Source organism: Marinobacter sp. 1-3A, assembly GCF_016597775.1.
Taxonomy (GTDB): Bacteria; Pseudomonadota; Gammaproteobacteria; order Pseudomonadales; family Oleiphilaceae; genus Marinobacter; species Marinobacter xiaoshiensis.
Genome location: NZ_VCGZ01000013.1, coordinates 1 through 57,671, shown reverse-complemented (window position 1 = coordinate 57,671; position 57,671 = coordinate 1). Strand labels below are relative to the sequence as shown.

The 57,671-nt window shown below is 53.3% G+C and carries 42 protein-coding genes (1 of these 42 running past the window's edge); 26 read left to right on the top strand and 16 right to left on the bottom strand.

Annotated elements, in window-relative coordinates; all coding sequences use genetic code 11:
- Positions 1 to 182: the 3' portion of a porin family protein gene (locus tag FE848_RS17120; protein WP_200205072.1), read on the top strand. It extends 355 nt beyond the left edge of the window; the window shows 182 of its 537 coding nt (coding positions 356–537); its start codon lies beyond the left edge, outside the window; the stop codon is at positions 180 to 182.
- A 341-nt stretch (positions 183 to 523) separates the two neighbouring features.
- Here the strand turns inward: FE848_RS17120 and FE848_RS17115 are convergent, their stop codons facing one another.
- Entirely contained in the window at positions 524 to 1,264 is a 741-nt protein-coding gene (locus FE848_RS17115) for a DUF2971 domain-containing protein (RefSeq protein WP_200205071.1), read from the bottom strand.
- 209 nt (positions 1,265 to 1,473) lie between these two features.
- On the bottom strand, positions 1,474 to 2,328 hold the full coding sequence (locus FE848_RS17110; RefSeq protein ID WP_200205070.1) for a WYL domain-containing protein: 855 nt from the start codon (positions 2,326 to 2,328) through the stop codon (positions 1,474 to 1,476).
- A 95-nt stretch (positions 2,329 to 2,423) separates the two neighbouring features.
- On the opposite strand from FE848_RS17110, the gene FE848_RS17105 reads away from it, so the two are divergent.
- From FE848_RS17105 to FE848_RS17085, 5 genes are all read left to right on the top strand, one after another.
- A complete protein-coding gene (locus tag FE848_RS17105; RefSeq protein WP_200205069.1) occupies positions 2,424 to 3,869 on the top strand; it encodes a Wadjet anti-phage system protein JetA family protein in 1,446 nt (481 codons plus the stop codon).
- The gene (locus FE848_RS17100; RefSeq protein WP_200205068.1) at positions 3,869 to 4,507 is read left to right on the top strand and encodes a DUF4194 domain-containing protein; all 639 of its coding nucleotides are present in this window, start codon (positions 3,869 to 3,871) and stop codon (positions 4,505 to 4,507) included. Before FE848_RS17105 ends, FE848_RS17100 begins: the two co-directional genes overlap by 1 nt.
- A complete protein-coding gene (locus tag FE848_RS17095) occupies positions 4,494 to 7,928 on the top strand; it encodes an SbcC/MukB-like Walker B domain-containing protein (protein WP_200205067.1) in 3,435 nt (1,144 codons plus the stop codon). Before FE848_RS17100 ends, FE848_RS17095 begins: the two co-directional genes overlap by 14 nt.
- Positions 7,909 to 9,108, top strand: a complete 1,200-nt coding sequence (locus FE848_RS17090; protein ID WP_200205066.1) for a Wadjet anti-phage system protein JetD domain-containing protein — start codon at positions 7,909 to 7,911, stop codon at positions 9,106 to 9,108. The genes FE848_RS17095 and FE848_RS17090 overlap by 20 nt, the downstream gene beginning before the upstream one ends.
- Before the next feature lie 131 nt (positions 9,109 to 9,239).
- A complete protein-coding gene (locus FE848_RS17085) occupies positions 9,240 to 9,584 on the top strand; it encodes a DUF1778 domain-containing protein (protein WP_200205065.1) in 345 nt (114 codons plus the stop codon).
- A 148-nt stretch (positions 9,585 to 9,732) separates the two neighbouring features.
- Here FE848_RS17085 and FE848_RS17080 read toward each other — a convergent pair whose 3' ends face one another.
- The 13 genes from FE848_RS17080 to FE848_RS17020 all read right to left on the bottom strand — a co-directional run bounded on the left by FE848_RS17080 (position 9,733) and on the right by FE848_RS17020 (position 27,360).
- The gene (locus FE848_RS17080; protein WP_200205064.1) at positions 9,733 to 10,338 is read right to left on the bottom strand and encodes a hypothetical protein; all 606 of its coding nucleotides are present in this window, start codon (positions 10,336 to 10,338) and stop codon (positions 9,733 to 9,735) included.
- 2 nt (positions 10,339 to 10,340) lie between these two features.
- Entirely contained in the window at positions 10,341 to 11,318 is a 978-nt protein-coding gene (locus FE848_RS17075; protein WP_200205063.1) for a DUF4747 family protein, read from the bottom strand.
- Positions 11,319 to 11,433: 115 nt separating this feature from the next.
- Positions 11,434 to 12,207, bottom strand: a complete 774-nt coding sequence (locus tag FE848_RS17070) for a M48 family metallopeptidase (RefSeq protein ID WP_200205062.1) — start codon at positions 12,205 to 12,207, stop codon at positions 11,434 to 11,436.
- Positions 12,204 to 15,485, bottom strand: a complete 3,282-nt coding sequence (locus tag FE848_RS17065; RefSeq protein ID WP_200205061.1) for a type I restriction endonuclease subunit R — start codon at positions 15,483 to 15,485, stop codon at positions 12,204 to 12,206. The genes FE848_RS17070 and FE848_RS17065 overlap by 4 nt, the downstream gene beginning before the upstream one ends.
- Positions 15,482 to 17,338 (bottom strand): DUF262 domain-containing protein, encoded by a 1,857-nt coding sequence (locus FE848_RS17060; protein ID WP_200205060.1) that lies wholly within the window; start codon positions 17,336 to 17,338, stop codon positions 15,482 to 15,484. Before FE848_RS17060 ends, FE848_RS17065 begins: the two co-directional genes overlap by 4 nt.
- Positions 17,335 to 18,540, bottom strand: coding sequence for a restriction endonuclease subunit S (locus tag FE848_RS17055; protein WP_200205059.1), 1,206 nt, complete (start codon positions 18,538 to 18,540; stop codon positions 17,335 to 17,337). The genes FE848_RS17060 and FE848_RS17055 overlap by 4 nt, the downstream gene beginning before the upstream one ends.
- Complete coding sequence (locus tag FE848_RS17050) at positions 18,530 to 20,047, bottom strand: type I restriction-modification system subunit M (RefSeq protein ID WP_200205058.1); 1,518 nt, start codon at positions 20,045 to 20,047, stop codon at positions 18,530 to 18,532. The genes FE848_RS17055 and FE848_RS17050 overlap by 11 nt, the downstream gene beginning before the upstream one ends.
- Position 20,048: 1 nt before the next feature.
- Entirely contained in the window at positions 20,049 to 20,588 is a 540-nt protein-coding gene (locus FE848_RS17045) for a restriction endonuclease subunit S (RefSeq protein WP_200205057.1), read from the bottom strand.
- A gap of 184 nt (positions 20,589 to 20,772) precedes the next feature.
- On the bottom strand, positions 20,773 to 21,231 hold the full coding sequence (locus FE848_RS17040) for a hypothetical protein (RefSeq protein ID WP_200205056.1): 459 nt from the start codon (positions 21,229 to 21,231) through the stop codon (positions 20,773 to 20,775).
- Positions 21,215 to 23,650, bottom strand: coding sequence for a hypothetical protein (locus FE848_RS17035; protein WP_200205055.1), 2,436 nt, complete (start codon positions 23,648 to 23,650; stop codon positions 21,215 to 21,217). Before FE848_RS17035 ends, FE848_RS17040 begins: the two co-directional genes overlap by 17 nt.
- A complete protein-coding gene (locus FE848_RS17030; RefSeq protein WP_200205054.1) occupies positions 23,647 to 24,957 on the bottom strand; it encodes a tyrosine-type recombinase/integrase in 1,311 nt (436 codons plus the stop codon). The genes FE848_RS17035 and FE848_RS17030 overlap by 4 nt, the downstream gene beginning before the upstream one ends.
- Before the next feature lie 268 nt (positions 24,958 to 25,225).
- A complete protein-coding gene (locus FE848_RS17025; RefSeq protein WP_200205053.1) occupies positions 25,226 to 26,614 on the bottom strand; it encodes a tyrosine-type recombinase/integrase in 1,389 nt (462 codons plus the stop codon).
- Between the two features lie 272 nt (positions 26,615 to 26,886).
- The gene (locus tag FE848_RS17020) at positions 26,887 to 27,360 is read right to left on the bottom strand and encodes a hypothetical protein (RefSeq protein WP_200205052.1); all 474 of its coding nucleotides are present in this window, start codon (positions 27,358 to 27,360) and stop codon (positions 26,887 to 26,889) included.
- A 487-nt stretch (positions 27,361 to 27,847) separates the two neighbouring features.
- Between FE848_RS17020 and FE848_RS17015 the strand changes: the two genes are divergently transcribed.
- From FE848_RS17015 to FE848_RS16920, 20 genes are all read left to right on the top strand, one after another.
- Positions 27,848 to 30,010, top strand: a complete 2,163-nt coding sequence (locus tag FE848_RS17015) for a phage tail sheath family protein (RefSeq protein WP_200205051.1) — start codon at positions 27,848 to 27,850, stop codon at positions 30,008 to 30,010.
- Positions 30,011 to 30,074: 64 nt separating this feature from the next.
- The gene (locus FE848_RS17010) at positions 30,075 to 30,536 is read left to right on the top strand and encodes a phage tail protein (protein WP_200205050.1); all 462 of its coding nucleotides are present in this window, start codon (positions 30,075 to 30,077) and stop codon (positions 30,534 to 30,536) included.
- 8 nt (positions 30,537 to 30,544) lie between these two features.
- A complete protein-coding gene (locus FE848_RS17005; protein ID WP_200205049.1) occupies positions 30,545 to 32,023 on the top strand; it encodes a hypothetical protein in 1,479 nt (492 codons plus the stop codon).
- The gene (locus FE848_RS17000) at positions 32,016 to 32,525 is read left to right on the top strand and encodes a phage tail protein (RefSeq protein ID WP_200205048.1); all 510 of its coding nucleotides are present in this window, start codon (positions 32,016 to 32,018) and stop codon (positions 32,523 to 32,525) included. The genes FE848_RS17005 and FE848_RS17000 overlap by 8 nt, the downstream gene beginning before the upstream one ends.
- On the top strand, positions 32,522 to 33,508 hold the full coding sequence (locus tag FE848_RS16995; protein WP_200205047.1) for a hypothetical protein: 987 nt from the start codon (positions 32,522 to 32,524) through the stop codon (positions 33,506 to 33,508). The genes FE848_RS17000 and FE848_RS16995 overlap by 4 nt, the downstream gene beginning before the upstream one ends.
- Before the next feature lie 20 nt (positions 33,509 to 33,528).
- Positions 33,529 to 33,690, top strand: coding sequence for a hypothetical protein (locus tag FE848_RS16990; RefSeq protein WP_200205046.1), 162 nt, complete (start codon positions 33,529 to 33,531; stop codon positions 33,688 to 33,690).
- A 5-nt stretch (positions 33,691 to 33,695) separates the two neighbouring features.
- Entirely contained in the window at positions 33,696 to 34,745 is a 1,050-nt protein-coding gene (locus FE848_RS16985) for a phage late control D family protein (protein WP_200205045.1), read from the top strand.
- Positions 34,742 to 35,386: a phage baseplate assembly protein V gene (locus FE848_RS16980; protein ID WP_200205044.1), complete on the top strand. Its 645-nt coding sequence runs from the start codon at positions 34,742 to 34,744 to the stop codon at positions 35,384 to 35,386. Before FE848_RS16985 ends, FE848_RS16980 begins: the two co-directional genes overlap by 4 nt.
- A gap of 11 nt (positions 35,387 to 35,397) precedes the next feature.
- Complete coding sequence (locus FE848_RS16975; protein WP_200205043.1) at positions 35,398 to 37,029, top strand: hypothetical protein; 1,632 nt, start codon at positions 35,398 to 35,400, stop codon at positions 37,027 to 37,029.
- Positions 37,030 to 37,036: 7 nt separating this feature from the next.
- Positions 37,037 to 37,429: a GPW/gp25 family protein gene (locus FE848_RS16970; protein WP_200205042.1), complete on the top strand. Its 393-nt coding sequence runs from the start codon at positions 37,037 to 37,039 to the stop codon at positions 37,427 to 37,429.
- Between the two features lie 12 nt (positions 37,430 to 37,441).
- Positions 37,442 to 39,619 carry a baseplate J/gp47 family protein gene (locus FE848_RS16965; RefSeq protein ID WP_200205041.1) on the top strand — a complete coding sequence of 726 codons (2,178 nt, stop codon included), beginning with the start codon at positions 37,442 to 37,444 and terminating at the stop codon, positions 39,617 to 39,619.
- A 7-nt stretch (positions 39,620 to 39,626) separates the two neighbouring features.
- Complete coding sequence (locus FE848_RS16960) at positions 39,627 to 41,978, top strand: phage tail protein (protein ID WP_200205040.1); 2,352 nt, start codon at positions 39,627 to 39,629, stop codon at positions 41,976 to 41,978.
- Positions 41,979 to 41,993: 15 nt separating this feature from the next.
- Positions 41,994 to 42,908 carry a hypothetical protein gene (locus FE848_RS16955; protein ID WP_200205039.1) on the top strand — a complete coding sequence of 305 codons (915 nt, stop codon included), beginning with the start codon at positions 41,994 to 41,996 and terminating at the stop codon, positions 42,906 to 42,908.
- A gap of 21 nt (positions 42,909 to 42,929) precedes the next feature.
- Positions 42,930 to 44,645, top strand: coding sequence for a hypothetical protein (locus tag FE848_RS16950; protein WP_200205038.1), 1,716 nt, complete (start codon positions 42,930 to 42,932; stop codon positions 44,643 to 44,645).
- A 10-nt stretch (positions 44,646 to 44,655) separates the two neighbouring features.
- A complete protein-coding gene (locus FE848_RS16945) occupies positions 44,656 to 48,183 on the top strand; it encodes a hypothetical protein (protein ID WP_200205037.1) in 3,528 nt (1,175 codons plus the stop codon).
- A gap of 6 nt (positions 48,184 to 48,189) precedes the next feature.
- Complete coding sequence (locus tag FE848_RS16940; RefSeq protein WP_200205036.1) at positions 48,190 to 49,716, top strand: hypothetical protein; 1,527 nt, start codon at positions 48,190 to 48,192, stop codon at positions 49,714 to 49,716.
- Complete coding sequence (locus FE848_RS16935) at positions 49,713 to 50,303, top strand: DUF4255 domain-containing protein (protein WP_200205035.1); 591 nt, start codon at positions 49,713 to 49,715, stop codon at positions 50,301 to 50,303. Before FE848_RS16940 ends, FE848_RS16935 begins: the two co-directional genes overlap by 4 nt.
- 21 nt (positions 50,304 to 50,324) lie before the next feature.
- Positions 50,325 to 51,002 carry a carboxypeptidase-like regulatory domain-containing protein gene (locus tag FE848_RS16930; RefSeq protein WP_200205034.1) on the top strand — a complete coding sequence of 226 codons (678 nt, stop codon included), beginning with the start codon at positions 50,325 to 50,327 and terminating at the stop codon, positions 51,000 to 51,002.
- A gap of 13 nt (positions 51,003 to 51,015) precedes the next feature.
- Positions 51,016 to 53,124, top strand: coding sequence for an ATP-binding protein (locus FE848_RS16925; RefSeq protein WP_200205033.1), 2,109 nt, complete (start codon positions 51,016 to 51,018; stop codon positions 53,122 to 53,124).
- A gap of 9 nt (positions 53,125 to 53,133) precedes the next feature.
- The gene (locus FE848_RS16920; RefSeq protein WP_200205032.1) at positions 53,134 to 56,874 is read left to right on the top strand and encodes a DNA/RNA non-specific endonuclease; all 3,741 of its coding nucleotides are present in this window, start codon (positions 53,134 to 53,136) and stop codon (positions 56,872 to 56,874) included.
- A gap of 362 nt (positions 56,875 to 57,236) precedes the next feature.
- On the opposite strand, the gene FE848_RS16915 is transcribed toward FE848_RS16920, so the two are convergent.
- On the bottom strand, positions 57,237 to 57,614 hold the full coding sequence (locus FE848_RS16915) for a diguanylate cyclase domain-containing protein (RefSeq protein ID WP_227715423.1): 378 nt from the start codon (positions 57,612 to 57,614) through the stop codon (positions 57,237 to 57,239).
- Between the last annotated feature and the right edge of the window lie 57 nt (positions 57,615 to 57,671).

Sequence of the window (57,671 nt, the reverse complement as noted above, 5' to 3'; positions counted from 1 at the left end):
TCACTCGAGTTGAACTTGAGGTTGGTAATCGTTCAGACGATGAGTCAGATTTCTCTTACGGTGCCGGCGTAAACTTCGAGATGGCGCAGAATCTGTCCGGTAATCTCGAGTATATGCGCTACTACGATGACAGCGACGTTACCGTAGACGGTATAGGCCTGGGTGTTCAGTTCAATTTCTGAGCCAGCCTCGCAACAAAGCCCGTGCGCCCAAAAGCCACGGGCTTTTTTTTGGTCTCTGGTTCATGGCACAACATAATCAATTTAACTTATGCGCGGTGTAGAGCTTCATAAGCTGACATGCCAGCGATGAAATGACGTTAAATCAATTAGATGGAAGACATTCTGGCCGATTGAGTTCATCGTATTGTTCACTAGCCGAGTTTGGACTACTTTTCATGAACCAACGGATCAGTGTGAGCGCTGAACGAACGCCATCTGGTTGTTTTTCGGCATCAGTACAAAAGATCGATGTTTCGGCGAGCTTTGCGTTAGACCTCGAGGCTTTTCTCAGCAACAGAATTTCAATGCGGGAAGCCGGGGATCTCAACCTCAAAATTGGTTCGTGATGCCTTCGCACGGTAAAGCTTCACATGTGCAAGGGTGGGAAATTCATTTAAGTCCGCTACTGCCTGCTTCAGTACTTCGAAATCACCGTCACTCATCCGCATCCCTGCAATCACACAGTTTAGAGTACGGTCACGGTCATAAGCATGAATTCCTGGCCCACGATCGATGTCTATAACGCGCTGCTCTGCTTCATACTTCCAATGTTCGGACTTCGTAAGCAGAATCTTTTTCATTTGGTCGGACTTTGAATCACTGCCGAGATTAACCATGGGCCTTTTGGAGGTGTATTCGACTTTATAAGGGAGGAGATGAAATCCATGCTTCTTCAGGTCTTCTGCTACTAACCCCTCAACTCCAATGCGGAAACCAACCACGAAGCCCTTGTGGAAATCGGCATAGTGAGACCACATCAAGATGTCAGCTGGGTTGGAGGACAAACTCACAACACCAACATCTCGAAGCACCCCCGATCTCCACTCCCCGGAATGCATTTTTGCCTTGAGAGCTCTTGCGGCACGGTTCCTATACTGACTCCGTTGAGCAGGAGAGAGCTTCCTCTCAGCTGGCGTAACCGGAGTACCGAGTGCTCGTTCGATAGCATGGCTCGTTCCGCGCCGAATTTCTTCCAGTGAGTCTTTGTAAAACGGGTGGCAATCGAAGGGATCATTAAACTCGAGTGGATTGGTATACTTCAAGGTCCCCTCCGTTAAGATGCAGAGGCTACCCGAGTCGAAGGGTATGTATTTGTAACACATTATTGGATCATTGGCGTTACTTCGATCCGGCATGGCAGGCCTCGCAAATTGGTTGCTTGCTTTACTGGGCTCAAAAGTAATGCCCAGAGCACTATTAGATTAATATGGAACGGATTAGTGGGTAACACGGCTGGCTAACGCCGTCTGCGCTATAACATTTTATCGCTGGAGCCGCCCTTAATTTCGGGAAAAAGGTGGCGATTTACTTCATCAACGTTCAAAAGTTCCAGCTGATATCGCGGAGGAGTCTCGATCTCTGCCAGAGTCGCAACTTGGAGATCCTGTAAAACGTAACCCGCAATTGCTGCACGAACATTCAATCGCCTTGCAACAGCGCCCTCGAAATATTCATCTCTGACGAGTCGAGCCTGACCTTCATCCAGATGGCGGTGAGCACCAACTCTTAGGTCAATCTTTGTTTCCCATTCTGAATCTTCAGGAAGAGAAGAGGGCCTGGTTTCGGTGGAAATTTTAATGGAACGGATACGGCCCACGTTGAAATCCCGATAGTCTTCTCGAAGGCCACACCAACTTCTCACATGCCAGCGTCGATTCATTCTGACAACCGTGTGAGGGTAAATCACCCGTTCCTGGCCGTCTGGGTGCCTCATGGATCGATAATTAATTTCGAGCCCGAGGCCTTCTATACATGCTTTCCTTAGAATCGCGACCGTTTCTGGATGCGGAGTCAAAAACGTTGCCCTGGCATCCTCAAGCCATTCGCCGACAGACTCCTCCCTGAACTTTACCTGCTCAAGATAATTGTCGAAGTCCGGAACCCCGTGACTTGCCACCTGTTGTCGAGGTACCCAGCGCTTGTTCTGCGTATCCAGCTCGAGTCTGTCGGGGAAAGTTTCTCTGAATTCAGCGATAAGCCTACTTGCGCGAACCGATGTGAGTCCAAGCAGTTTCTGAATCCGACTGTTCTTTAGCTCTCCTTCCCACTTGAGGAGGGTCGCAAGAATTGCGAGGCGCTCATGAAAAATCTGGTTTCCTTTTGCCATAAGATAGATTCTATATTAAAGTATATGATAAATTAAAGTATAACATGACTTGATGAAACCTTGTATGCTGATTATGGGCGTTTGGGGAGGAAAATTTGAACGTCAAACTTGGACTGTTTGATCGATTACCGAAGGACATCTTTCGCCCACTCGCTTCTGCCAACAGGGAACGCTATTGGGCTCTTTTACTTCGGTTGCATGAATCATTTTTTGGCCCAGACGCCGGGCTGACTCCAGAAGATGGATACGTTCAAAGGACGATCACCTATGAAATCGAACGATTCATATTGGACTGCGATGACTGGGTCACGGAAGATGGACAGCCTCTTGATACTCCAATTTCGGTACGCGCCAATATGGCCCTTGAACGCCTGGTGAATGCCGGCTGGCTTCGAGAGGAGCGAATCGGCGTGAGAACCATGATCGTTATGCCGCCCGTCGTCCAAAAGTTTTTAGAACAATTACAACAATTTGCAGAAGAGGGACCCAAACGAGTCGGCGGCAAGGTCCAGTTAATATATAACAGCTTGCTAGCGATCGAACGTGCCCCTAAAGAGCAAGCCGGAGTTCTACCGGAAGCTGCGAAAGAAGCACGAAACCTGGTTGCCAGCCTTGGTGGCACCAGTATCCGGGTTAGAGAGATCATGGAGGCGCTGGTTCAACATGAAACAACGGGCGCTTTCGTAGCCCACTTCTTCAAAGAGTACATCTCAAGCGTCTACATCCAGGATTATCAAGAGATCAGAACCAATAATCACCCTTTGCGCCATCGACACGATATTGTTCGCATAGCCACATGGTTGCGAGATGATGCAGAGACCAGAGTGGTGATGCTAGAGGAATATCGCCGGCTGTTCAGCTTGTCAGATCTCGATGATGCGGCAGTACACTTCGAACGCGATATTGGACGTCTGCTTAAGTTTCAACAGATTCAGCTTTTGCTAGATCGATTGGACGACAGTGTCACGCGGGCAACAAGGCAAGCATTAGCCTTTATTCAATACCGACTTCGCACCCCAGACCGCATCGAGCAAGCCATTGAAAACACAATCGAAACACTGATTTCTGATCCCGCCAGTGACAAATACATACTTACGCCGTTTGCGGCAGGCCCATTGTTCTCTGAAGAGCAATTGCGTGAGCCAAGAAAAGTCCGCAAAGATCCAGTCATTTCGCCAATTCGTTCCGCCGTCATGACACCAGAGCAAAAAGCATTATCGGATCTGAGGCGCGAAATGCAGCGTGCGAGACAAGTAACCCGGCAAGCTATAAGAAATTACCTCCGGGAGAACGGCCCAAGCGAACCCGGGCAATCCCTCAGCTCTGAAGACCTATCCATAAGGACGGTAAACGAGTTCCTTATTTTCCAGGAATTGTCCCGAGCATCGTTTCTGAGAGAACGAATTCCAGTCGCCTACCACCGATCAATACCGCTACTCCGAGATGTCGAAGGTTACGAGTTTTCGCTGACAGGTGAGGTCTGCGTAAACGAGTACCTGGAGGTGCCTCAATTCAAAATCCAAAAGGCAAGGAGTCGCTGATGCCGAGGACATGGGAAAAGATTGCCAGCGAAGACCCAATCTACAATGCAGAAGACTATTTCGCTGATGCTCTCTATCAGATCGTTACAGAACAGGTGCTGTATCAGTCTGATCTGAGGCAAAGAACCAGTTATGAGGTCATTAGGCGCCACATCAGGGATTTCCGAGAAGCTCTCGCTCTCTCAAAACTCGAACTGGTTATTAACGACGATTATCGCTATTGCGCCGCCATTCCTCGCGATACGCGAAAACAGCCCCTTTCCTTACAGGAAACCCTGCTGATCCTGGTGTTAAGAAAAATGTATCACGAGCGTATTTCAAGGGGAGAACTGGAACAAGGGCAAGCGGTTATCGAAATTGAAGAGCTGAAAACCGCATTTCGAGAACTCACTCATCGGGAGCTACCTTCAGGGGCGGGTGAGATCAAGGAGCTTGTGGCTAAGATGAAGCGTTTCGGCATGGCCAAGGCCGTGCCTGTGCAAGAGGGATCATTACAACCTTTCGACATCACAGTTCTACCGGCGATTGTTGACTTGGTTAACGAGGCGGCAATCAATCGGCTAGGCGCATTCGTTGGGGCCCAGTTGGAAATCGAGGAATCCGACGATGACACGGAGTTAGACGATGAAACGCCTTGAGAAAATAAACCTGGTCCAGTTCTTTGTTTGTGATGCCGAGGAGATACCCATAAAAGGGCATGCTGCTCTATTAGGCGCTAACGGAACTGGAAAAACAGCATTATTGGACGCCATTCAGATAGCAATGCTCGGCGCTGACCGGAGATACCTGGCCTTTAATGCCCGCAAGGCATTCAAGGCCAGTAATCGTGATTTGCGGTCTTATTGCCTTGGCGCGTTCAAACCGGATGGTGATGAGGAATCCGGCATCATTCGCCGGAAACGTGATACCGCACATACGTACATCACTCTCGTCTTTCGGGATAGTCGTACTGCTGAACCGATTTCTATTGGCGTGGCAATGACAGCCTCGATACAAGAGACGACTCACCGAGTTAAAGGCCTCTATGTTGCCAACGGTGTGGCACTTGGCTTGAATGACCACACTGAAATCGGTGCAAATGGTGATAAACAACCTCTTCCGTGGAAAGACTTTGAAGCGCGATTACGCACCTTGTCTCGCAATGCTGGCAGGGAGCAGGGTTTAGAAATCACAGATCAGCCGGAAAAACACATCCGGGCGCTTTTACATGCCCTTCAGCCCAAGGGCTTCAGCATTGACCCTCACGAGTATCAAAAAGCCTTTAAAAAATCGCTATTGCTTAATCAAGTAGAGAACGTCAGTGACTTTGTTCGTGATTTCTTGGTTGATCAGGAGAAAATCGACAAAGATAGAGCAATGGCGCATATCAGGGAGTTTCGGCGACTTCAGGACATCATCGAAGAAGTTAAAGACCAGATCGAAAGGCTGTCCGGCCTTGAACGACAGTACGGTGTCGTTCAGCGCGAGCACAAACGCTCTGCCACCTATGCCGCTCTACAATCAACCTACGAGGTGGAAAGCGCGTGTGAGCGTCAGAGCGCCTGCGACGATCGATTAGAAAAGCGGCGCAGTGATCTTACCTCAGTAAAGGCAAAACTCGGCGAGCTTGACTCACTCATCGAAAAAACAGAGCTACAGCTCCAGAGCATATACGAGGCTAAAAGTGGGAGTGCGGTTGCGCAGCAGCTTGAAAGCAACCGCAAGGTCCTAGGTGAGCGGCAGCAAGCTCTCGGATATTCGCTGGTTGATCTTCAGAAACCTATCAACGGAATGAAAACAGCCCTTGATGGCGTTGTATCCAGTTCCCACATCCGGTGTGATCGAGCGTCAGTAAACAGGCTCATAGAACGGCTGGAAGCTATTGATCGAAGGGAGCCATCAGCGCAGTCACTGGAAGAGCTTCAGTCAACTAAACGTGCGATTTCCGAATTCGTCGATCAGACAGATCAGGAGCTCAATCGTGCTGTGAGCGAAGCGCGCGAGCAGGCCCGGCAAGCGACAGAATTATATGAGGCGGAAGCCGGCAGTATTGCAAACGAAAGGCGTGGCGGCGTCAAGCTACAAGGAGGGCCCGGCATTGCCTTTGCTGCCCTTCAAAACGCAGGAATAGATGCACGTCCAATCTGTGAACTGATTGAGGTTTCGAAACCGGAATGGCGGCCGGCTATTGAAAGCTATCTCGGTCGGAATCGTTTTGCTTTGTTGGTTCCTGCGGGGGAGGTAGACAACGCTGTTCGACTTATTCGAGCACCGGGTAGGCGCATCAGTGGAGTTAAAATCGTTCAGCCCGAACATCTCGATGTGAAAAAATGGGAAACGGTAAACGAATCGTTGGCCGGCAACCTGGTTGTAGGAGACGACCCCGTCGCTGTGGCCTTCGTCAGACAGTTGCTCGGCAACATCAAGCAAGTAGACACTGAGGAGGAGCTAAGGCGATACCCGCAAGCTCTGACTCAAGACGGTATGTTGAGCAAAAGCGGGTCTACTGAATCCTTGGACCTGAGGGGTGAACTTGTACTTGGCCGCACTGCGGGCCCTGTTGACGAGGCATACCTGCAAAGACGTCTTGATGAGGCTGGCAGGAAGAAAGTTGAGGCAGTCGGTGCGCTTGAGCGCCTTGAAAGCGTTCTACACAGCCTGAAATTGGTGGGTGGCGCCGAAAACGAGGACTTCGGGGTGCTCGTTGAGCGAGTAGCGCAGCATCTCACCAATATTTCTGAAACAGAGCAAGCAATTGAGCTTCTCGATACATCGACAATCGATACGCTAAATTCAGAGGAATCTCGACTCAAAAAAGTAAAAGAGGATACCGGCAAAGAATCCGGCGAACTTAATCAGCGCCTCGGTCAACTGACCACTGAAATACAAAATCTCGAAACCTCCAAGAATCGAGCTATTGAAGACGAGGAAAATGCGAGGGCGGCGGAGCGGGAGCTACGTGCCTCCCCTGATTTCGACCCCTTGCTGGCAGACCAGCTTCGTCAGGATTTAGATGAGGACCAGACCGGAATTGAGCGACCTTATCACCTGCGGGTCCAAGCCTGCATTGAGAAAGCTGAACACCACCAAAGGCGAGCCCAGAACAGGTACTTAGCGGCTGCTACAGAGTTTGCAGCTTATATTGATCGATATGGCGTTCAACTTATTGAGGAGCGTTCGGATTGGCGAAAGGCGTTGGCCTGGATTGAGCTGAGTAAAGCGCATCTGGTTGAAGCTCAGCTTCAGGATTTTCTGGATGAGGCCCAAGCAGCGCAGGAAGTTGCAGAGGAATCCTTCAAAAGGGATGTTGCGTTCAAACTTCGCGAAGGCATTGAGCGCATGCAAGGCAATATGAAGGCTATCAATAAAATCCTTGATGCCTGCCCTCCGTTCTCAAACAACGAGCGTTATCGGTTTAAGTACGAGGTGGCCAAACCATATAAGGAACTCCACCAGTTCATAATGAACTCCGCGTCTGAAGGCGCTTCGGAAGACCTATTCTCTGATAACGCAGAACTAAACAGCCGTATACTGGAGTTCTTGTCCGAAAGCCACGATAAAGACGTTCAGGCCCAGAAATCCCCGCTGGATGACTTCCGGTTGCTGTTTAATTTCGACCTCGAGATTCTTGAAGATGGGAAACCATTTAGTCGATTGAGCAAGCGAATGGGAACCGGGTCGAATGGTGAACACTTGACCCCGTTCTACGTGATTGCTGCCGCTGCACTGACCCATGCCTACCGCATCGACTCTTCAAACCGGGGAGGTGGAGCGGCGCTCATGTTATTGGATGAGGCTTTTGGTGCAATGGACGATCAAAACGCTGTCGCTGCCGCTCGCTTTATGGATGGGCTTGGATTGCAAATGATCATGGCCGCGCCAAGCGCGGACAACGCGAAACTGAGCAGCTTCACTGACACCATCTATGAGCTAGAGAGATTCGGGCCAAACCTGTTTTTCCATAGGGAGACAATTACCGACCAGGGACATGCGCTATTACGCTCGGACATGCCCAGTGAGCACCCCGAGCTCGTTCAGCAGAGAATGTTGGAGTATGAGAATGAACACAACCCTGGCTAATGAGGCTCTAGAAAAACTATGGGGGCGAGGTGATCGGGCAACACTGAAGGGCAGTGACAGGCAGCCATCGCTGTCACTGTCTGAGAATAGTTTTCCGAAGTACTTCACGCTGCCCTCAGCGAGCGCCAAATCCGACTTTCACGCCTGCTTGAGAGACGCGGAACGTAGTGGGGCAATTGCGATCGAGTGGGACCGTAGGGCTGGCTCTGATGGACAAATAAAACGACTTGTTCTGTCATCCTTCGCACAACTTACAGCTTATCTAAACCGGACATCTACGCAAGAGGTCATCAATCGAGCGTTCGCTGAATTGATACCCTGGGCCGATGATGAGCGAGTCGCTCATCTAATTGATCGTTGGAAAATTGGAAAATCCCCCCGTGGAATTTCGAGTGACCGCTATGCCGATGTAGTTGATGCTTTGAAGGTCATCGATGATCGTCAAGGAGAAGCGTTTTTGGATGAATCGGTCCGCAGGGTAAGTGCTCGTTTGTTTGGTGATTCCAAACGCATCGAGAAACTTGTGCCCATCATCGATCTCCTTACCACTACGGAAGGGGACTCCATTGCCAGGCACCCCGAAGCAGTTCTTGCTTTCATAGGCTTGAAAAAGTACCCAATACCGTTTCTTGTGGCAGGAGTCGGAGCTCTCATACTTAAAGATCAATCTGGGGGCACCACGACCGCCCCAGTTCCTTATCCGTATGTCGGCTATGAGCCACGTGTTATACGAGGGTATGTTGGTTCACCAAGCTATGTGTTGAGCGTTGAAAACCTAACGACTTTCCACGAGCTCGCAAACAATAGAGCCGGAAAAGTAGCTGGGCTCATTGTCTATACGGGTGGATTTCCAAGTCCTTCCGGAATCAAGGCCTATCAATTTGTGACGAGTGAGGTGCCACCGAGTACACCTATATACCACTGGGGCGACACCGACCTCAGCGGGTTTCGAATCGCGGTGCAGTTAGCGGAAGCAATAAAGCCCCAATCAAAACGACTTTTGCTTTGGAAAATGGGCGAGAATGTTACTGGCACCAGCTCCTTGAGCATGACCAGTGCCGATCGAGAGAGAATTCTACAGCTATGCCGTAACTGGAAGTGGGATTTGGCTGAGCGAAATCTTTTGGGCGGTAGTCCTGCAATCGAACAAGAACTACAGAGTTTGGTTTTGCCAGCATGAATTCTGCTGGGCGGCTCGTCTTCGATAGCCAATTACGTGGCCAAGCACGCATTGTGACTCCGGAATTACGACCATAAATCTCTCCCCTTTATACCGGGGCCCTTTTGATCTCAGTCTCCGCTGGACGTGATATGGTAGCTAACGCAGACACCAACACGGGAGGAGGGATATTCGTGACCCAACGAGACACTGAACTGTTGTTGAAACTGTCCCCCGAAAATGAACAACTACTTCGACGAGCTGCTGCATTGGCAGGATTTGAGTCGCTCTGTGAGTTTGTTCAGCAAGCCGCGGTGGAAAAAGCCATGAAAATTCAGGAGGCCGCCGAAACCATCACCCTGGATAGTGAGTCTTTCGACGAATTTATTGCTGATTGCGAATCTCCGGGGCATCCGAACAACGCTTTAGAAGCGGCGATTCAACGCCGGGTTACCGAAAAAGCGAAGACGGCTAGGGCACCCGGAAGGGGGATATAACTTCGACCGAAACGGCAGTCCGAAAGGGAAGCCCGCCTCAAACGACTGATTAAATGTTCAGCTTCAACACGCTCCTTAGCTTGGTGGCACCCACAGGAATGATTGGATTAGGTCCGTCACTAACAATCCTTTCAGCAACCTGAGACTGCTATTTTCTCCGAATTCTCGATAGTAGCTTTTGTCGATCAGACGAAGCATGCCGTTTCGTTTTCTTAAAGCGAGCGGCAAGTGCTGCGGCTGCGATGACTCCGATAAGGTCGGAGACTAGTGTCAGTCCATAGAGAAATACGAAAAGCTGGAGAAAATCTTTTACCGGCGACGAAATCAAGAGCTCAAGTACGGCTGAGACGACAATCCCGAGCGCAAGGTAAACAAGGGGATACGCCATATCGGAAATCATCATTGAGGAGCCCAGCCCGGATTTTGCTCTTCTCTTGTCCAGAGCCCCCATTAAATCGTCTGGAAGTACAAATATCAGCGCAAAGACGCCAATACCAAAACCAAGAAGCGACGGAAATACACTGCTAACCAATCCATGACTATCCAATCTATCCAGGTCTCCGGTCATATGGAGATAGAGTCCACCAACTGAGGTCAGCCCTGCAATGATCGCCACCGGAACTACAAACCGATCAAGCCATAAATCGAGTGGGGCCATCTTCACAAGATATTTCGTCTCTCCTCTGCCAACGTACAGATTGAGATATCTCAAAAAGACACCCAAGATCGGGATACCTCTCAGCCATCTAGGCATGCTCAGATTAGCTCCCCACCGTTGTTTTGGTCATCATTGTTTGCGGGCCTCACTCCGGTTTGCTGGAGTTCGCGATTTACATCGTCGGCGACGGCAGTCTTACTCCACGCTAGGCGGATAGAATGGAAAACGCGGGCCATGAAGTTCCGGTGAATTTCCTCTTTAGCTGGGACTAGCTCTTCTTTGACTGGATAATCACGCATGTGATAGTGGTCCCACTCACCGTCGTCAGTCGCGTAGCTCACATCGGCATTTCCATACTGCGCGGCGATGACCAGCAGCGGCTTGGCCATGTTGGAGAGTCCATTCATTGCCCCCTTTCTCGCCGGCTTTTCAATATGAGTCACTGAATGAACGCTTTTTTGTTTAAGGTCTTCTTCAGTTACGCCTGCATTGCGAAGAAGCTCTTCTTCTAACTCTTCCGAATTCGAGAAAGTTACCTCGATCGCCACCCTCTTGAACTTTTGGGCAGCAAAAACCTTTGAAAGCGATTCTGCGGAGGTGAGTTCCTGAATGTGTAACTGATGGTTAGGATGCAGATCGTCAACAACAGGCCTGAGAATATCGATCAGAGCATCAATCAGGGGCTGTGCGCTAGGTAAGCCCTTGGATAGCTGAATCGCCAACGTGTGGGTGGCATAATCGAAGGCGAAGAGATAGTCATATCGCTTGCTTGTACTGCCCTCGTTGCCTTCAAACTCATCCTTGCCCGTGTAAAGGTTTTGAACTTTTTCGACTTGGTCATACTTGAGAAACTCGCCGTAGGCGAACTCATCGAGGACGTTGACCTCGAAAGGGGCAAAATGGAAATCGTTCCGTAATCTGCCTGCAACTTTCTCAATTGCGCGCGCTCTCTTGGCGCCAATAACTCGGCTTCGGAGATCACTAAAAACTTGTTTGTAGCCTTCTGATCCCACCTCGCCGAATTTCTGAGTATCAACGGCCAAGAGTTGAACGTTATAATATTTAAATACAGCCATTTTTTTTATTTATTCCTTCCATCAAATACGTAAAGGCAGAAGGTAGACCATTCATGCCAGTGGCAAAAGTAAGATTCGAAGACCAGATTGAGTCAGGGCCCGATGGTTTTCAGCTTCATAATCCATGAAGGATCACTTCAGCCTGACCATCCAGCCGCTCCTTAACCGAACGCCAATCCGGCATAAACCGGTCCAGCAAGTTGTAAAACCGGGGGCTGTGATTGTGCTCTACCAGGTGGCAAAGCTCGTGGAGCAAGACGTAATCAATAGCTCGGGTCGGCGCTTTGACCAGATGAGGGTTCAGCAGAACGGCGCCGCTGGCCGCACAACTTCCCCATTGCGTCTGCATTGCTACCATGCGCCACTCAGGCGGCGTTTTAAGCCAGGGTAGGGCGTCTACCAAAAGATCTATCCTGCGCTGAAACACATCCGAGGCCCGATCCCGATACCATTGCTGGACGGCCGCCTGTGTGCGTTCTGGGATGAGATCCTTGCCTCGCACTCGCAACTGTCCACCAATGAGTTTGCAGGTTACTTTGCGTTGCTCAGGGTCCTGGATCGTTTTGAGCACGTAACGGCGCCCCAGATACAGCACGCTTTCTCCACTGACCCACTGCCGCGGCAGCACGGCACGATGGCGCTGCTCGATGTCATCTAGGTGCTTCAGAATCCAGCGGGCCCGGCGCTGAACGGCAGCTTTGATTTCGGAAAGGGGAGAGTCCTCCGGGGCATCCACCTGAACTTTCCCATTTGGATGAACGTGGACCCGTATGGATCGCCGCTGATATGTCGGCAGGTAGCAGAGGTGGTAACGAAACTCCCGATCGCCGTAGCGGGCGCGGTGCTCCGTTGGCTGCCCGTGTTGGACTGACTCAACAGTCGTCGTCACTTGACCACTCCATTGCGTAGAATCTGCACCACTTCATCGAGCACTGCTTTGGCCTTGTCGAGGCCCACCAGGGAGAACAGGCGGGGCAGGAGGTTTTTGCGCACGTCTTGTTCGATACCGACCGGGTTCAGGGAGTTTTCGGCTACGGCACGATTCACGACCTTGTCGATCTCGAACGCCTCCTCGATCAACTGGTCACCTTTTTCCGCTTCCAGCGTATCGAATTCCTTAGCCAATACTAGCCTAAAGGCGCCGTAATAGGCCTGAGCATGTTTGTTTCCATCAAAGGCTCTGACGGGAAGATCCGGGACATCGCGCTCTTCCACCATCTTCTCCAGGTCGCTGAACATACGGAACTGGGCTTTATAGTCAAACATGGCCTCCGCTTTCTCGATGGCCTCCTTCAGCAGGGCAGAGAAGACTTTCTGGGCGTAAGGGTCGTCGCCTAGGCGCTCCTCAATGGTCTTTTTCGTGCGCGTTTTGATTTTGTCGGTTTCATTGCGGGCTTTGTCATCGGACCAATAATCGGGATTGGTCTCGCCGATGGACTCGATGACCACCGGCTCATCGCTTTTTTTGACGTCGATACCGGTCACATAGCGATCGATCAAGTCGCGGATTTGCCCTTCATAGGCCGAGTAATCTACGGTCTCCTGTGCATCCAGCCGAACCGTTTTCCGTAACTCCGAGAACCATTTCAGATCCTGCTTGTAGCGCCGGATATCCGCCTCTGTGAAGGCCTTGTCGTCAAAGAAGCTCTGACTTGATAGGGCGGTCTTCAGGCACATGCCGAATTCAGTCACTGCCTCATAGAAGTCCTCGCGCAGTGCCTGCCGAACATCAACCTCCATTCCGTCAGGGTCTGTTTCGTACTTCGGCATGAAGACTTGCCGGTATTGCTCCTGATCGAGCTTGTTGTCGATGTAGGTGAAAAAGCTCCACAGCTTTTCGCGCAACGCAGGCAGTTTCTTGTACTCGGTATCGACATTGGCGTATAGGCCTTCGATATCCTCGATGGCAAAGCCACCCTGGGTCTGGTCCTCGAAGTTCTGATAGTCGCGGATGGCGGTATCCAGCTCTTTGAGAATGCCACGGTAGTCGATCAAGTAACCGAATGGCTTCTGAGGGTGCAGGCGGTTCACCCTGGCGATGGCCTGGATGAGGTTGTGGCCTTTAAGCTGCTTGTCGATGTAGAGCACCGTATTTCGGGGCTCATCAAACCCGGTCAGGAGCTTGTCCACGACGATCAGGATGTCAGGCGGCCCATCGGTGCCAAAATCCTCGATAACCGCCCTCTCGTAGTCCTGAGGATTTCCTGGCACATTCTTCTTCCACCAATCCTGCACCAGGGGCAGATTGGTCTCGTCCACATCGGTATGGCCTTCCCGGGTATCTGGCGGCGAGATCACGATAGCGCTGGTGACCAGGCCCAGGCTGTCGAGATGTTGTTTGTACCGGATGGCGCTCAATTTGCTGTCTGTCGCGAGCTGACCTTTCAACTCCAGGTGCGCTTTCTTAAAGTTCTCGCTGAAGTGCACGCTGATATCGAACGCGTTGAGCTTGATGCGATCCTGGGCCGTGTAGATCTGGCCCTGCTGTGTGTATTTGCGCTTCAAATCAGATTTCTGGTTGTCTGAAAGCGCTGCGGTGACTTTCTCGAACCAGGTATCAACCGCCTTCTGGTTCACGTCCAGCAGCGGCTTTCGCTCCTCATAGAGCAGGGGAGTGATGGTGCCGTCATCGACCGCGCGCTTCATAGTGTAGGCGTGAATAATGGCGCCGAATCGCTCCGCGGTTTCGCTTTTCTCTTCTTTGAGCAATGGCGTGCCGGTAAATGCGATGAACGAGGCTTTGGGCAGGGCCTGGCGCATCCGTTGATGGTTCTCGCCGCCCTGGCTCCGGTGCCCTTCGTCGACGATCACTATGATGTTTTCAGACGGGTTGTAGCACTCTGGCTGTTTTGCGGCCGATGCGAACTTGTTGATGATGGTAAAAATGATCCGTTCGTTACCCTGGCCGATGCGCTTGGCCAGATCCTTTCCGGAGCGGGTTTTCGCGAGAGAATCGCCGCTTTTCTTGCCCGAGATCTCAGTACCAAAAGCTCCGCCGGTCAGGAACGTCTTGGAGAGCTGTTTTTCCAGATCCACGCGATCGGTGACTACGATAATCCGGCAGTTTTTCAGGGCGTCGCTGAGCAGAAGGGCCCGGCACAAATAAACCATGGTGAACGACTTGCCGGAACCGGTGGTGTGCCAGAGCACGCCGCCCTTGCGCTCGCCCGTGGGTTTGAAGGCCGAGATGCGTTCCAGTAGGGCCTTGATGCCGAAGGCCTGTGGGTACCGGGCTGCGATTTTCCCGACCTTGCGATCGAAAAGAATGAAAAACCGGAGAAACTCCAGAAACCGGTACCGATCGAGCAGGCCTACCAGTAGCCGATCCTGTTCCGTAGGCATGACGGACTGTGACCAGAGCTGCTCGAAGTAGGCCCGGATCTTCGGGGGTTTATTCTGGAACAGGGCGTTCTTGTCCGACGCGGACAAAGGCCGGTTCTTGATGCCCTGAACATGCCGGTCATCGAACTCCTCGTCCGTCCACTTCGACCAGAACTTGAGGGGAGTGTGGGTGGTACCGTACCGGCCGTCGTTGCGACTGATCGCGAACAGCAGTTGGGCAAAGGCATAGAGGTAGGGGACTTCATCATTTTTCTGGTTGCGGAGGTGCTGACTGACGCCTTCCTCAACCATGTTCTTGTTGGGATTGCCGGAGGCCGCCTTCTTGGCCTCGATCACCGCCAGGGGAATGCCATTAACGAATGCGACCACATCTGGCCGGCGCGTTTGGGTACCCTGGGTGGACAGAACGTCCATCTCTTCCGTGACATGAAACTCATTGTTGTCCAGGTTTTGCCAGTCGATCAGGTGGATCGTGGGCTGGGCCTTCTTGCCGCCGATAAACTCGGTCACGGTTATGCCAAGGGTCAGCATGTCGTACACGGACTGATTGGCGTCCATCAGGCCCTGGGCCATGGAGGGTGTCGTAACCTCTCGGATCACCTGATCTACGGCCTGCTCGGACAATGGGTACCTCTGCCCCTTAAATTCGAACTTCCGCTGACTCAAAACCCGCTCCAGCACCGGCTTCATCACTACTTCCCGCTGGCTGCCTCGCAGCGCCATGCACTCTGTCGCCGGCAAAAATGTCCAGCCCAGGTTGATCAGGGTCGCCAGGGCCGGAATGTGGCTGGAATGCTGCTCATTCCCTTGAGGGGTGGTGTTCATACTGGCTCCATATCGACCAAGCTCTCGGGCCAGATACGCTCACAGATCATTCGGTACAGCTCCTGCCGCGCTTCAATGTCTGCTTTTTTGAATGTGTCGTGCGGCTTAAAAGGCAGGTTCAACACCTTTCTCAGTTTGAGAAAATTAGGGTTGTTGTCGTAGGCAAGTGGGCAAAGTGATTTCACCAAGAGGTTTTCCTTGATGTAGTGCGCCTTTTTATTCTCATATGGCTGGTCGCCATACGATTGATTAGTCCCTCGGGGCAAAAGAACAAGACCACCGAGTCGGTTACGGTAGTTCTGGAACTCGTGCTCTTGCTCAAACTCGTCTTGATGGCGGGCAAACTTATCCGCCCATATGTGCTCAACTTCAAAAGGCTTGCCGCTAACTGGCTCATAGTAGGTCACGAAGCTGCTACTCATGCCTGCCTGTTGCTCACACCATGCGGTCATGCGGGCTAGCAAGAACTTCACAAAACGTCGGTTCTGGCCGTGCCAACGGAAATTCTCCATGTTGGAAAACGACTCGCTCATGTCCTGTAACTTTTGCCCCAGTAATGCTCTCAGACCGGGCAAATCCTGGCCTCGAATTTCTTTTACCAGGCTGTACATGGTGTAGCGGATTGAGCTGGCTGAAAAATTGCGGAAATTGACTGAACGGCGAACCACGAAAGCCTCAATGTAGGCGGCCACTGTATCAATTTTTTGAACAACGGTTTCATCACTGTCTTGTGGGCTAAGCGCAGCAAGCATCAGTGGAAAGCTCAGTGTTGGGGCAATGCCCCACCGAGAGATATAGAACACATGCTCCAACCCAGGAACAAGGTCATATTCTGCGTCCAAAATGCGAATGTAGGTCTTGTAGTAAAAGCGGAAGTCATCCTGAACGAACCGCTCGAAAGAGTTACCGTCGGTTGCATCCAGACCAATTTTAGAAAGGTTGTCGCGCACCCAACTGTGAAAACGGGTGCCGATTTTCTCGAAGTCCTCGTTTTTGGAACCGGCCTTACCAGGACGAATGCTTTCAGCATAACGCGCTCTTAACCACGACTGGAAAAAGCGTTGATCCTCATCCTTGTCATAGGATTTGAGCTCAAGCATGGCCTGTTTCCAGAAATTGTTGGCTTTCTTGCGCTTCTCGGTGCTTTCGAACCGCGACAGGATATAGCCCTTCAGCATTTCAGAGGGGGTCAGGTTCAGGCCACGGTCATTCATCGTCTCAAAGATGGTATAGGCGTTTTCATCGGAGTAGGCGATGATCTCGACCATGATCACGTTGTACCTGAGCCAATCTACAAAGAATGGAAAAGCATCGTTTTTCAGTTCATCGGGGAACGCCCTCTCGATGTCCTGATACCGCTCAGCCATATTGCGAGTCGATTCATCGTCGGTGTCGTCTGGGGCGTACTCACCGTTATTGAACAATCTCTCCAGACACGGAATACGCTCCTCAACCGTAATGTTGAAGGACTTGCTGCCACGTAGCTCCGAGAAGATCATAGGCTCGATCTTCTCATTAAACGGGAGCTCCTTCTGGAGGTTGTTCAGGTAGATCAAAAACAGCGTTAACGAGGTTAAACGCTGCTGGCCGTCGATAATGCTGCGTTTGCCGTCTTTGCTGCTGACAACGAAGGGGCCAAGGTAGTAGTTATTGTACAGCTCCCCCTGTTCGCGTTTGTCGCCAGGGGTGTACTCGCTAAGAAAAGCTGATGTTAGGTCTGTCACCAGAACTTCGATGTGTTTCTCACCCCAGCTGTACTCCCGCTGAAAATAATCGACGGTATACTTTTGTTCGTTCAGCACATCAAAAAGGTTGCGATGACGGGCCTCGATTTTGTTTTCTAGCTTGCTCATGCAGCCTCCGTTTCTGCGTTCACCCGACGCTTGCCAGTCAGGAGCTCTTGCATCAGGGCTTTCTTTTCTTGTTTGAGACAATCAAGTTTGACCTTGAGAGCACTAATTTCAAAGTCTGAGATTAGCAGTGTCTTTCCTATCGCCGCCTGCTCTGTTTTTGGAGGAACCATCCATTCTATCTTCTTGAAATGGGTGTACTTGAGATTCCATGTATCCGAAACAAGCCCCTGTGAGCGGCGATAGAAAACGTGGACCATGGCCGGCAGCTTAAATAAGTAAGAAAAGAACAAAGAGTCCGCCTCTTTGATTGGTGCAAGTATGGTATAGGCAGGGCTGACAACGCCATCCTTGTCCGAAAGGCTTGACCTGCCTTGCCACATTCGCATGGTGTTGTAGCCAATATCACCTGGGCAGATACGTTTGTACTTGGATTTATCGGCATTCGAGGTATCCTTTCGCCCACTTTCATCCTGATAGATAACGCCTTCGTTTGAGGTAATGGAAAGCAGGGGTGAGTTGTCAGTGCCACTCTCGTTACGTTCAGCAAAGAGGTCACCGAGGCATCTAACGCTCCACTCCCCCTCAAACCCCGGCAACCTTTTCTTCCCGGTCAGCAATTGCTGCATCAACCCTTTCTTCCGCTGCTGGCTGCTCTCAAGCAGGCGCTCGGTGGCAGTGATGGCCTGATCCCAGGTGGAAAGGATCTGGGCGATCTTTTTTTGTTCGGGGAGGGGGGGGAGGTAAATCGGAGTATTTTCCAGAACTCCTTTGTTTATTTTCACCATTGAGGCGCTGCTTCCAGCTGCGCTATTTTTGAAATATCGACGAATGTCAGAGCTCTTCAGCTTATGCTCAATAAAATCAGGGTTGGCATACGCTGGATTAATCCGAAACCGCATCATCAAGTCCGGGTAAGAGCACTGAGGGACTTCCCCCTTATACATAATCGATCGGCCGACCTTATCTGGCGTGTTCGACCTGCTCACCAAAAAATCCCCTGAATACAGTAGGGCCCCTCTTACTTTTTCTGTGGGCTCAACAGGTTTTATTTCTTTGGGGTTAAAGCGGTCATCCCCTAATGCTCCAAGGCCTAGAACCCAATACCCTGTTTCCTCCTCACACGCTATTGGTGAGTATCCATTTTTGACTGCCCCTTCAAGAAGAGTCTTGAGCTTTGTCGTGCTCCATCCCTCAGGCACCATAACCCAACTCCCTCAGATACCCATCCATCTGCTCGTTCAGCTTTGCAATCTCGGCCTCAATGTCCTTCCGCTCTGCTTGCACGGCCATTAGGTCGATCTCTTCCTCTTCCTCGAAGGTGTCCACGTAGCGGGGGATGTTGAGATTGAAGTCGTTCTCCTGGATCTCCTCCAGAGTGGCCAGATAGGCGTACTTTTCGAGGTTCTCGCGCTGCTTGTAGGTGTCGACCACCTTGGAGATGTTCTCATCGGACAACTGGTTCTGGTTCTTACCGGCCTTGAACTCGCGGCTGGCGTCGATGAACAGCACGTTGTTGTCCGTCTTGTCCTTACGGAACGCCAGTACCGCTGCCGGGATGCCGGTGCCGTAGAACAGTTTCTCGGGCAGGCCGATGACGGCATCCAGAAGGTTCTCCTCGATCAGCTTCTGCCGAATCTTGCCTTCGCTGGAGCCCCGGAACAAAACGCCGTGGGGTACGACCACCGCCATACGGCCGGTCTTCGGCTTCATCGTTTCGATCATGTGCAGGATGAAGGCGTAGTCACCCTTGGTCTTGGGCGGTAAGCCCCGACGGAACCGGCCATAGGGATCACTCTCGGCACCCTCAACCCCCCACTTCTCCAAAGAGAAGGGCGGGTTGGCTACTACGATGTCGAAGTGCTTCAGGCCGCCGTTCTCATCGAGCAGCTTAGGGTTACGGATGGTGTCGCCCCATTCCAGCTTGTGGTTGTCAATCCCGTGCAGAAACATGTTCATTTTGGCCAGGGCCCAGGTGCTGCCGATGGCCTCCTGACCGAACAGGGCGAAGTTCTTGGAGCCGTCGTTGCCCTTGCGGATCTGGTTGGCGCATTTCAGCAAAAGGGAGGCGGAACCGCAGGCCGGGTCGCATATCTCGTCGCCTTCCTTCGGTTCGACGATTTCCGCCATCAGCTCTGAGACTTCCGGCGGGGTATAGAACTCACCGGCCTTTTTGCCGGAGGTGGCCGCAAAGTTCTTGATCAGGTATTCGTAGGCGTTGCCTATGACATCCAGCTTCCCGATTCGGCTGGGGCGCAGGTTGAGCTCTGGCCGGGCGAAGTCTTCAAGCAGATGCCGGAGAATATCCTGTTTGTGCTTCTCATCTCCCAGCTTGTTGGAGTTGAAGCTGATGTCCTGGAATACGTCGGCCAGCTTGACAATGTTGGCCTCTTCGATGGCATGGAGAGCTTTATCGATGCGCTCGCCATTGCCCGGTTCATGTCGATGCTCATGCAGGGAATAGAAGCCAGCACTCTGAGGGAGGACGAAACGCTCGTTCTTCATCAATTCCTGGATCAGTTCCGGAGTGTCGCCATACTGTTTTTTGTAGGTGTCGTAATGGTCCTGCCAGACGTCCGACAGGTATTTCACGAACAGCATTGTGAGCACGTAGTCCTTGTAGATACTGGGATCTACGGTGCCCCGGAAGGTATCGCAGGCGTTCCATACCGCTTTGTTGATTTGATCCTGCTTGATGGCATCGTTACTCATATCAGTTCTCTGTGGTCGTATCAGGACGAAGTAATTGTTGGCCGACAGCATCAACCATGCGTTGCCGGTTATCGATTAGTTTTTGGTAAAGCTCTATTTCACGGGTGGCGGCATCGGCTAGTTTTACCATCCGCTTTTGCCGCTCAATAGATGGCACCATGATGGGGAGGCTGCCCAACTGGGATTTGGTGATACTCGGCGCCACGGAGCCCTGGGAGCACGCAGCAAAGTATCGCTGGGCATCCACGTGGTTTAGCTGCCACGCCAGGAATTCCGGCATCAGGTTGTAGGCATCAGGCTTGAGCCGGATGTGGTAGAAATTTGGGGTGCAGACGGTGTTGTGGGGCAATTCAGCGACCAGGGCAGCGTCATTCCGAGTGCCTTTGGCCATAAAAATGATGTCGCCTGGCCAGAGATAATCCGGCCGTTTTCGGCCGGGCAGGGTAACACGATCCAAAGTTGTGCCCAGCTTGTCTGTCAGCGGCTGGCCCACAACAAGGTGCCGATACTGGACGACGAAGGTGTTTCCGCGTTCCTGCAACGGGAGCTTCCCGCGAAACGGATACCCGGGCTGGATTGAGGCCAAATCTTGTAACAGGAGCGACCCTTTTCGTGCGCGGTCCATGCAGTATGCTCAATGATGCATTTTATGTGTGCAGCGTAGTTACTGCTGCATCATTTGGCAAGATGCATTTCGCTATCCGATCTTGCCCTCAGTTTAGAGGTTATTCTTCTTTTAAACTGGCTCCATTGCGCCCGACATAGGCTTCAAGCAGGTGCGGCGCCAAAAGCTTCTCTATGGGAACAGGGGAGGTCGACTCAATGTGCCGTACCATGTCAATGATCGTCGAGATATTCCCATCCAACTTGCTCTTTAAAGCCCTGATTTCAAGCTGGCTTTCCTCGTAACGCTGTTTATAACCGGCTCGGGTTCGTCCTTGCTTTGCGCTGTTTTTGTCACGGGCGCTTTTTATGCCGGCACGCTCCATCTGCAGGTTGGCGTAACGATCAATTAGTGGCCGGCGGCTGCTCAATGAGCTGAGTTTGCCTTTGATAATGGTCTTCGAAACAAGTCTTTTGTGGAGGGCCGCCGGTGTGATTGGCGCCTCTTCGTAGCCGGACGCCAACATCAGCATCAATTCGTGCTCGATGGCCTTGGTCAGCTTTTCACCTTGCAGCGCCATGACTTTCCTCCTGAAACTGATTTGAGCCGGGCAGGGCGGCCGCAAAGCGGTCTGCCAGGGTTTCCGGGCGAGATACGTTATGGAGTAACCCCGACGGGAATACCTGCAAGACGAGGTTCTTGTCGCGGGCTTCTCGGGCACGCTCGACGGTAATTTTCATTTGGTTCGTCATCTCACGACTTTCCTTAAGTGCCTCTTCGTAAGCGGGGTCGTTTGCTTGGTGCCGCTCAAGCTGCTCCAGATGCGCTGCCATGTTCGTGTAGTTGCGCTCCAGCCCCTCCAGTTCGCCCGGGCGGCCCGTTGCAAGGAGATTGCCACAACCGCCGCCCTGGAGGCATTTGAGCTTCTTGGGGCAACCGTGGAGTGCCAGGTTGCGGGTGCAGGCACCGTTCACCACCAGATGAAAATCCCGGCCGTGGGTTTCAATGAAGGTTTGTGCATGCTCGGGACCTTCCTGGGTTTTAGTAAGGTTGTAGTCGTTTTGTAACTCGCCGACCAAAACGTCGGCATCCAGGGCCGCGGAAACATAGTTCAGTGTTTGCTCTTCGGTGTCGAAGGCGTGAAACGCCTGGCGTACGGGGTGCTCGAGATCCTGCGGGGCGGCCTTAGCAATGCCGAAGTCCTGTACCAGTTCGGTGAGCAGGGTGTCGCCGAGTTCAGCCAGGGCAGAGGCAGAACTTGCGGTACCCTCAGGCGCGGCATCGCCATGTTGGTTGGTGCTTGGCAGGGGAGTTTTTCGGTATTCGATCAACCGCTTTTGGGCAGACTGGCGCTCGTTTTCCGTGAGGTGTTGGTAATAGCGGTTCTGTGTGATGTCCATCCTGCCCATGATCATGGCCTGCAGATGCTCTGACACACCGGCTAACGCTAAAAACGTGTTCAGGTTGTGGCGCGGATGGTGGGACTTCCACTCGATACGGCCACCGTTTTCCTCTGTGTACTCCCGGACATCGAAAACGCTTTTATTGGCTGCGTTTCCCCCGATGAAGGCATTCAGATCGACGAGTTTCATCGGCTGCACGGCGGGCAGCACTCGAGCACCACGGGCCAGACCGATGGGGCTGCTGGGGCCAACTAAAAGCAGTTCGTCGATTCGCATGGTGACGCGGCGTTGGCCGACCAGGAATTCGTAATTAATCGGGTTTGCCGGATCCGGCAGATACGATCGCACCACTTCCTCGACATCGGAAAAACTGTATATGGGCTCTTGAACCGTACCCCGGGCAACCCCGGGTTTGGTCTGAAATCCGATAGGCGAGAGCTCTCTGGCTTTAACCCAACTGCGAACGCCATTTTGGAGGCGCTGGTAGAGAGGGCGTTTATCTTTCGTCTCGGTGTATCGAACGTTACTTTCGATGATGTGGTTGATCAGGTCCGACTCCGTAACGGTGGATTCATTCCAGTTCAGGATGTGCTTTCCGCCCGATTCAACGATCCACCGAGCGTGCTGATGAAACGGGTTCGTCAGTTCGAGAATTCGAAGATAAGCCCGCCTGGCAATTGGCGCGGCATTGCTTTCAAACCAGTGAATGCGGTTTTCAGCATGCTTCTCGGCGTAATAGCGGATTCCGTGCTGCTCCATTGGTGAGCCGTCTACTGCATTTAATGGCACCCCCGTCTCTTTGCTTTGCAAAGGGCGGGTAACCCAGCAATCTCGGGGGAGGAAAAGCACTTCATCGCCTCGCAGACCGGTGCAGAATAGGAGGTCCACCACCCGGCAACCCAGCTCTTCCCAATAGTGGCGAGGGCTGGTCGTGATCGCTGCAAAGCCTTTCAGAGCGGCGAACGTGATCAGCCTTTGTTCGTCGTCATCTCGGGATCGGTCATCAACCACACCTTCCTCTACTGCTTTCCGTGCGACTTTACCGCGGTTCTTTTTGTTATCCGCTGTGTGTTTGTGCTCGTACTGTGGCGCCGTCAACGTCAGGCCTTCCTGGATCAGCAGCCGCTGGACGATATTCGCATTCGTCATGGCATCGAAGACGTTCTTGTAGCCCACAGAGACGAGCGTTTCGTCGATGTACTGGAAGACCGATGTGTCGATGTAGATTGGATTGGTCTGCTGGCGAGTCGCTCTGAGGGCAACATAGATGCGTTTCAGAGTCAGATGGGTGAGCAGCAGGCTCTGGGGTGAAGGCTTTCTATGGGCCGAGGCTTGTTCATACTGATGAACCACAACTGCTTTGATGAAATCGACATAATCCCTGTCGGCGATCACCTGGCTCTCAAATCCCTTCATGCGGGAAATTTCGGTGTGCGCCATAGAGCTTTTTCCCGCTCGAATGGATAGCCAACCAGTGCTTTGATTACCCCAGGTCGTCGCGCTCCAGGGTTGCCGGGTAACGGGCTCGATCTCGGCCTCGTAATAGTCCCGACGGGCCTGGATGAAGCGCTGGATATTCTCGATAACCTGCTTCATTGGCAGCCCTTCCGATTCTTGCAGTGGTTAATCACTACCTGAACCTCGGCAATCACGCCCTCGAGCTGCAGAACGGCAGGGTTTCGGTGTGTTTGGCCGGCAGCGTCTGAAATCGCAAGTTGACTCGCAGCCTCCGCCTTCAACCCGTCTCTGACGCCGGCGTGATCTCCATCAAGGAAGGGATTGAAGTCGCTGCAGCCATAACAACTCCGGACCGGTTCAAAATCGCAGGAACTGGAACTGCATCCACCAATGCCTGTAAATAAACGGTTATCGACCATGCCCGCGACTTTCCGGCCGCGCCAATTGGATTCCTCGCCGATTTCACCAGTGAGAATCATGCCCATCATTTCCTGGTAGGCCGCGTTTTCACCAAGAGCTTTTTGTTTGATCACCGCCAATTCCGGCGTTGCGGCTATGTAGTGACGGGCCGCCACGGTGCTGCTGTGGCCAAGCACTCGGGCAATCTGATCGGCCGATGCGCCAGACATCGCCAGACTATGGCCTACGTGGTGGCGGAAATCATAGGCCGTCAGGTGAGGGAGGTGGCGCAGGAAATCCTTGAGCTCGGCGGTTTCTGGCATTGGGCCTACGAAATTGCGGGCGGCCCAGGCACGCAGCCTGGAGTTGATTAAGCCGTCAAAAGTGGTTGCTAGTGAGATGTCGCCATCAACCCGGCGAAGCAATTGACCATTTGCCAAATCTGGCCGGGATCGATTGAGAAGTTCTGCAATGATGCTGCCAGCCTCGGGACTCACATCTAACTCGAACGGCACTCTCGCGACCCGTTTGGCTTGCTTTGCTGCCGGAACGGTAATTGAAAAATATCGGAAGTCTCGATTCCTGAAGTCCTCTTCTTTCAATTTATAGAGCTGAGTAGGGCGCATGCCCGTCTCGAGACAGAGCACCAGGGAAGCCAGCCCCAGCAGATCTGAGGTCGACATAAGGCCCAAGCGATTTATGTCGCGCCCGATTCCCATTTCTACAAACCGCAGAATCGCAGGCTTTAGTTTGATTTCGAGATCGTAATAGGCTTGCCAATAATCTGGTCCAACCGGGGGTGACAACTCATCCAGTAGATACAAATCATCAACGCTGAACCCCGGGAGGTCGTATTCGCAACACAACGCAATCAGTCGCTTTAATGGGTAGAAGAGCTCACGATCGCGGGCGCTCCTCAGATAACTAAGACAAGAGCCCGTCTCGAAGCTCGATATATTGCGAATTAGTTCCTTGGCCGCGAGAACCATTTTGTAGGTGTAGCCGGCAGAATAGGAAGAAAGGAATCTGGCACTGGCCCACTTCATGAATTGGACAAACTCATCTGCATGGAGCAATTCCGAGCGTCCAACCGGTTGGGAGAGTCTCTCGAAATCTAGCGAATAATGCGTGCCGCCTGAGACTACCTTCCAAATCTCGGCTGAGGTGTCCAACACCTGAGTATCGTTCTGGTCAGTCGCGTAGAGAGATATGAACCTACGGGTGTAGAGGCCCGAAATTGCGGCGGTGAATTCATGTGTGAAAATCCTTTTCGAGGCCTGCAGGCCCGCTTCCAATGAACTCAAAACTCTCTCCCTACTTAGAGTCCGATAGTCTGTGTTGTTGCCGTAGGCCATTGACCCGCCGGACGTTTGCGTCGTTGGCGCTTTTCGCGATATACCGCGCCGCATATTTTTGTGGCATCGGGCTTGTGTCACTCCAACCACCCAGTTGCCTGAGTCGATCCTTTGCGGCCTCGAAATCACAGCTGTCTTTTTCGACTAGAGCCTGAAACGTCTCAGTGGCCCATGTAAATCGAAACATATGGGGGTTGAGAGTAATTAAAGTCCCTCCAATTTCGGGGCGACAAAGGGAAGGGAAGTGCCGATCCAATGCCTCATAGAGCCGGTCGAAAATTTCTTGAGCTGCTCGTATCGATAAGGGCGCTTGGTTTTTCCTGCTGTTCACTAACAGAAAGGGGTGCGAGGGCTTCCCTCTCAGGTGCTCGACATACATTTCCCACAGGGTTACATCCTCTGGTGCCAACTCCACTAGTCGTTCGGACCAGGAGTTTTTGAGTCGAGGCGGAACTTTCCGGGGGTCACCGTTGCCTTCGTATGTCGTGACAGCCAATGCATGGCCGGTACCAGACTCGTACGGAATAAGACTCCGTGTCCGTAGTAGTAGCAGCTCACCGAGTCGCAATCCGTAGTTTGATAGAAGCCGAATAACCAAATAGTTTCGAATCTGAACCTTGGCGATCTGAGAGCTGTCCGGATGTTTCTGCCAAGGATTCAGAGTGTTGGCCAAACGAGATGTTGATGGCCTAGCACAAAGAACGATCGCATCCATTTCCTGTTTGGTCAGGCTTCGTTCTCGGACGATGACCTGCGTGCCTGAAGTGTTCTTGAACGATTGCCTGCTTCGGACACTGAGGCGACCACAGGCATCTCGACGCGCTGATTGAAAGCGAAAGCGATAACTGTCGAACAGGGATTTTTGTTCACGCGAGTTGAGCCCTGTGTAACGACTAGAAACATACCGCTTTACAAGAAAGAGGAAGAACTGCGTTAAGGAGCCCAATCGAACATCGAGCGTTGCTGACGAGATAACGAACTGAAGCCCAGTTTCTGCTCCAATGTCGGCATGTCGCTGGCCGCCATTGATATATCCAGTGAAACCGGCGTAATCACTGAGTGCCGCATCTAATGCGTTGAGTGGAGCTAGCAGGCTAGCTCCGTAGGTATCACGCTCAAACACCATTTCATCAAAGGAACGATTGTGTTTAGTTTGCCAATAGTTGTACCACTGGCAAATCGACACCATGTGCTGCTGAACTGTATTAATGGCTCGAGACAAACCCCAGGACTGCAGATAAATCAGAGGCAACAACGCGGGTAGCTCCGTCTCGCGATCTAGAACGACTGCTGTCAGGTGATTGTGGTAAGAAAATCTTGTGAGATGAAACCGATCCTTGGCATCCATTTCCACACGCTCTGGGTGTCATGAACCAACTTTAAAACCGCGCGTAAGAAAAGGGCACCTAATTTTGGCCGTTTTGAGACAAAAGGCCAGAACAAAGGGCTGGAGACAAAACCTAGAAAATCTGGTGAACTAAAATGAACACCGCACCTGGTTTAACATAATATACATTATACGCAGTAGTAACTGTGGGTAAGAACGACGTTCGGTATAGTACTTCGGGTGGAAATCAGAATCTGCCATCTATTCCGGATTCTACTTTAAGTTTGTTAAGTTCATGCCAGTACGTCGTAAATACTTTCGTAATTGCCTGCCACGCGTGACCAAATGGCGACCTGGCCGTCACCTTTTCTCTCTCGGATATCAACGTGCAGCATGTTGCCAGGCTGGGTATCTGTGTAAAGACCAATGCCGGTGAAGCCTACCTGCTTGGCTGTGTCGTAGGCGCGCTGGCGATCAGCGGCGCTTTCCATGTAGCTGTAGTCGCCCGGACGGACTTCAATCAGCGGAAACACATCAACTGCGCGGACTTCACCCCACCTGTCGACGTTATGTTGGCTGGTGCCGTTTGGACCATCGTGTCGACCAATGCCTTTTGAGGCCGGGCTTATCCGAACCGGTGCACCCCAAGCTTCGCGAAAGGCGTCGAGCTTTACTAAAAGATCGGTGTTCATTAAGGAATACCAGTTGCGGAACTCTGAGGGTTTGAAGTACTTCAGAGTTGGGCGTGTTGCGGTTTTGGTTGTCATATTCATTTCCCCTGCCGCCAACAGTGAGTCATGTTGTTTATACTCTTTCGAGTAAAGACCGGTTATGTGTGTAATGCAAGCATATGACTGGCATTCAACCCCGGCCAGACACCAGCCAGGTGTAAAACCAGTAGCCGCAAACATTTCGTTTAAACTTTTCCACTCCTTCATAACTCTTGCGCAAGTTATAACTGATTGTTTGTTAATTAAATAATACAGAATCTGGTCATTTAAATGTCCTTGTTGTCAGGTAAGTGTATGCAAATAGCACATATACACATACATACACATTTAGGTACATTCGGTTACATGGTGAAGGTCAGGGAGTAAACAGACGTCCATCACCTGTACCAGAAGTAAACGGTTATAACGGCTGTAAAATGGAACCAGTCAGAGTTTTTCTGGAAAACGGACTGCCCTCTTTGGCTTAGCTTACGGGCAAGTCCCCCACCCTGCCGGTTCCTTATCTTTTTGTAAGGAGAAGCGCATGTCTAACTATCTGGCACCGGGTGTTTTTGTTGAGGAAGTCAGTTTTCGTTCCCGCTCCATTGAGGGAGTCAGCACCAGTGTTGCGGCCATGGTCGGGCCTACACGGTTCGGGCCAGTTCGGGGCCGCCCTGAGGTTGTAACCAGTTTTGCCGACTTCCGCCGGATTTATGGTGACATCCAGGATCTGACTCTGGGTGGACAGCACACGCTTAATTACACCGCCATCGCTGCAAAGTCCTTCTTCGATAATGGTGGCAAGCTGCTTTACGTAGCCCGCACGGGGAATTTTCCGGATCCCGACAACAGCTTCGGTATTGCCAGCGACACCGACAACCACGTCACTTTCAGTAGCCGTTTTCCAGGTGCTATGGGTAACTTCACTCTGGAGTTTGATTGGCGTGACAGCGAAAACCTGTTGCAAATACAGCCAGTTTCAAGCCCCGCAGTTGACGAAGTCCTCTTTCTTGAAGCCACCGGAGTTACAAGTTCAGCCCGATCAGGGGCTAGCCCTGCTGATGGCGCCTTCCCTGTAACCATCCGCGCGCTGGTACGGCGAGTATCCGATACAGCCTACGCGATACATCAGAACCTCTGCCAGATTACCGATAAAGACGACGCCCCTGTTGATCCAGCCTCTTTCGAGACGAATGCGGAAGGAGAGGCCCTTCTGGAATCTGCTGGACTGTCACGCGATAACACCGAATCGTTGCGTTTCTCAAGGGTCAGTATTCGCCAGCCGGCATCAGGCAGTCTTGATGGTGGCGCTTTCGGCGCGCTTAGCTTCTCAGCACCAACTGACCTAAGTGCCTTTTATGAAGGTGATCACTGGGGTGACCGGAACACGTTGCTAGGTGCCATCAATACTGAAGGAACCAGTTTCCAGATTAATAGCGAACTGAATGAGGGGGTCGACAGCAATATTGATTTGCCACTGGCCGCCCTTGCTGCTTCTGCGGACACTGTGCAAGCAGTAATGGTTCAGCGAACCTTTGACATTGCTGTACACAGCGGCGGGCCAGACGGGCCGATCGTTCACACTTACAGCGGTATTTCTACTGCGCATGATGCGGTTAACAATCTTCCGCACATCCTTCCCTCAGAACCAGATTCCCGAAATGACCAACTCACCAGCCCGGTAGCCTGCGAATTTGCAGATGATATTTCCGCTGGTGAGGTGCTGCTAGCTCTGTACAACATGTTCGATGAAGAGGCTATGAACCCCAGCGGCCTCTCGGTTGAAGGCCCTCGTTTTCTGATTACCCTTGAAGGCGGTTCTGACGGCGACGCGCCTCAGGCACTGCACTACGGTGGTGCAACTGATGAAGTGAACGGCAGCAGTGGGTTTGCCGCCCTCGAAGAAGTGGAAGATATATCCATTGTGATGGCTCCGGCTGCGGCAGCTGATCCGAATCAGCATCAGGCAGTGGTGGCAGAAATGCAAAAGCACTGCCGCCGTATGCGTTACCGCATTGGTATTGTAGACAGCAGGGAATCCATGGCGCTTTCTGAAGTGCGGGAGTTTCGCTCCAATTTCAATGACTCGCGACTTGCACTTTACTATCCATGGGTAGTGATCTCCGATCCGCGGGGTATCCGCAAGACAATCAATGTGCCACCCGCAGGCTTTATCGCAGGCATTTACGCCTACACCGATGTTCAGCGCGGAGTGCACAAAACCCCTGCAAACACTCCCGTTATCGGCGCATTGCGCTTTGCGCAGGAGATCAATCAGTTCCAGCAGGAGCTATTGAATCCCACCGGTATTAATTGCCTTCGCTCATTCCCTGGCCGGGGCCACCAGGTATGGGGCGGTCGGACCCTTTCTGATGATCCCGAATGGAAGTACCTGAGTGTGCGGCGCTACTTCCTGTACCTGGAACGCTCCATTGAAAAATCCACCCAGTGGGCGGTGTTTGAGCCCAACGGTGAACGGCTCTGGGAAAACGTGCGCAACGCGGTGGACGCTTTCCTTTTCAATGAGTGGCGTAACGGCCGCCTGCTGGGCTCCGAAAAAACGGCCTGGTTCGTGCGTTGTGACCGCAGCACCATGACTCAGAATGATCTGGACAATGGCCGATTGGTTTGTGAAGTCGGCGCAGCAGCACTTAAACCAGCAGAGTTTGTTGTCTTCCGGGTTGGCCAGAAAACTGCCGATAGTTGATAAACAAGAGCTCAAATGGAATCACCCGAAAATGCTCACCTGAATCTTCAAGAAGGATCGCGATATGGCACAGTACAGAGAAACCCCATACGGCGTTTTCAACTACTTGGTTGATCTGTCGGATTCAGACGCCGGTGAAACTGAGATAGCCGGTGGCTTTTCCGAAGTTTCCGGCCTGAACATGGAAATAACGGTCGCCGAATACCGGGCCGGTAATCATAAATCAAATTACGTTACCAAGGTTCCTGCCATCCACAAATCCGGTGATATCACCTTGAAGCGGGGAGTGATTGGCGCAGAAAACCTCTATAACTGGCTGGACCAGGTGCGGTCCGGTGACGTGACTGCCAAGCGTAACGTGGTGATCAAATTGATGAGCGAGAACCATGGCGAGTTAGCAGTCCAATGGAAGCTTATCAACGCAATGCCCATTAAATGGACTGGGCCAACGCTGACTGCAAAAGGTGGTAGCGACGTTGCCATCGAAGAGTTGGTGCTTGCAGTTGAACACATCACCCAGGATTAGATCGCCTTATGCAAACCCTGTTGGCGTCTCGGATTGAGCTAACCCCTCGCCCCCTCCAGAACAATATTCCGGTTCTGGCCTGTGGTATGGCGGGCCATTGCCCCGGGAGAGTGCGAAAAGAACGGCTTTTTGCTCTCCCTGAGGCAATCAGTGCAATTCGTTCTGCCGGGTTTGATAGCAGGCTCGCTGAATTGGAGAAGGCTGACGAAGCTATTTTTCATTTGCCAATCCCGATAAATTCCAGTGCCGAATTTCATGACATATTCCCGGATGCCGCAACTGCTACAACCAACTATCGAAGCACACTGGCAGGATCAAACGCCTGGCTACCAGGCTGTGTAGATGACTTTTTTGCTAATGGTGGCACGCGCTTATGGGTCGTTGCTGTACCGGAAGATGAAGATCACAATGCATTTCTTCCCGACCCCGGAGTAGCACTTCATAACACAGGTTCTTTACGCGGTATCGCATCCCTTCTGGTGATACCCGAAGTTGGACTGATAGTCCTGCCAGATCTTGAGCGCCTGCAAATTCCGGCAAAACTTCCGGGCGTACCTGCACCGGTCCATACCAGCGAATCAGTGCATTTCGTACCCTGCTCCACTTCATTACCGGTTTCTGAAAGCAGTTTTCAACCATCGTCGCCCCAGCTCAGCGAACCACTCGAAACAGAAGTATTATTGAAGAGTCTTTTGCCCTTGCTGAATCAGCATCGCCCGGACATACAATGGTTGTGGCCGGTCTCACTGTTCTATGATCAGGATCGGCAGATACCCGCAGTCAGCGACAAGGCTCTGAATAAAATCCGCAATATAGCCAATAGCCCCAGTGGCCACAGGCTGCGGCAGCTGCAATTTGTTTTCCCCTACCTGGCCCGAGCCAATGGGCAGCTTTCAAGCCCCAGTGGAGTGCTTGCAGGTGCCCAATCCAGAGTGGCTCAAACTCAGGGCCCTTGGCGATCCATTGCCGGCCAGGTTCTGGTCACCAGCGGCGAGCCTTTCCCGCTACAGTCGATCCCCTCACAAACGGCCTTGAGGAATAATCCGGGAATCAGTGTGTTAACCCGCAAACCTCAGGGCGTGATGTTGGATGATGAGCGTCTCGCTGTTCCCGCGCTGCACCCTGACGACTACAGTTATTTCCAGCAGCAGGACAGGTATGACTCGTTCAGAAGCGCCGAGATCATGCGGTTTCTGGGCCACCTGCGTCGCCAACTAAAACAACTGGGCGAACGCCTGGTGTTTCGCGCTGACCACCGTGATTCTGCTCCCAGGCTGGCTTTGGAAAACTTTCTGCGCCAACTGCATCGTCAAGGTGCACTTCGAGGCGGGCTCCCGGAAGAGGCGTTTTACATAGAGCAAACACAGAGCCAGGAGGGAGTGATCCTCATCGAAGTCATATTGGCCCCCTCGTTGCCCATCGACAGGATTCGCCTTACGTTCACCAACCGATTCGGCGAATGGCAGGGAGAGCTGAAAAATGACTGAATTCGTACCTTTTCGCTTTCTCGTCAACCTGCATGATAGCCGTTCCGGCGATCTGCTGTGCAGTGGGTCCTTCAGCGAAGTTTCCGGTTTTGAGCTAACCATGGAACCAAGAAGCATTGCTGAAGGCGGCCGCAACTGGGGTGAGCATCAAAGAAGCGGTGTTACCCGATTTGCTCCAATGGTTCTGAAGCGCGGGGTTACACACGTAAACGACCTCTGGAGCTGGTTCGATATTACCACTAGAGGGGCAAACTACGGCTACCGTATGCACGGAGAAATCATTCTGCTTGGTAACCCTCTTAAAGAGAGTGGAGGGTACGAATACAACCCGGTAATGACCTGGAAGCTTACTGGCGTATTGGCGACGCGATTCAAAGGACCTGACATGAACGCCACGGCAAGCCAGGTAGCTATTGAAGAACTGCATCTGGTACATGAAGGGCTGGAACTGAAAAGAACTCCAAGCCCCGGTTCGGGAACTGCAACGGAGGGCTCGCAATGAAGCAACCTGAAAGAGGCAGGCTGATACCCGTATCCGGAAAAGAGAATAGCCCCGACCTGGAAAACGCGGTAGACGTGCAATTCAATCCTACAAGTTTGAAGGTTGGGCTCTCCAATTCATTGAATACCGGTGAGCAGCAAAAATCTGGTAAAGCAGCTCAATATGTTTCATCCAGCTCTTCGAATCTCAGCATTGAGTTGATTTTTGATACTACCCTTCCCGATGACTATGTTGGAGAGCAGTCCAGCCAGGACGTTCGGCTTTTAACCCGAAAAATTCCCGACCGGTTCATGAAGCCCGGAGACCTCCTCAACGAAGACACAGAAGACAGGCAGGCACCGAGTCGCTGCCTTTTTCAGTGGGGAGCATTCGAGTTTGTAGGGCTGTTGGAAAGGTTCGATGAGACGTTGGACTTTTTCTCCCCCGAGGGAACGCCGTTAAGAGCAACTGTATCCCTAGCCCTGAAAGAAGACAGCTATCAATTCCGCAACCGTGATGCCGCTGCGACTGAACGGGCTATGCCAACGCTTACTTCAACCGGCAACAACAAACTGACTGGTTCACAAGAAAGCACGCGTCCTGTTTCTGGTGCGAGTGACAGCGAAAAAGGAAACTGGCGCGATACCGCTCTTTACAACGGGGTGGAAAACCCCCGACTGCCATCAGGTAGTGAAATTGCCAACCCTCCCCTTTCCCCTGCCAAAGCGCTGGGGATGGCCAAAAGCCAGACTACCACCGCAGTTAAAAACGCAATGAGCACGACCTCCCCGGCTTTTCGCTATGGAAATTCCTCCAGCCTCGGCAGCGCGATTGAGGGGGCATTCAGCCACAGCCTGAGGGCCGACCTGACAGACGGAGTCAGTGCAGAATCGTTGCGCGCTGCACGGGATCGAAACATTAAGGATTTACGGGAAAACATGGATCAACCCTGGATGGAAGGGCCGCGACGGGCGGCCAGGGATTCAGGTGTTGGGTTTGACTGAACGACACAAGGGCAGCTGATATGCCATTGCTGATTGACGAAGTTATTGCGGAAGTGGCGAACACACCCACTCCAGATAACCAGGCACAGGTAGCACCACGGGATAGCGGAAGCGATCAGAGCAACATGTTTGCGCAACTTGAAATACTGCGTGAGCGACAGCAGCGGTTGGAGGTGGACTAATCACCATGCAGAGCCAGCCACTGATTAATATTCGCCCAAGAATATCGGTAAACGGCGAAAACCGTGCCGACCTGGCGGCCCAGCTGAATTCTTTAACCATTCAGCTCCCCTGGCATGGCTGTGCCAGCGCCGAACTGTCAGTCACCAACTGGGGTCTTGCAGACGGCAGCCCATACCCATCCTGGTTGTTCAATCATATTTCCATGGGAGACCAAGTACATATTGCCCATGACACGCCTTCTATTACGCTGTTTGAGGGCGAAGTAACCGGAATTGAAGAGCAATACGGAGCATCCGCTCCTGTGCTGACCCTGCTTTTACAAGATCGTCTGCATTTGCTTGGCCGGCTTCGCCAGAGCCGTTGCCACGAAGACCAGACTCCTGATCAACTGCTGCAGACACTGGCCAGCGATGCCGGGCTGGAAGCAGATACCCGCGTGTCTGATGTGGCTGCAGACTGGCATCAGCTGAATGAAAGTGCCCTGGCTTTTGCCCTCAGGATTTGCCGGCGGTTCGATGTGGGTTTAAGGCTGGATCGTGGAGCTTTGCGAGCCATGCCCGAGGACCCTGATCCTGAACCGGTTGTATTAGGACCAGGCAACGGAGCCCTGAACATCCGCATTTTGGCAGACCTGAACCACCAGTATCAGCATTCAAAGGTAACCGGATATAACCCCACCACCGGAGAACCTGTCGAGGCTACTGCCGATCAGCCCAGGCACTCTGCCCCGGGAAAAACAGCCGGTGACACCCTTGCGGATTTGGGTTGGGAGAGTAGCGACACCCTGCCCCACCCGATGGCACGCAGCAATTCTGAAGCAGAAGCTTATGCTTCGGCAGGGTTCCACAGACAAGCCCGTAAATTCCTCCACGGCGAACTGATCTGCATGGGTGAGCCCAATCTGAAGCCCGGCAAGGAAATCGAGCTTGAAGGTGTCTCACCCAGGCTTGCAGGAATCTGGCAGGTAGGCCTGTGCCGACACACCTTTGATAGCCGCAATGGCTTTCGCAGCCATGCAAAAATCCATCGCGCTCAATGGAACCCGGAACCATGAATAGTCACATCCCCGGAAACCTTCAGAGCCTACAACTGGCTGAAGTGATTGATAATGCCGACCCGGAGAACCGAGGTCGCATACGCGTTCGCTTCCACGCCACGGAGCTGGAGTGCTGGGCGAGCGTTATTGCCCCCTCTGCCGGCCAGGGCTATGGGGCCAGTTTTATACCTCGCTTGGGTGAAACAGTGGTAGCCGCCTTTGCAGCTCCGGACATGCCGCTGGTATTAGGCAGCATCTGGACTGGCACCGAGAGCCGCCCGGATGAAGCCGAGCCACAAGAGGAGCACTACGTGGTGCGAACGCCTTCCGGAACCGTTATGGAGTTTGACGATAGCGCCTCAGGCCCTTCATTCGAGGTTATAACCCGCTCGGGATACAGCGTTCGTATCAGCGAAAGTGGCGGAGGCGAAATCAACATAGAGCGAGGAAGCCAGAAAGTCACGCTCACATCTACCTCTATAGAAGTGAGTAGCTCGGGGCCCGTAGAAATCAGCGCTGCAAATGTCAGCATATCCGCCAGTATGGTTCAGGTGGATGCCAGCATGTCACGGTTCAGCGGTGTAGTTCAGGCAGACACAGTCATTGCCAACTCGGTAGTGGGAACCAGTTACACCCCAGGCGCCGGGAACATCTGGTAGGAGGCATAAGCATGAACATGCAACAAAAGCTGCACCCAGTCAGGCTTAACGCCCCCTTCTACAAGCCCGAGGGCGGCGCTGGGTTACACCGCTATCTGGATTCGGATTTCATAAATCGATTTCGCCAGGATGTAATTTCGGGGCACCTGGATGGCGAGCCCTTCAGCCAGTGGCAAAACGAAGAGCGACACAGCCAATGGGATAATCGGCCAGTCCTCCGCCTTCCCACCCACCGCACCTTCCACCTGGTTAGCTGTGAAGCAGTTTGTGATCAGCTTGGGCAACCTGCTCTGAATCCACGAAGAGTCACTTCTGCAGGTTTTGTTGTTCGCCGGATAACACCAGAGGGTGAGCAGGCATGGATGCTGGATGGCGGCGATGCCCTTGGCTGGAAGCCAGCCCCCACCCACACTGGGGATCCGGATCTTGACCGCAGGCTCTGTGCCAGCGGTGTACTCGGGAAGCGTGCAGCGAACCCCTCCTACACGGGCGAGCAAACCCACCCTATGCATATCCTCAGTGCCCGGGATATGGAGGGAAAAAACCACACTTTACTCTATGGATACGTGCCTCTGGGGGGCTTTCGCTATCATCGGGAAGCCGAATCTCCAGTCAATACAGACGCTCTGACGGAAGCCGGCAGATTCGATGCACAGCAGTTGCACTGGCCGTTCGGTTTCAAAAATCAGTCTGGTGGCCACTGGCGGGATGAGCATGCCAGTCAGGTAGCTTCCGGAGAGACTTCGCCGGCATTTCTCGGCCTGCTGAAACTCCTGGTAGAGCGCTATCGAGTTGGTTCTGACATAGCCGGGAATAGTGAGTTGGAAGAGCTTTGCTCGAGCATTTGGTTTCACGACATCCCTTCTCACGTTTTGTTGTCTATCCCAGCACAGGAATTACAAGAGGGCGACAGGATCCGGAAATACCGAACCAAAACGGTATTGGCTTACCTGCAAGATAGTTTCGGGCGTGCCCAAAATCCTCTTATTGCCTGGCTGGATCAGCAGGAGGAGCGCTCTTCCAACGGCCTGGAAACGCAGCCTTTGCCAAATCCAAACGGGTCAGGATCTATCTCCTGGCACCTGTATGTTTCTGAGGAGCAGGCTCTGGCCTTCCGACAACTACTCGGCCAGCGTTACCAACAACTTGTACTTGAACAGGCCAGGGAGATCCCGGTGCCCAAGTTCGGTGATGGTAAAAGTGATCTCTACCGGATTATTCCATTCCTCAGAGCCCGTAACGATCAGGGACGCGAACAAATTTACTGGGCAGACGAAGGCAGCCAAACAGAAACGTTTCGGGTAGCCAGCCCCCTGGATCCGGAAGCTTGTCGACCGTCACCTATACCGGTTCCAAGCATGCGGGATCTGCGACGAGGTATGGCTAAAGGCGCCAGTCTTCTCACGCCTTCAGACACTTTCGCCATGCTTAAGCGACTGCGACCAAAAAAAGGGCTCGGCAAGGAGCTCATGGGTGGCGAGGTATCGCAATCCGGCATGCAGTGGATACTGGTCTTCAGTTTGCCCGTAATCACCTTGGTGGCAATGATTCTGCTCATGGTGATGGTGTCACTTCTGAATATCGTTTTTTTCTGGCTGCCCTGGGTGAAAATCTACTTACCTTTTCCGAAGATAAACAGGTAACCCGACTATGCAGGCACCTACACCTAACATACAGAGTTGGCCTTTGGGCGGCATTGATGAAAATGGCCAACTCGATTGGGCCAAAGATGATACCAGCATCCGCGAGGTGATGCTGAATATCCTCCTGACTCGCCAGGGAGAGCGCATCCAAAAGCCCACTTTCGGCGCTGGATTACCTGATTTTGTACACCAGCCCAATAACGAAACGACACGTAATCTGATTGCCGGTGTAGTGCGCAAGAATCTTGCACTGCTTGAGCCCAGAGTGGTCGTAGATCAAGTGCTGGTGCAGCCGGGCGGTGCTGAGCGACTTTCGGATGTACACATAAATATCCGTTACCGGCTGAAACACCGCCGGGATATGGCGGAACTCGGTTTCACGCTCAATCTGGGTGCATAAAGAGGACTGTCTATGCCATTACCTGTTCCCAATCTGGATGACAGACGCTTTGACGACTTGGTTAAGGAAGCCAGAGAGCGTCTTGGTGCCCACCTTCCGGAACTTACCCAGATCAGCCCCGGTGATCCGATACACACAATCACTGATCTTTTTGCGTGGTTTACCGAAACCATTCTCTACCGGGCAAATCTCATTCCAGAACGCCAACGGCGAGCCTTTCTGAATCTGCTTCAGGTACCCGTGCGCCCCGCTAAGGCTGCCACGGGCGTTGTGTGCATCGACAGTGCACCAGGCAGTGCAAGCTTGCCTGCTCTAGTGCGAGATGGTGCCCAACTGAGAGGCGGCAAACAGTTTCTGACCGCAAGTGGAGAGTTGCAGCCCACAAACCTGAGCAGCAGAGTATTGATAAAAGAGGTTATTGGGCCGGAAGCTTTGGGCGAATTAGGCATCACGCCCCGTGACTTGAAAGAACAGTTCGGTCTGGCCGATGGGCAAGAGCCGACCCCTTTTCGCCCCCGCCAGTTCAGCGTGGGTCGGGAAGCTCTGGCATTGGCTGACAGTCTCGATCAAGCGCTTTACGTAGCCTGCGTCGCCCCAAAAGCTCTCGCAGGCCAACTCAGCGTTCTCAGAGACAACCTGGCTGGCATCGTTATCAACATTGCAATAGCTCCCGCTGATGATCAGCCCGACGATCTGGTCGACAGCATTGCACCCCGGACTCTGGTTTGGGAGTTGGTAAATCAAGGCAACGATGGCAGGACGCGTTTTCTCCCTTTGGAAATAATTGCCGACAGTTCCGGTGGTGGACGCCTGGCTGGTGTTGTTCGCTTGAGAATTCCCCGTAACCCGCACCTGCTGCAGAGCTTTACCGATGCAGATCCGATGTTCACCGGGTTTCAGGATTTGCCCCCAGCCCTGGAAGATCCGGAAGAGTCTGCTCGCACCGCTTTCTGGTTGCGCTTGCGATGCCCGGATGAACCCGGGTTGGCGCTGGGTTATTTGGATCTCAACGGGGTAGATGTTGTTGCCCAAGGCCTCCGAACCAATCAGATAGTCGGCATGGGGACCGGTATGCCTGACCAGGTGATCGTCTTGCCAGACAATCAGGTTGATGCAGCCTCAATTCAGTTGCAAGTAGAGGAAAATGGTCATTGGCGAACCTGGGAGCAGCAAGATTTCCTCGCCGGACAGTCCCCGGAAGCAAGGGTGTACAGGCTAAATCCGCAAACGGGCTATGTGTATTTTGGTGATGGTGTCTCCGCTGGCAGAAGGGTATCTGCCGGGGTCCGGGTTCGTGCCCTCGAATACCGTTACGGCGGCGGCCAGGAAACCAACCTTCCAGCAGGGTCCATAAAGGAAATTGTCGGAAACAGCAGCTTGCGCGTAAGGCACCTATGGCCATTAACCGGGGGGCGGGATGCAGAAACCGTCGAACAAGCGGAGAAACGCATCCCTAAGTTTTTAACCCACCGCAATCGTGCCGTTACGGCTGCAGATTTCAAAGTAATTACCGAGGGCAATCCTGTTAATCCGGTTGCCCGCGCAGAAATCATTGCGGGTTTTCTTCCAGGCGGCAGCATTCACGCCGTGCGCAGAAATGTACCAGGTGCAATTAGCGTATTCGTGCTTCCACCACTGGCGCCCGCCCTCGGATCCACTCCGCGGCCCACCCGCGGTTTACTCAAGGATGTATTCGGGTATCTGCTTGAGCGTATTACCATCGGCACGGAACTGAATGTGCTGAGTCCCGAGTTTATTCCGGTGGCGGTTTCTGTGCGAGTCGAAGTCAGAGACCGGCAAACGGAACAGCAAACTCTCCAGAATATTCGCGATGCGCTTATTCGGTATTTGTGGCCTCTCGCACCTGGCGGCGCTGACGGTGAGGGTTGGCCCATGGGGCGGGCAGTGAGTGCCAACGAGCTTGCAACCCAGGTTGCGCGGGTAAACGGGGTTCAATCCTGGCATGGACTCGCGCTTTACACCCGGCCTGACGAAAAAGCTCCGTGGCAACCGTTGGATGAGGGAGAGCAGCTCGCACTGTCAGATTACCAGCTACCGGAATTGCTCGGTGTTCGAATCGAAAGCGGGGCAGGCTCTCTGAAACTACCCGACGGCATAGGCCCTGCATCGGGCGAACAGGCGGTATCTGTTCAGGGCATTGCCGTCCCGGTTATTCCGAATCTTTGCTAGGTGAAATATGGACATTAATAGCACCCGGTATTTTCTGCTACGCACCGCCGATGAGTTTTCGAATGCCTCGGCTCGACTGCAGTGGCACCCGCTACGCCAGGCGCTGACCCTCGCACAAAATCAAGCTTTGCGCATTCCAGTAATAATGCCCGACACAGCCATGGAAGTATGGAAGTCAGCCACGCCGATGGCACAGGATAGTTTTGGCCAGATTGCATACCTGTCAGATGATCGCACCCGGGTATTGTTCAACAGCGGCCATGGCGACATGCCATTGAGAGACGCCCAACTGGATGAGGTATCACCACCAGATGGCTGTCAGTACCTCGACATGAATCTGAATCGGGAAGGCCTGCTGGCATTGCCATGGAGCAACGGAGAGAACCTGCACGGGCTAACGCTGTTTCATCTGGGAAAACGCTGGCAAGCGCAATGTTCACTACCGGAAAAAGCACACCGGGTCTGGCTGGATCCAGAGAATCGTTCCTGGTGCCTTGGTGCCAGCCAACTCATGCTGTGCGCAGGTGAGCCATTACCTCTGCCCTATAATCCGCAACCTGGCCGTTTCGAACCAGAAACAATCAATCCGGACCAGCTATCAATGTCCTGGCAACAGGCACTGCCTGAAACTGAACACACACTGGCACTTTGCGGCGATGACGAAAACCTGTACGTCCTGGGCACAAGAGCAGACAACGTGCAATCGGTATTCGTCCGCCCATTAACATTGAGCCCGGATATTTCATGGCTCCAGTACGGGATGGATGAGCAACTTCCCCTGTGTATAGACCTCGCCGTTACCAGAGACGGGCGGCTGGCAGCCCTGGCACCAAGGGAAGATGACGACAAGGATTATGCAAACCGGGATTGCCCTGTACTCACGCTGCAACGGGACAATGAGCACGGTAACCACAGGGCGCAGTTAGTTCGTGAACGCTATCCGATGTTGTCCCAAGCCATACCCCGTTTTGTGACCAGTGCTGATGGAAAACTCCGCTATCAGGCCTCTTCGGGCCCAGGATTTGAGGCAAGCCCCGTGCGCCCCCGGGAACTCCACCCTCTGCGCCAGGTTTGCTATGAAAGTGAGTCCAGTGCCCTGCTGGCTCACACACTTGATTCCGGCCACCCGGATACCCTCTGGCACAGGGCGTACCTTGACGCCTGTATTCCTGTGGGCTGCAGCCTCCGGCTCTCTGTACGTGTGTATGACCATCCAGACGATCGCACTTCAACTGCGCTTCTCGATCAGCCAATGCCCACGTGGAACAGCTTGCCTTCCGAATTGCCTTTCCAGTCTGCGTTGTCCGGGCACGAACCTGGGCGACGAGGGCTGTTCGAAATCCTGTTGCAGGCACCAGATGGAGAAGTACGGGAACTCCGGGGGCGTTATTTACAGCTGCAGGTGCACTTCAGAGGAACAGCGCGACAGACTCCCGCGCTGCATGCGTTGCGCATTTACCACCCACGCTTTTCATACCAACAACGTTACTTTCCTGAGCTATACCAACAGGAAAAGCGTCGTAGTGATGGAGCAACTACCGGGCCTGCCAATGGCGCTGATGTTCGCGAACGCCTGTTAGCCAGTTTTGAAGGCATGTTGACCCCCCTGGAAGGTCGCATCGCTGCCTGCGAACAGTTAGTACACCCGGATTCCGCGCCCGCACAACACCTGCACTGGTTGTCAGGCGCCATAGGCGCAGAGCTTCCCGGTCACTGGCCACTGGAGCGCCAACGCCGCTGGTTAAAGCACGCAACGGTTATGCAGCAATACAAGGGAACCCTCGCAGCTACAAACCTGGCTCTGGACATAGCCTGCGACGGAGCGGTCAGCCGCGGCGAAATAGTACTGGTAGAGAATTTCAGGCTGCGTCGCACCATGGCCACCATTCTTGGCCGAAACATGGACGACAAAGATCACCCTCTGACCCTTGGTACCGGTATGAGCGGCAATAGCATTGTCGGTGAGAGCCTGATTCTTGCCGACATCAAGGCCCGGGAATTTCTTTCTCTGTTCGCGCCAGAGTTGACAGAAGAAGAAGATGAAAACCAGGCCGTAGAAACCTTCTTCCAGGAATACGGCCACAAGGTGAGTGTTGTATTGAACGGGCCCGGGATACTGCTTCGCACTCAGGTCAGCGACATCCTTTCCGACAGTATGCCCGCCCATGTCCAATGGCAATTTGTAGAGAGCGAGCAACCATTTGTTCTGGGCACCTCTCCCCTGCTGCAAGTAGACACTTTTATGCAAAACCGGCCCGCAGTACGACCGGTAGAACTTGATAATACCTGGCTTGGACGAGAGGGCGTGCTGCATAACCCTGCAGCGTTTTCCCCCGCTGATGTCCACGCCAGAACCTGATAACAAGGAGGCCACATGAGTAGTGCTGAGGACTTGCCCACACTCGAACAGGACGATCAGTTGGCGGAGCCGCTGCGCCGGGTTGCCTATGAGGCCGGTATGATGCTGGGGCTTGAGGCCACAAGAGACGAGCAGGCTTATCACCGCCGCCGGCTCACACGGCATCAATACTGGCTGAACGGTTACGGCACCCTGGCAGGCATGCGTGTGACCATGACACCCGGCACCCACGATAACACTGCAGACAGTTTAACCGGCCTGCAGCTTAGGGTGAGCTCTGGAACAGGCATAGACGGTCTTGGCCGGGAAGTCATGATGCACGAAAGTCACTGCATTCGGCTTGCACAGTGGCTTGCGGCTCAGCCCAATGAACGATTACTTGAAGGTTACGACAGCGACGCCGGTGAGCTGTGGCTTAAAGTAACCGTGCGCCACAAGGACTGCCCGATCGCCCGGCAACCGGTTCTTACCCGAAGAATAAATGCGGGCAGTGATGCGGTTCAACCCAGCCGGACGGCCGACAGCGTTGAACTGGAACTGATTCCGGAATTACCTCCTGGCTCACCGGATGGCCGATTTAAGCCCTGGGGAAGCCACAACCCGATACAGGATGAACTGCCAACACTGTCTGATGATGAACAACAGACGTTAACCGACTTGCAGGCCAGCAACGCAATAGCCGGCAGGCAGTTGGCCCTGCATGCTCAACTGCTTCACTCGCTGGAAGATAGTGGGCTGTCTACACGCAACCTGGCCCATGAACTGGAAAATGGCGCTCGTCTTCTGCTTGCCCGCATTCGTATCGAAACCTCCGATCCGCTGAATACCGTGGTTAATCCGGGTCTGATTCATATCAACAATCTTGTCCGCCCATTTCTGGCAACTGCCAGCCAGCTTGCCTGGCTCGGCAGCCAGAATAGTAACGGATAACAGGCTTAACAAGGAGCGGTTATGAGCGACATACTCTTTCAGCCACTCGGCGATCCTATTGCCGGAGGCGACAACCTGCAGACACTGGCGGACATTGATCCGCGGATGACACGAACCCATTACTTCGATGGCCGTCTGTTGACAGCAGAAGACCTGGAACGCGACCAGATATACCTGGATCAACGGCTGCGGGAAGTTGGCAAAGCCCTGGGCAGCGGCATCATCAGGGGGTTGGAGTTAAGCTTCAGCTCCAATCCTTACCGTCTTATTGTTGAACCCGGCAATGCCATGACACCCGCGGGGAGAGTATTGCATCTTGGTACCAGAATGACGGTAAACCCGGGAGACAGGGGCCTGATATCACAGCTCAACCAAGGCCAGCATACCCATTTAAATCGCGGTCTCTATGCCGTGGTTTTGCGCTATGTAGACGTACCCACGGATATTGCCGAGGTGTTCCCTACAGACCTGAAAAGCCGCCGGGGCTCGGACTATGCTTTGGTAACTGAATCGGTCCAGCTGGGTCTGGTTCCACTGCCCCTTCCGTTACCCGCCACGGATACCCTGCGGTTAAGGGCCCGGCTGATGGCAGAGTTGCTGGACAATAAACTTGCCAGCAGCGTTATACCCGAAGATTCAGTGGCTCTCGGCTTGTTGTCTATCACCAACGACACACCCCAATGGGTCGACAGCGAACTGTTAAGACACCCGGTCCGCCCGGAACCAGACCATGATGACCTGCAAGAGGATCTTTACCGTCAGTACCAGTCACTACTGAACGATATTACGGAGTATCGTGCAGCAGGCGGGCTGGCACAGCCCTTTGCGGCCTCAGACTATTTTCAGGTCATTCCTCCTGCTGGCCGACTGCCGAAAAACACCTTGGACCCTGAAATTGGCCTGCAAAACTATTTCCCGGAATCATTCGATGTTTCTGTCACGCCTGTCAGGACGGCAGACCTTGATCTCATCCGGCGGGAGTCAATGGCGCTTCCACCAATTGATCTTACCAGGGACGCCAATCTCGGCATCATGGTATTGGCACCGCTTTCCGATGCAGATTACCAAACCTTGTCCAGGCAACTGGTATCTGAGACACCGAACATTGAAAGACAATTTTTACATCCGGATCCGTTGGCTTTAAGGCTATACCGAACCCGCGCATCCCACGCTCTTGATACCGATGCCAGTGTTTGGGCCGATATCTGGAAACGAACAGATAGTGACAACCTGCTTTATGTTCGCCGGGCGGTCAGAGTTGCAGAAACAGGTATCAGCGCAATTGTTCTTGCAAAAGGTTCCGATCCTGACTCCCTGCCCGATGCATCTGATGGTGGTACCGCGGAACCTCGACTACCACCTGCGATAGAGGATGAGCACACAGTATTTCTGCGCATGGTGAACGTGCATTCGCTTGCAAAAATACGACAAGCAAACAGTGAAGAAGGAAAAAGAGCCATAAAGGTGCTTGCCGATATTCTGCCAAGAGAACCGAAGGCCATTGGCGCGGTGTTCGACATACTGCTGTGCGTGGAAGCGCACTACAACCCGGTTATTTGGCAAACCCTGGAACAAGCACAGCAGCGTGGCAATCTGCTCAAACTACGCGAACTTTTAATAAGCGCAGAACCGGAGATAAGGAACACCGCCAAGCAAGTTATTACCGCTGGAACAGACCTTGGCCTTGCGGATGGTTTGCTGGCCCAATGGAAAGAGCGACTGAATGCCCTGCGCTGAGGATGCCACCATGACACTGATCACCCTGAATCGCCCTGTTCGCAGTGACCACAGGCTGGAACGAATTCACATGTTCCCCGGCCGGCACCTTGGGGAACAGGAGCTTGACCGCCAGCAAGCATGGGCAGATGCTCGGTTATCCCAGTTGCTTGTGCACTGCCACCCCGGAATCGTTAATGGTCTTACCCTGGCCGATGAATCGTTGGATAGCCTGACCATTACGCCCGGCCTTGCTGTGGCGGGGAACGGTAAAACCATTCACCTTTACTCTGAACTGAAAACCAGTTGGCAGGCGCTGATCGACCAATATCTGGAGCCTCTGGCAACGGACGATGCAACCGGGGTGTATTACCTTACCTTGAGCCAGTCACTGCGACATGTAGACAGCCCGCAGGTTGAGCCGTGCCAGCGTTCGGAGTTTGATCCTACCCGTGATGCCCAGCTAGTCACCGTGACCACCCTCGCCCTGCGCCGGCTTGCTATCAAGGGCATTTCAGCCCGGGACCAACCACGCTCGCTGATCGAAAATAGGGTAGCAAGTACCGGTGTAACAGCCGCCCTTCTGCACGAACATCCAGACTCGGTTCCACTGGCAGTTGTATGCATCGATCCAGGGGCAAGTGAAGAATCACCAGTGCGCTGGGTGTCGCCCGCCACAGGCCGATACCGAGCAATCCCGAACAGCGGTTACCGCGTACTTCTGGAACAGACCAGCACAGCCATAAACCGTGCAATGGAACGCTTTGCAGCCCGTGAGCTGGCGGAATCGGACGATCAGCATGCATTCCTGAGAGAGAACCTGGCTCTGGATTACCTGCCTTCAGCCGGCCAGTTTCCTGTTAGTTGGTTGCGTAATCCGAACACGGGGGAGGCAAAGCTCGACTGGCTTCCAGCACACTTGGCTGTAGATATGGTACCGGTGCCGGAAGCCCGAATACCGGATTTGATCCTCCGCAACCTTCCTGGTCCGCCCATCAGCCTGCACACACCCCGAGGGGAACGGCTAAGATTATTGCTGGCTTTAAAGGCTGCCGATTACCGGCCCGACTTACTGGACATTCCGCCCACTGACAAACGCCTGGAAGATGATCTGTTCCGCTATCACATGCACGCCCACAAAGCCTGGATGCATTGGAAATCCCAGTTCTATCGGCTGTACTACATTGTGATTTTGCCCAGCCACCAGCCGTCAGGTGACACCAGCGAGGAGGAGGGGGAATTGGAGCCTATCATCCACGACCCCTCCAAGCTCGGCGACCTGGGCTTGCCCAAGCCCGATGGTCCACCAGTAGCACCCAAATTATTTTTCACAGAACTCAGAAACAACGCCAAAGGTAGCCCGGAAGCTCCCGTCTACCCATATGATCAATTCGGACAAGAAGGTCCAGACGGACCTGAGGATTACAAGGCATGGCTTGGCCACGAAGGCGACAGTGAAAACCAGTCCCCTGAGCCCGCGAAGCCGAAAGACGATGGGCTCGTGGTTCGCTATGCCGCCTTGTTGGTGGATATCGAAGAAACGCGCAATCAGATTCGCGACTTAACCAGCCGGGGTGGGCGCCTGCGGGACTTTTTGCTGCTGCAACGACAGCAACTGGATGTTCAGTCTGCCTCCATGTCTGCTTTGGCAAACGGCGTGGCGCCTGGCGACAACGCAACGAAGGGGAAAGGCACCTTGCAGTATAGCTACGCTCTGACCCCTGATACCTACAGCCTCGCCACCACTGCTCAGAACACCCAACGAATCACTCAACAAATAAAAAAGTATCGGCAAAGTGGTGCGTTCAAAAATGCCTCTATGGAGCTACTTGAAAGAAGCGCAGTAAAACAAGCAACGGCCCAAAAAGACAGGTTGCTCCGCAGGAATCCAGATCACACCTCAACCTTTGAAATTATGGCACAGACCCACGGCCAACCATTGGCTCCGCTGGCGGGTGCCATACCTGTGGTGAAACAGGCATTCCCGTCATCTGTCTCCGGGTTCACGGTAATGGAAGATGCCAGCCCGGCTACGGCTCAGTATCAGAAAAATCACGCCAAATTACTGGAACTGAGCACTCTTGCCCATCAGCAGCTGGCAAAGGGGGATGCCAACAGTATCTATAAGCTGCTCAAAGCCGACAAACTCATCGACCCGGGAAAACTGAACCTGAACAAGGACGATGTTAAAGACATCATAAAAGACCAGTACGATGCTCTGCTGGATGCGGGCAAGGCATTAACCGGTTGGATAAAAGGTACGGAATCCCGTTTCAACAATCTGGAGCGACGGCGGGAGGCAAAAATAAGCCAACTCACCCGCATGGAAGCTGAAGCGAAGAAACTTTCAGCCAGCATACGCATTGCCCGCGAACAACTGGACAATCTGTCTCAAACACTGGATGAATGCAAAGGGGATTACAGCGTTGCCCAGCAACTGTTAATGGAGGACTGGGAACGGGTTCAGGCTCGAAACGAGGAGCGTACCCGCATACTGACCACTGGTATACGCGGGCTCTATTATGTTCGTGTTCGCAGCGCCGAGACCTCTCTGCCTCCGGCCGACCCTCTGCAACTCCGCTTCAGACAGGGCAACGACAAGATGCCTGCCTGCAATCCGGAGAACCTGTTGGAGCTACCCGAGACTCTTGCCGGCTTTATGGATACGGTGACGGAAATTCCCCTTGCAGACTGGGGAGCACTGAAGCATTTGATCCCCCAGATACAGCCAGGCTGGAAGATGTCTTTTGCTGACCGGTTCCGGAAGGTTCGGTTTGATAGCAAACGGCAAAACACTAAAAGAGGCAATCTGCCTGCAATTCTTGAATCCCGAATGGGATCCTTGCGCATGAGCAATCAGGCTCTGCTCATCAACTGGTCGCAAGGTTTTATACCCGCCAAGTCCAACAGCCTTCGGCAAGAGCAGAAAGAGACCGCAAAAATACTAGCACTGGATGATGTTAGCAACATCCAGTCCGGCGCTCTGCGAAAAGCAGCAGAGACGCTACGCGATGACCTGGAACTGGCACAGCGCTGCCTGTTACAGCACCTGCGAGGGCTTTCCGGTTCCTTACGTCTGACCTGGGGACAGTTGGCAGAAGACGACCGTCTGCCGGCAGCAGATGTAAACCGCTGGCCGGGCCTTGAGCGTGCAGAGCAAGAAGATTTCAACCGGGTAAGGACCCTCTCCGAGCTGGTCGACTGGTGGTTCCGGCAACTGACCGATGAGCCATCGCCGAACAGTCGACAGGCCATGGAAAACATGATCCGCGCAACGCTGATTGTGGCTTCTTTGGGAGATCCCGAAGACATTATTCGAGGCGCGGTGACCGCACCACCGCGACTTGTTCGTCTCGGTGAACGGCTCAAGGTACGCCTGAACCGGGCTCCCCTGCCCGGCATGGAACTCCAGCTACTGGATGAAATGCAAAGGGTGACAGCTATATTGACTGTGGAAGATCAGGTTGCAGACAGCACCGAAGTCCGAATCTCCCGGGTCCTGCAGAAAGATATCCATATCAGCACCCGGTCCAAGGTTACCGGCAAGGTGCGGAGGTAACAGGGCATGAGCTTGCACCAGCAACCCGACACCACTCATATCCACAGACTGACAGTGCGTGGGCCCCGGGGTACCCTAAGCAGTTTGCAGTCCCGTTTGCAAGCTGGTAACTGGCCTGCACCATCGGATGGTAGTTGGGTGCTGGTTCGTGAGGTTCATGCTACAGCAAGCACCAATTATCTCGCTGACGAATTAATGGAACGCACTCAGCGACTGATCAACAAGGGTGACCCTTCGGATGTGGTGCGGTTCCCTTGTTTGGCGGCATTGCTTGCAGCTCTGATTGGAGATATATGCAAAGGCTTGGCGCAAGACCGCTGGTACTGGCAGCGCTGGTCCCGATTCTGGCAAATGGCCCCAGGTGACGCTGCTCAGAGACTGATACAAGAACATCCGCAGCAACTAGCCGCAATCTGTCACCAGCTGGCAGTTGAAGGCAACCTTTTGACACTCTGGCAGAAGCTCAGCCCGGCGAACGCCCTGGAAATTTTTTATTCTTTCGCCCATGAACTGAACGTATCCCCTAACCGCTTCAGCAAAATAATCTCGACGGCGACGACTGGCGAATTTGAACTAAAGATATCGTCAGCCGGGGGGAAACGATGGCAATCTGTATTCGCCACCTGGCCCCATACCGACAGTCGAGCCAGACTTGCGGCATTGATACTGGCTTCGGAATATACAAGCCTGGCCTTACAAACCGCCCCGAATGAAACCCTGGATGAAATTCTGCGGCGATGGGTTCCGATTAGCACCAGCACAAAAGCTCCTGTATCTGAACCAAACCACGAAAATCGCGCCTTTCGTCCAGCTGTTGCAACCCCAAACCTGAATACCGACGCGCCGGAGCAATCTATAAACGTCGATCATGAGCACTCAACCCCCAAGCTGAAAAGATCCGCAACCGTTTTTCTGCACCCCGCGGAACCACTTGCAAACCCTGCGGGCCGGATCATCGATGGAGAGGCCAAAAACCCATCAGTTAACCATAGCGACATACCAGCCTCAGGTGCTGAACAGAATTCTAGCCAGGGTATCGAGACCAACAGAGTGTTTACCAAGATGGGCGGTGTGCTTTATCTGCTCAATGTACTTAACCGCCCGCCCATACAAGCTCTGATTGAGAAAGCATGGCAAATAGCTCCTAACGGCTGGTACTGGCTCTATCAACTTGGATGCGAGCTTGATCTGGACTCCGGCGACGCACTTTGCGAATTTCTGGCCGAGCGCCTTGATCTCGATACGGTAACTGCTCTGGGGGCATTGCCCCCTCTTCCTTACAGGGAAGAAATCCTGTCACTAGCAGCGCAATGGTTAAGCCCGGAAGACCTATGGGTTCCGTCCTTAATCCGGGCCCCGGCAGAGTTCAGCTATACCCCCGGGCATTTTGATCTGTATCTGGACAACAGTCAGGTACGCCTGGAGCTTCGGCTGGCGGGACTGGACTTCAATCCCGGATGGCTACCCTGGCTGGGGACAGTAGTGACCTTCCATTTTGACGATTTTCCGCACCTGCAGGGAGCAGTAAATTGAGCAACTACACCATTATTGAGCGGGTCAGCAAAGAAATACGCCAACAAATTTTCGTTGCACTGAGCGAGGCCCCAGGTACCCAATTTTCGGTAACCGGTGCTGCCAGCAATATTGTCTTCGCAGCGCCGGGAGAAAATCTCAACAACCAGGTGGTTGTATGCCTTTACCTTTACAACATCAGCCAGCAACAAAGACAGCGCAACCCCATGCCACTGCGCTCCGGAGCAGGCGAGGAAAAGTTCCCACCACTGCCTGTGCAGCTAAGGTATCTGATGCTGCCGGTAGATAACGAAATCAACAACCAGTTGATGGTGGGCCGTATTCTCCAGCACTTTCACGACCACCCGGTGCTGAAATCGGTTGACGGCGAACCACTGGATAGCAGTTTTGGCCGGGAGCAGGATCAGATACGGGTCATACCCGAAGATATTCCAATGGAGCAAATTACGCAGCTTTGGAATGCCTTCAATCAGCCCATGCGACTGGCCTCCTTTCTGCGGGTAGACGGCGTGGCAATCGACTCGCATCGCAGTCCACAGCAGTATGGGCCCGTTCGCGAAACTTACACTGTGCTGGGCCAAAAATAGCCCGGAACAAAGGATGGAGCAATGAGCAACACCCAAGTGATCGTCTCGCAAGCCATCATCAGCGGCCGCATACGTAACCTGATAAGTGGGCAAGCTGTGCCCCAGGGCCTCATGGTTAAGCTTTGGTACCGCCCTGTTCCGGAAGGCGCCGCCAGCCCCGCCGATTACAAACTGTCCAGGCTATATCTCAAATTGACTGCAGATGGGTATTTCTGTTTCTCCGCAAGCGGAGGCTCGGTATTCGGAGGTCGATCCCCTGCGCCTGATATGCAATTCCGGTTGGACATAAACGCCCCTGGATTCCAGCCCCTTAGCCACAGCTTCGAGCTGGGCTCTGAGCAATTGACCAGCATGCGTTCAACCCTTGAACTGGCAGGAGCAGAAGAGGAAGTAACGCGGGTCGCAGGCCCCTTTGAGGATCTGGATGTACAAATCTCACCCTTGCCTCTTCGGCTTGCCGGCCAGGTGCTTAAGGACGGCGACCCGGACACACCCCTGGCCCATGCCAGCGTAACCGTGTCTGCGCCAGAACCAAGGCCGACTGTGACTACCGACGAGCGGGGGTTCTTCATCATCGATAATCTTCCCCTGGCAGGAGAAGTCACAGTGACTCTGAGCGACGGCAACAATGATGTGAACCAAACCCTGGTTCTTGATTACCAGCGACCGGTGAACAGCCACCGTTTCACGTTCCAGTAAACCGGGAACCACCATGACGCAACATGAGCAGTTGGCCGGCTACCAGAATGATCTGGACTACCTCACGGACGTTCTGGAACTTATCACCCTGCAGATGGAGCAGGCTGTTGCCCACTTTCGAGCAGTAAGGGGTGACCACAACCGTGAAGGTTTTCTTGGCCTGTTTCTTAACGATGAAGACATCAACCGCACGCTGACACAACTCAAAACTGTAGAAAGGCCACCAGCAACTTCGCAAAGCATTCGCCACTTGCGCCAGAACATCATTCTCAAAACCCGAGCCACCGCGCGAAAGCTGCCTCCCCAGGCACTTGCCGAATCTCTTGGCCTTGGGCAGCAGGAATCAGACCTGGTCCTTTACCTGCTGGCCGGCGAGACCGACCCTCGTTTCAATCGTGTATGGGCATTCCTGCAGGACGATGTTCAGCGACGTTATTTAACACCCGGGCTAGTAGCACACCTTTCTGATCTCCCCCAATCCAACCACACGGCAGTGAATATTCGAGCCATGCTGTCTGCTGAAGCGCCACTGCTCGAACACAAAGTCATTTCCATGGGGGAGCCAAACCGGCCACTCCTTGAACGCCCCCTTAAACTGGATGACCGCATTGTCGACTTTTTATTGGGCCGCGATACTGTCGACCGGGAGTTGTCGGGATTAGTAGAGGTTTTACCCTATCCCCAGCCCCGTGTTCGCCCGCCACTGCCTGAGGCTCTGCACTCGGTGACCCGTCACCTTAAAAGCAGTCAGCCCATGCCACCTTTACACTTAACCGGCGAGCCGGGCCAGGATCATGAGCTTTGGCTGGCACGCAAACGCGGTCAGAACTTACTGCGGTTGCGAACATCGGAATTGGCAAGAAACCCGGACTGGCGCGAAAAGCTCATTTACCTTCGGCGCGAGCAACTGCTACGGGGTAGTCTTTTAAGCGTGCCAACGGCTGAACAGCTTTCTGGCGAACAGCAGTCGAGCCTGTTGCAAACCATTTCCGATAACCTTGTGCTGCAAACGGAAAATCCCGGTGCGTTTCCGGCAATTTCATCAGCAGTAGAAATAGCCCTTCCTTCAGCTACCCCCGGCATTCGCGAGCTGGCTTGGCAACAGCACCTTCCCGATTACTGGGTGGCACACCAGTATGACGGGATGATTCGAGATCTTGCCCTGACATACCGGCTGACACCTGCCCGTATTGCAGATGTTAGCCAACGGTTAGGCAATTCCCTCAGACTCGACCCCACTATGGGTGCCTTGGATCTCAAAGCAATGTGCAAAGCTGCAGCTGCAGAAACCATGTCCAGTGGTGCCCAGCGCATGAAGTGCGGGCAGACCTGGGAACAACTGGTACTGCCTTCTGCAAGCAAGAAACTACTTGAAGAATTGATTCTCCGGGCAAGCTATCAGCAGCAGGTATTGCAGAATTGGGGTATGGAGCAACTATTTGATCAGCAGCCCGGGTTAAGCGCTCTGTTTGTAGGTCCCTCAGGGACAGGGAAAACTCTTGCGGCGGGCGTGATTGCCCGATCGCTGGGGCTTGAGCTTTTCCGTATCGACCTGGCCACGGTAGTCAGCAAATACATCGGCGAAACCGAAAAAAACCTTCAGAGAATTTTTGACAATGCTACCCGAGCCGATGTGGTGCTCTTCTTTGATGAGGCGGATGCCTTGTTCGGCAAACGCTCCGAAGTGAAAGACGCCCACGATCGCTATGCCAATATCGAAACCAGCTATTTGCTGCAAAAAATCGAGGCCCATACCGGAGTGTGCATACTCGCCTCAAACCTGGCGCAGAACATTGATGAAGCATTCATGCGACGCATACAGGTAGTGGTGGATTTCCCCCTACCCGGGCCGAAGGAGCGGGAGACAATATGGCGGCAACTGCTCACAACCTCAGCCCCAACAAGAGAGGATCTGGATCTGCCTTTTCTGGGTCATCAGTTCGAGCTTACCGGAGCCAACATCAAAAGCATTCTGTTGCTGGCCGGCTGTTATGCAGCTGGAGAACAGCAGCCTATAGGTATGGACCACCTGGTTCAGGCCATTGCAAGGGAATACAGCAAACTGGGCAAGCCCCTGACCAAGACCCTGTTCGGCCCTTACTACAGTCGATTAAGGCAATGAGACCAAACCATGAGCCAGCCTCCTACTACAGTCAACACTCAGGTGCAGCGCCCTACCCCAGGCACTCATACTCAAACGGTGCCTGCGGCCCAGCAACCACAGAGTGCAGAGCAAGGTGCCAGCAATGCCGCAGTTACTGGCCTGATGGAAGATGGCAGTTTTATGGTTGGGCTGGGGCGCGGCATCCGCATCAGTGCCGACACCATTGAGGGCGAGAACCAGCTAAGTGCTGATCTAACCACCCTGAACCTGGGTATTCCGGGATTGCACCTACAAGCATTCAGGTACAACAGCCGCCGTAACAGTGGGCAGCTGGAGGCCAAACTTTCAGTTCCTTTCATGGAATCCGGCAGAGCAACACTGGCACTCGACAACAGCGGCCTCGCAAGCCTCAGAGGTGAAATCACCGCCGCTGCCCAGTTACCTGCGCTGAACAACCCCACACTGACACTATCCCTGGATGAAAACCGTGAATTGTCTGCCGCTGTGGACATTTCGGGAGCAAGTCTGGTTCCGGCGCGCATGAGAAATCTCTCTGTCACTGGCAGCGGCCGGATTGAACTGACCCAAGGAAAGCTCAACGGCAATCTTAACTTTGATCTGGAATATGAAGGCTTGGGCTCCGGCCAGGTCAATATGCGTTTTACCGAAAGCGGTCGTTTGGCCGGTGGCGGCCATGCACTAGTCACCCAGCCACTGCTATCCGGTATTCGGGCAGAGCTTGGTATTGATGAAGCAGGTGATCTGGCCGGCAGCGTATCGCTGCCGGCATCGCGGCTGGAGCCCCCCATACCTGGCCTTTCTATTGCAGAGGGCACCGTTACTTTGGCCTACCGAAACCAGCAGCTTTCCGGCGACATCGCGGGGGTAAACCTCCGTTACCGTGAATTGGGTGATGCCACCCTGAACGGAAGGTTCAACGGCGATCATGCGGAGGGTAGTGGCGAATTTAATGTGGCTATTCCCGGCCTTTCTCAAGCTACTGGTAGCATCGGGTTCAACAACCAGGGCAGATTTCATGGTGGGTTTCAGCTTGCTGCAAATGATTTTCCCGAGGGCCTGCCCATTGAGTCCAGCGAAATTGCCGGAAGCCTCAATGAATCCGGGGAATTAAGCTTCAGTGGCAAGGCTGTTATTACCCTGGCAAGCGTAGGCCGGGGCGAATTTTCTGCCGCCTATGAAAACGGAAGCACACGAATCTCTGCGAACGTAGAACTTACCGACCTGCCCGGGCTGGAACCCGCTACTGTTCTGATCTCTCTCAGTAATGGCCAACTGGAAGGCGAAGCTGACATAGAGGTAGACAGCGAAGCACTACCTGGTATTGGCACGCGCCTGCATATCACTTACCGCGAAGGCCTTTGGTCTGCGGAACAGCAGGTCAATTTCAGCGTGGACAATAACCGGTTGCATGGAACCGTAACTCTCGGGGTTGCTCAGGATGAAGATGGAAGCCTCAATGTGCACGGTGGAGGCGACGTAACTGCAAAGATTGCCCCAAACCTTGAAGGTACCCTGGCCCTTACCATAAACCCGGAAGGAACCATCGATACCCGTGGTGAGATTCGCGTACCGGATCCCGTTGAACTATTTCCTGAAAAGCGGCTGGAAAAAGAGCTGTTCAGTCACAGCCAGAATATTCCCCTGTGGGCGATACTGGTTGCAGTTATCCGTATACGCGCAGGAATGAGAGCCGGCATAGGCCCTGGTGAGCTGCGCAACATAGTCGTTGCGGGTGAATACACTATCGGCGAAGAAGAGCTTCCATCCTTCTCGGTAACCGGCGAGCTTTATATCCCGGCATTTGCGGAAGCCTACTTGGGAATTGGTGCAGGCCTGGGGCTGGATGTCGTCCTGGGCTCCCTCACTGGTGGGATCGAGGGCATGGCCACTGCTGGTATTTATGGAGCCATTTCCGTAGTTCCAGAGTTGGCCTATGAGAATGGTGATTACATGATTAACGGCACCGCCACCCTCGCCGGTGCCGCTAAATTCAAACTGGGTCTCAATGCCTGGGCGGAAATCGAGGCCCTGTGGGTTACTGTATGGGAGAACGAATGGGAGCTGGCGGAATGGGTCTGGGATTTAGGGCCAACCCTGGCCTTGCAAGCCAGGCTCAGTTACAACTTCTCTAACCCCGAACCCCCGAGCCTGGAAGTGGAAACCGGCGATATACCAAATGCCGATCAATTGATTCAGGATGCCATGCCCAAGGATGGCCCGCCCTCCTCTGGCGCTCGGGACGCCATGAGAAATCGCGCAGAATGGAGTGGTCCTGCCCGGCAGCCAGGCAGCGACAGTGAGCTACCTGACCAGCTTGCAAACCAGGCCGAGGGCTCACCCAGACTCCCCGGCCGCCCCTCCGCGCGCGGTGGTGGCCGACCTAGTGAGGACCAACGCCGGGAGCAGCAAGCCCAGACTCAGCGCGAGTTACAGGGACAGACCGAGCAGGCTAACCCGGAAAGTGAGCAGACAGCCAGCAGCGAGAACTCAGTTGCGGAGACAGAGACACCTCCCCAACAGCGAACCCGGCATCCCGCCTCGCCGAACCTTGCCAGCCTGGATGAGCCCCCAGTGCCTATGCCAAGAACAACCGCGCAGCAGCACGAGGATCTGCAGGCGGCCAGTAAAGTATTGAAGCTAGCGTTCCGGCAGGCGGAGGATTCCGAAGATCTTAAAACCCGCTACTTTGCAAAAGTTCGCCAACGTTACCAGCTAAACCGGATCCGCTTTGTTGAAAAAGGTGATAACACGGCTGTGGAGCTGGCAATCAACCCCGAGTTGGATGTTCTGGAAACAATTGAGGCAACCGGGCTGGGCCTGGGAGGCAAGCAAACCCGGATAAGGTACGGAACAGAGTCGGTGATGGGGCACACCGTGGGCGTACTAATGGAAGCTGAGCTGGGACCGGACCACCCTTCCGGCAGTGATGCCAATGGTATCCACTCGCTTATGAACAAACTTACCACAACCCCCACGAATCTGGCTGGCGATCGACGCTACATACGCGGACATCTCCTGAATGGGCAGCTCGGAGGCGAAGGCTCAGACATGAACCTGTTTCCGATCACCCACCAGGCCAATATGGCGCACCGTGATCAGATTGAAAACAAAGTAAAAGACTGGGTCAATATAAAGCGCTACTGGGTAAATTACCGAGTGAGCCTGGAAACTCTTGGCGATCCTGTTCTTAGCCACCCGCAAGAGAACAAAACACTCAATTTTATCAACTGCCACATGATCTGCGAAGCAGCAATTATTACCCTGGACAACAAACAGGTTAATAAGGTCGAAACCACGATAATTTCCAGGTACACACTGCCGGCTGAAAGCGACCGGGAAAATCCGAACTCCATGGCCAATGTCGAAGCAAATACGGATTATTTCGAGGCATCTCCTTCAGACAGAAATGTTGCCGACCGCAGGAATGTAATCCAGGCAAGACAAATTGACGGTGACGCTACTATTAATGAACAAACCGGCAGCCGCACCTATAGGCGCAATGCGCTAATCAGCTCGGCTATTGCCGGTGCCCGTGCACGGGGCTCCAGTAAGGATAAGGTCAAGGAGGCTGCGATGGTGAGTGGCATTGGAGATGAAAGGGCAAGAGTTTTATTAAAGATCTATTGGGAACCCGGCCCTGATGTTCTCACCGGGCTTACCACAGCGGAAAAAAGTGCACTCACCACCATAGACAGACTTGCTGGAAATATTATTGAAAGAATTAAAGCCCTGGGCAACGAATCCTGATAAGCCTGCCTACCCGGCAAACAGTTTACGTACTGCCAGGACATGCTATATTCAAAGATGCAATGCTGCGGTGCGCGACGACTGGAGGGCAGCAACACGCTGATCCCGTTCCCTTAGTCGGTCGGTGAAGAGGCAAACCAAGCGATCCCGGGCAGAAGGTTACGCAAACTCAGGGTCTATTCGGGCGTCATGCGCTAATCAGTCACTAAGACTGGGCAATTGACTCTCTCGGAAAAGCTCTATAGAGAATGCTGGCTCGAAGCTCACATGGGTTCTGCGCCTCACAGGTAAATTCATCGGCTGACAACGGTTAACACTGTCGACGACTCAAGCGGTTGGCCGGTGGATGATCCACCGGCCTGCTATCGTCCCCTCTCAGGCTTACCTGCCAATGCCACAGTCAGCCCCTTGCGTTTGGCCTCAGACATAGCTGCGTCGCTGGCTTCCATCAGGGATTTTTGGGTTTGTCCATGCTCTGGGTACAGGGCTATTCCGATACTTACACCAACGCTGATGATGTGTCCGTGCACATCCAGAGGCTCAGTGATGGCTTTAGCAATACGCTCAGCCACTGCGCAATACTCGCTCTCTTGTTCCAGGCCAACAACAATCCCGAAGAACTCATCGCCACCGATGCGTGCAATGGTATCCATAGAGCGCACGATGCTCGATATTTTGGGTAAGCGGATTAAATGGTTGATCTTACCTTTGCATGAGAGTGAGACAGACCGGCATCTCATCGGATTATCTGGTTGATGCTTCACCTACTGCTGGTGCATGTTTCCTTCGCTAATTCC

Excerpts from the sequence above, each read along its gene's own strand:
- FE848_RS17110 (WP_200205070.1), bottom strand. The coding sequence starts at position 2,328 with ATGGCAAAAGGAAACCAGATTTTTCATGAGCGCCTCGCAATTCTTGCG.
- FE848_RS17100 (WP_200205068.1), top strand. The coding sequence starts at position 3,869 with ATGCCGAGGACATGGGAAAAGATTGCCAGCGAAGACCCAATCTACAAT.
- FE848_RS17095 (WP_200205067.1), top strand. The coding sequence starts at position 4,494 with ATGAAACGCCTTGAGAAAATAAACCTGGTCCAGTTCTTTGTTTGTGAT.
- FE848_RS17090 (WP_200205066.1), top strand. The coding sequence starts at position 7,909 with ATGAACACAACCCTGGCTAATGAGGCTCTAGAAAAACTATGGGGGCGA.
- FE848_RS17085 (WP_200205065.1), top strand. The coding sequence starts at position 9,240 with ATGGTAGCTAACGCAGACACCAACACGGGAGGAGGGATATTCGTGACC.
- FE848_RS17080 (WP_200205064.1), bottom strand. The coding sequence starts at position 10,338 with ATGCCTAGATGGCTGAGAGGTATCCCGATCTTGGGTGTCTTTTTGAGA.
- FE848_RS17075 (WP_200205063.1), bottom strand. The coding sequence starts at position 11,318 with ATGGCTGTATTTAAATATTATAACGTTCAACTCTTGGCCGTTGATACT.
- FE848_RS17065 (WP_200205061.1), bottom strand. The coding sequence starts at position 15,485 with ATGAACACCACCCCTCAAGGGAATGAGCAGCATTCCAGCCACATTCCG.
- FE848_RS17060 (WP_200205060.1), bottom strand. The coding sequence starts at position 17,338 with ATGAGCAAGCTAGAAAACAAAATCGAGGCCCGTCATCGCAACCTTTTT.
- FE848_RS17055 (WP_200205059.1), bottom strand. The coding sequence starts at position 18,540 with ATGGTGCCTGAGGGATGGAGCACGACAAAGCTCAAGACTCTTCTTGAA.
- FE848_RS17050 (WP_200205058.1), bottom strand. The coding sequence starts at position 20,047 with ATGAGTAACGATGCCATCAAGCAGGATCAAATCAACAAAGCGGTATGG.
- FE848_RS17040 (WP_200205056.1), bottom strand. The coding sequence starts at position 21,231 with ATGGCGCTGCAAGGTGAAAAGCTGACCAAGGCCATCGAGCACGAATTG.
- FE848_RS17035 (WP_200205055.1), bottom strand. The coding sequence starts at position 23,650 with ATGAAGCAGGTTATCGAGAATATCCAGCGCTTCATCCAGGCCCGTCGG.
- FE848_RS17030 (WP_200205054.1), bottom strand. The coding sequence starts at position 24,957 with ATGAAGTGGGCCAGTGCCAGATTCCTTTCTTCCTATTCTGCCGGCTAC.
- FE848_RS17025 (WP_200205053.1), bottom strand. The coding sequence starts at position 26,614 with ATGGATGCCAAGGATCGGTTTCATCTCACAAGATTTTCTTACCACAAT.
- FE848_RS17020 (WP_200205052.1), bottom strand. The coding sequence starts at position 27,360 with ATGACAACCAAAACCGCAACACGCCCAACTCTGAAGTACTTCAAACCC.
- FE848_RS17015 (WP_200205051.1), top strand. The coding sequence starts at position 27,848 with ATGTCTAACTATCTGGCACCGGGTGTTTTTGTTGAGGAAGTCAGTTTT.
- FE848_RS17010 (WP_200205050.1), top strand. The coding sequence starts at position 30,075 with ATGGCACAGTACAGAGAAACCCCATACGGCGTTTTCAACTACTTGGTT.
- FE848_RS17005 (WP_200205049.1), top strand. The coding sequence starts at position 30,545 with ATGCAAACCCTGTTGGCGTCTCGGATTGAGCTAACCCCTCGCCCCCTC.
- FE848_RS17000 (WP_200205048.1), top strand. The coding sequence starts at position 32,016 with ATGACTGAATTCGTACCTTTTCGCTTTCTCGTCAACCTGCATGATAGC.
- FE848_RS16995 (WP_200205047.1), top strand. The coding sequence starts at position 32,522 with ATGAAGCAACCTGAAAGAGGCAGGCTGATACCCGTATCCGGAAAAGAG.
- FE848_RS16990 (WP_200205046.1), top strand. The coding sequence starts at position 33,529 with ATGCCATTGCTGATTGACGAAGTTATTGCGGAAGTGGCGAACACACCC.
- FE848_RS16985 (WP_200205045.1), top strand. The coding sequence starts at position 33,696 with ATGCAGAGCCAGCCACTGATTAATATTCGCCCAAGAATATCGGTAAAC.
- FE848_RS16980 (WP_200205044.1), top strand. The coding sequence starts at position 34,742 with ATGAATAGTCACATCCCCGGAAACCTTCAGAGCCTACAACTGGCTGAA.
- FE848_RS16975 (WP_200205043.1), top strand. The coding sequence starts at position 35,398 with ATGAACATGCAACAAAAGCTGCACCCAGTCAGGCTTAACGCCCCCTTC.
- FE848_RS16970 (WP_200205042.1), top strand. The coding sequence starts at position 37,037 with ATGCAGGCACCTACACCTAACATACAGAGTTGGCCTTTGGGCGGCATT.
- FE848_RS16965 (WP_200205041.1), top strand. The coding sequence starts at position 37,442 with ATGCCATTACCTGTTCCCAATCTGGATGACAGACGCTTTGACGACTTG.
- FE848_RS16960 (WP_200205040.1), top strand. The coding sequence starts at position 39,627 with ATGGACATTAATAGCACCCGGTATTTTCTGCTACGCACCGCCGATGAG.
- FE848_RS16955 (WP_200205039.1), top strand. The coding sequence starts at position 41,994 with ATGAGTAGTGCTGAGGACTTGCCCACACTCGAACAGGACGATCAGTTG.
- FE848_RS16950 (WP_200205038.1), top strand. The coding sequence starts at position 42,930 with ATGAGCGACATACTCTTTCAGCCACTCGGCGATCCTATTGCCGGAGGC.
- FE848_RS16945 (WP_200205037.1), top strand. The coding sequence starts at position 44,656 with ATGACACTGATCACCCTGAATCGCCCTGTTCGCAGTGACCACAGGCTG.
- FE848_RS16940 (WP_200205036.1), top strand. The coding sequence starts at position 48,190 with ATGAGCTTGCACCAGCAACCCGACACCACTCATATCCACAGACTGACA.
- FE848_RS16930 (WP_200205034.1), top strand. The coding sequence starts at position 50,325 with ATGAGCAACACCCAAGTGATCGTCTCGCAAGCCATCATCAGCGGCCGC.
- FE848_RS16925 (WP_200205033.1), top strand. The coding sequence starts at position 51,016 with ATGACGCAACATGAGCAGTTGGCCGGCTACCAGAATGATCTGGACTAC.
- FE848_RS16920 (WP_200205032.1), top strand. The coding sequence starts at position 53,134 with ATGAGCCAGCCTCCTACTACAGTCAACACTCAGGTGCAGCGCCCTACC.
- FE848_RS16915 (WP_227715423.1), bottom strand. The coding sequence starts at position 57,614 with ATGAGATGCCGGTCTGTCTCACTCTCATGCAAAGGTAAGATCAACCAT.